This window comes from Bifidobacterium sp. ESL1130 (assembly GCF_058507935.1).
Genome location: NZ_CP196379.1, coordinates 576714 through 634384, shown reverse-complemented (window position 1 = coordinate 634384; position 57671 = coordinate 576714). Strand labels below are relative to the sequence as shown.

46 protein-coding genes (1 of these 46 only partly in view) are annotated in these 57671 nt (G+C 58.3%); 16 read left to right on the top strand and 30 right to left on the bottom strand.

Annotated features, from left to right (window positions below):
• Nucleotides 1–493 precede the first annotated feature (493 nt).
• Entirely contained in the window at nucleotides 494–862 is a 369-nt protein-coding gene (locus tag ACSYSO_RS02415) for a VOC family protein (protein ID WP_489798884.1), read from the bottom strand.
• A gap of 360 nt (nucleotides 863–1222) precedes the next feature.
• Between ACSYSO_RS02415 and ACSYSO_RS02410 the strand changes: the two genes are divergently transcribed.
• The 6 genes from ACSYSO_RS02410 to ACSYSO_RS02385 all read left to right on the top strand — a co-directional run bounded on the left by ACSYSO_RS02410 (nucleotide 1223) and on the right by ACSYSO_RS02385 (nucleotide 5663).
• Nucleotides 1223–1972: a thiamine diphosphokinase gene (locus tag ACSYSO_RS02410; protein ID WP_489798885.1), complete on the top strand. Its 750-nt coding sequence runs from the start codon at nucleotides 1223–1225 to the stop codon at nucleotides 1970–1972.
• A 75-nt stretch (nucleotides 1973–2047) separates the two neighbouring features.
• Nucleotides 2048–2605, top strand: coding sequence for an arsenate reductase family protein (locus ACSYSO_RS02405; RefSeq protein ID WP_489798887.1), 558 nt, complete (start codon nucleotides 2048–2050; stop codon nucleotides 2603–2605).
• Nucleotides 2606–2666: 61 nt separating this feature from the next.
• Entirely contained in the window at nucleotides 2667–3722 is a 1056-nt protein-coding gene (gene gap / locus ACSYSO_RS02400; protein ID WP_489798889.1) for a type I glyceraldehyde-3-phosphate dehydrogenase, read from the top strand.
• Between the two features lie 543 nt (nucleotides 3723–4265).
• Complete coding sequence (locus ACSYSO_RS02395) at nucleotides 4266–4556, top strand: hypothetical protein (protein WP_491701925.1); 291 nt, start codon at nucleotides 4266–4268, stop codon at nucleotides 4554–4556.
• Nucleotides 4484–5437, top strand: coding sequence for an aldose 1-epimerase family protein (locus ACSYSO_RS02390; RefSeq protein WP_491701924.1), 954 nt, complete (start codon nucleotides 4484–4486; stop codon nucleotides 5435–5437). The genes ACSYSO_RS02395 and ACSYSO_RS02390 overlap by 73 nt, the downstream gene beginning before the upstream one ends.
• A 151-nt stretch (nucleotides 5438–5588) precedes the next feature.
• On the top strand, nucleotides 5589–5663 hold the full coding sequence (locus ACSYSO_RS02385; protein WP_003817083.1) for a 50S ribosomal protein bL37: 75 nt from the start codon (nucleotides 5589–5591) through the stop codon (nucleotides 5661–5663).
• A 94-nt stretch (nucleotides 5664–5757) separates the two neighbouring features.
• Here ACSYSO_RS02385 and ACSYSO_RS02380 read toward each other — a convergent pair whose 3' ends face one another.
• Both ACSYSO_RS02380 and ACSYSO_RS02375 read right to left on the bottom strand, forming a co-directional pair.
• The gene (locus ACSYSO_RS02380) at nucleotides 5758–6069 is read right to left on the bottom strand and encodes a hypothetical protein (RefSeq protein ID WP_489798895.1); all 312 of its coding nucleotides are present in this window, start codon (nucleotides 6067–6069) and stop codon (nucleotides 5758–5760) included.
• Between the two features lie 86 nt (nucleotides 6070–6155).
• Nucleotides 6156–6794 (bottom strand): sigma-70 family RNA polymerase sigma factor, encoded by a 639-nt coding sequence (locus ACSYSO_RS02375; protein WP_489798975.1) that lies wholly within the window; start codon nucleotides 6792–6794, stop codon nucleotides 6156–6158.
• Nucleotides 6795–7012: 218 nt separating this feature from the next.
• Here ACSYSO_RS02375 and ACSYSO_RS02370 point away from each other — a divergent pair, with 218 nt between their 5' ends.
• The 4 genes from ACSYSO_RS02370 (at nucleotide 7013) to ACSYSO_RS02355 (ending at nucleotide 11672) form a co-directional block, all read left to right on the top strand.
• The gene (locus ACSYSO_RS02370) at nucleotides 7013–7753 is read left to right on the top strand and encodes an exonuclease domain-containing protein (RefSeq protein WP_489760432.1); all 741 of its coding nucleotides are present in this window, start codon (nucleotides 7013–7015) and stop codon (nucleotides 7751–7753) included.
• Nucleotides 7754–7908: 155 nt separating this feature from the next.
• Nucleotides 7909–9567, top strand: coding sequence for a UDP-N-acetylmuramoyl-L-alanyl-D-glutamate--2,6-diaminopimelate ligase (locus ACSYSO_RS02365; RefSeq protein ID WP_489760431.1), 1659 nt, complete (start codon nucleotides 7909–7911; stop codon nucleotides 9565–9567).
• 126 nt (nucleotides 9568–9693) lie between these two features.
• Nucleotides 9694–10938, top strand: coding sequence for a carboxylate--amine ligase (locus tag ACSYSO_RS02360; RefSeq protein WP_489760430.1), 1245 nt, complete (start codon nucleotides 9694–9696; stop codon nucleotides 10936–10938).
• A complete protein-coding gene (locus ACSYSO_RS02355; RefSeq protein ID WP_489760429.1) occupies nucleotides 10935–11672 on the top strand; it encodes an aspartate/glutamate racemase family protein in 738 nt (245 codons plus the stop codon). Before ACSYSO_RS02360 ends, ACSYSO_RS02355 begins: the two co-directional genes overlap by 4 nt.
• Before the next feature lie 18 nt (nucleotides 11673–11690).
• Here the strand turns inward: ACSYSO_RS02355 and ACSYSO_RS02350 are convergent, their stop codons facing one another.
• Both ACSYSO_RS02350 and ACSYSO_RS02345 read right to left on the bottom strand, forming a co-directional pair.
• The gene (locus ACSYSO_RS02350; protein ID WP_489760428.1) at nucleotides 11691–15434 is read right to left on the bottom strand and encodes an AAA family ATPase; all 3744 of its coding nucleotides are present in this window, start codon (nucleotides 15432–15434) and stop codon (nucleotides 11691–11693) included.
• A 107-nt stretch (nucleotides 15435–15541) separates the two neighbouring features.
• Complete coding sequence (locus ACSYSO_RS02345; protein WP_489760427.1) at nucleotides 15542–17131, bottom strand: bifunctional folylpolyglutamate synthase/dihydrofolate synthase; 1590 nt, start codon at nucleotides 17129–17131, stop codon at nucleotides 15542–15544.
• Between the two features lie 231 nt (nucleotides 17132–17362).
• Between ACSYSO_RS02345 and ACSYSO_RS02340 the strand changes: the two genes are divergently transcribed.
• Entirely contained in the window at nucleotides 17363–18937 is a 1575-nt protein-coding gene (locus ACSYSO_RS02340; RefSeq protein ID WP_489760426.1) for an aminopeptidase P family protein, read from the top strand.
• A gap of 147 nt (nucleotides 18938–19084) precedes the next feature.
• On the opposite strand, the gene ACSYSO_RS02335 is transcribed toward ACSYSO_RS02340, so the two are convergent.
• The 18 genes from ACSYSO_RS02335 to ACSYSO_RS02250 all read right to left on the bottom strand — a co-directional run bounded on the left by ACSYSO_RS02335 (nucleotide 19085) and on the right by ACSYSO_RS02250 (nucleotide 40705).
• Nucleotides 19085–19636, bottom strand: coding sequence for a hypothetical protein (locus ACSYSO_RS02335; RefSeq protein WP_491701923.1), 552 nt, complete (start codon nucleotides 19634–19636; stop codon nucleotides 19085–19087).
• Nucleotides 19637–19709: 73 nt separating this feature from the next.
• Complete coding sequence (locus ACSYSO_RS02330) at nucleotides 19710–20306, bottom strand: Panacea domain-containing protein (protein WP_489760424.1); 597 nt, start codon at nucleotides 20304–20306, stop codon at nucleotides 19710–19712.
• Between the two features lie 248 nt (nucleotides 20307–20554).
• A complete protein-coding gene (locus ACSYSO_RS02325; RefSeq protein ID WP_489760423.1) occupies nucleotides 20555–21919 on the bottom strand; it encodes a PFL family protein in 1365 nt (454 codons plus the stop codon).
• An 18-nt stretch (nucleotides 21920–21937) separates the two neighbouring features.
• Nucleotides 21938–22210, bottom strand: coding sequence for an ACT domain-containing protein (locus tag ACSYSO_RS02320; RefSeq protein ID WP_489760422.1), 273 nt, complete (start codon nucleotides 22208–22210; stop codon nucleotides 21938–21940).
• Between the two features lie 107 nt (nucleotides 22211–22317).
• Nucleotides 22318–23568: a galactokinase gene (gene galK / locus ACSYSO_RS02315; RefSeq protein WP_489760421.1), complete on the bottom strand. Its 1251-nt coding sequence runs from the start codon at nucleotides 23566–23568 to the stop codon at nucleotides 22318–22320.
• A gap of 103 nt (nucleotides 23569–23671) precedes the next feature.
• Nucleotides 23672–24982 (bottom strand): galactose-1-phosphate uridylyltransferase, encoded by a 1311-nt coding sequence (galT, locus tag ACSYSO_RS02310; protein WP_489760420.1) that lies wholly within the window; start codon nucleotides 24980–24982, stop codon nucleotides 23672–23674.
• Between the two features lie 260 nt (nucleotides 24983–25242).
• The gene (locus tag ACSYSO_RS02305; RefSeq protein ID WP_489760419.1) at nucleotides 25243–26031 is read right to left on the bottom strand and encodes a DeoR/GlpR family DNA-binding transcription regulator; all 789 of its coding nucleotides are present in this window, start codon (nucleotides 26029–26031) and stop codon (nucleotides 25243–25245) included.
• Between the two features lie 148 nt (nucleotides 26032–26179).
• The gene (locus ACSYSO_RS02300) at nucleotides 26180–28498 is read right to left on the bottom strand and encodes a transglycosylase domain-containing protein (RefSeq protein WP_489760418.1); all 2319 of its coding nucleotides are present in this window, start codon (nucleotides 28496–28498) and stop codon (nucleotides 26180–26182) included.
• A 505-nt stretch (nucleotides 28499–29003) separates the two neighbouring features.
• Entirely contained in the window at nucleotides 29004–29723 is a 720-nt protein-coding gene (locus tag ACSYSO_RS02295; RefSeq protein WP_489760417.1) for a Crp/Fnr family transcriptional regulator, read from the bottom strand.
• 90 nt (nucleotides 29724–29813) lie between these two features.
• A complete protein-coding gene (locus tag ACSYSO_RS02290; RefSeq protein WP_489760416.1) occupies nucleotides 29814–31055 on the bottom strand; it encodes a lipoate--protein ligase family protein in 1242 nt (413 codons plus the stop codon).
• On the bottom strand, nucleotides 31033–31836 hold the full coding sequence (locus ACSYSO_RS02285) for a TM2 domain-containing protein (RefSeq protein ID WP_489760415.1): 804 nt from the start codon (nucleotides 31834–31836) through the stop codon (nucleotides 31033–31035). Before ACSYSO_RS02285 ends, ACSYSO_RS02290 begins: the two co-directional genes overlap by 23 nt.
• A gap of 43 nt (nucleotides 31837–31879) precedes the next feature.
• Complete coding sequence (locus ACSYSO_RS02280; protein WP_489760414.1) at nucleotides 31880–32914, bottom strand: 3-isopropylmalate dehydrogenase; 1035 nt, start codon at nucleotides 32912–32914, stop codon at nucleotides 31880–31882.
• 162 nt (nucleotides 32915–33076) lie between these two features.
• Entirely contained in the window at nucleotides 33077–35509 is a 2433-nt protein-coding gene (locus ACSYSO_RS02275) for a S9 family peptidase (protein WP_489760413.1), read from the bottom strand.
• 9 nt (nucleotides 35510–35518) lie between these two features.
• Nucleotides 35519–36676, bottom strand: a complete 1158-nt coding sequence (locus ACSYSO_RS02270) for an App1 family protein phosphatidate phosphatase (protein ID WP_489760434.1) — start codon at nucleotides 36674–36676, stop codon at nucleotides 35519–35521.
• A gap of 88 nt (nucleotides 36677–36764) precedes the next feature.
• Complete coding sequence (gene gcvH / locus ACSYSO_RS02265) at nucleotides 36765–37226, bottom strand: glycine cleavage system protein GcvH (protein ID WP_489760412.1); 462 nt, start codon at nucleotides 37224–37226, stop codon at nucleotides 36765–36767.
• 163 nt (nucleotides 37227–37389) lie between these two features.
• Nucleotides 37390–38934, bottom strand: a complete 1545-nt coding sequence (locus ACSYSO_RS02260) for a L,D-transpeptidase (RefSeq protein WP_489760411.1) — start codon at nucleotides 38932–38934, stop codon at nucleotides 37390–37392.
• Between the two features lie 132 nt (nucleotides 38935–39066).
• Nucleotides 39067–39915, bottom strand: coding sequence for an alpha/beta fold hydrolase (locus ACSYSO_RS02255; RefSeq protein WP_489760433.1), 849 nt, complete (start codon nucleotides 39913–39915; stop codon nucleotides 39067–39069).
• A gap of 172 nt (nucleotides 39916–40087) precedes the next feature.
• The gene (locus tag ACSYSO_RS02250) at nucleotides 40088–40705 is read right to left on the bottom strand and encodes a DUF4916 domain-containing protein (RefSeq protein WP_489760410.1); all 618 of its coding nucleotides are present in this window, start codon (nucleotides 40703–40705) and stop codon (nucleotides 40088–40090) included.
• 224 nt (nucleotides 40706–40929) lie between these two features.
• Here ACSYSO_RS02250 and trxA point away from each other — a divergent pair, with 224 nt between their 5' ends.
• The 5 genes from trxA to ACSYSO_RS02225 all read left to right on the top strand — a co-directional run bounded on the left by trxA (nucleotide 40930) and on the right by ACSYSO_RS02225 (nucleotide 47827).
• Complete coding sequence (trxA, locus tag ACSYSO_RS02245) at nucleotides 40930–41283, top strand: thioredoxin (RefSeq protein WP_489760409.1); 354 nt, start codon at nucleotides 40930–40932, stop codon at nucleotides 41281–41283.
• Nucleotides 41284–41406: 123 nt separating this feature from the next.
• Complete coding sequence (locus ACSYSO_RS02240; protein ID WP_489760408.1) at nucleotides 41407–42396, top strand: resuscitation-promoting factor; 990 nt, start codon at nucleotides 41407–41409, stop codon at nucleotides 42394–42396.
• A gap of 395 nt (nucleotides 42397–42791) precedes the next feature.
• A complete protein-coding gene (locus tag ACSYSO_RS02235) occupies nucleotides 42792–44468 on the top strand; it encodes an MDR family MFS transporter (protein ID WP_489760407.1) in 1677 nt (558 codons plus the stop codon).
• Nucleotides 44469–44942: 474 nt separating this feature from the next.
• Nucleotides 44943–45173 (top strand): hypothetical protein, encoded by a 231-nt coding sequence (locus tag ACSYSO_RS02230; RefSeq protein ID WP_489760406.1) that lies wholly within the window; start codon nucleotides 44943–44945, stop codon nucleotides 45171–45173.
• A gap of 257 nt (nucleotides 45174–45430) precedes the next feature.
• Complete coding sequence (locus ACSYSO_RS02225; protein ID WP_491701922.1) at nucleotides 45431–47827, top strand: mucin-binding protein; 2397 nt, start codon at nucleotides 45431–45433, stop codon at nucleotides 47825–47827.
• 374 nt (nucleotides 47828–48201) lie between these two features.
• On the opposite strand, the gene ACSYSO_RS02220 is transcribed toward ACSYSO_RS02225, so the two are convergent.
• The 7 genes from ACSYSO_RS02220 to pgi all read right to left on the bottom strand — a co-directional run.
• Nucleotides 48202–49002, bottom strand: coding sequence for an HNH endonuclease family protein (locus ACSYSO_RS02220; protein ID WP_491702045.1), 801 nt, complete (start codon nucleotides 49000–49002; stop codon nucleotides 48202–48204).
• A gap of 111 nt (nucleotides 49003–49113) precedes the next feature.
• Entirely contained in the window at nucleotides 49114–51789 is a 2676-nt protein-coding gene (locus tag ACSYSO_RS02215) for an ATP-binding cassette domain-containing protein (RefSeq protein WP_491701921.1), read from the bottom strand.
• 151 nt (nucleotides 51790–51940) lie between these two features.
• On the bottom strand, nucleotides 51941–53020 hold the full coding sequence (locus tag ACSYSO_RS02210; RefSeq protein WP_491702044.1) for a LacI family DNA-binding transcriptional regulator: 1080 nt from the start codon (nucleotides 53018–53020) through the stop codon (nucleotides 51941–51943).
• Nucleotides 53021–53118: 98 nt separating this feature from the next.
• Entirely contained in the window at nucleotides 53119–53832 is a 714-nt protein-coding gene (rnhB, locus tag ACSYSO_RS02205; RefSeq protein WP_491701920.1) for a ribonuclease HII, read from the bottom strand.
• Entirely contained in the window at nucleotides 53829–54710 is an 882-nt protein-coding gene (lepB, locus tag ACSYSO_RS02200) for a signal peptidase I (protein WP_491702043.1), read from the bottom strand. The genes rnhB and lepB overlap by 4 nt, the downstream gene beginning before the upstream one ends.
• Nucleotides 54711–56719: 2009 nt before the next feature.
• Nucleotides 56720–57091, bottom strand: a complete 372-nt coding sequence (gene rplS, locus ACSYSO_RS02195) for a 50S ribosomal protein L19 (RefSeq protein ID WP_489798987.1) — start codon at nucleotides 57089–57091, stop codon at nucleotides 56720–56722.
• Nucleotides 57092–57407: 316 nt separating this feature from the next.
• Nucleotides 57408–57671 carry the 3' end of a glucose-6-phosphate isomerase gene (pgi, locus tag ACSYSO_RS02190; protein WP_489798989.1) on the bottom strand. 1431 nt of this gene lie beyond the right edge of the window, so 264 of the gene's 1695 nt are visible here — the last part of the coding sequence; its start codon lies off the right edge, out of view; its stop codon occupies nucleotides 57408–57410.

Sequence of the window (57671 nt, the reverse complement as noted above, 5' to 3'; positions counted from 1 at the left end):
TCCAGTTGCACCGACGCACACCGCACCACAAAACCGACGCTGAACATGAATAAGTGACCGTTCGGTGGCGCAACCACACAACCACGCAACACAACCGACACCAAATTCCTACAAGCGACCGTCCAGTTGCACAACCACCAAGTCACGCACCGAAACCGACGCTGAATACGAATAAGCGACGGTTCAGCTGCGCAACCACACAACCGCGCAACACAACCGTCGCTGAGTATAAGTAAGCGACCGTTTAGCTGCGCTTAGCGTATGACGCGCTACAAAACCGTCGCTCACATGGATATGCCGCCACAACTGGCCCCTCAGTTACGACCGCTGACCTCAGTTACGACCAGCGACCCTAATTACGACTCGCGTCCTCAGTTACAGCTGTTGTCCTCGATTACGAGTTACGACCGGTGACCCCAATTACGACTGGTACCCTCAGTTACGACCCGCGACCTCAATCACAAGTTATGACTGGCGCCCTGAATCGTCGAGATTACTTGTCGAAGACTGCTTCGATGTTGTTGCCATCGGGATCAAGCACGAACGCGGCGTAATAGTTGGGACCGTAATCGGGGCGCGGACCAGGCTCACCGTTGCTGGTGCCACCAGCGGCGAGCGCTGCATCATAGAAGGTCTGCACCTGCTCCTCATTTTCAGCAACGAAAGCGAAGTGGCCGGGAGCTGGAACGACACCTTGCTTGGGCGCTGCGATCCACACGCCGTCGTGGTCACGCATGTCAGCAAACATGGAAGTTCCAGGGAATTCAACTGCTTTGACATAGCCGAGCGGCACCAAAGCAGCCTCGTAGAAGGCGGCTAGCGCATCGTGATTATTGGTGGCGATGGTAAGGTGATTAATCATGTTCTCTCCTTGGAAGGTAGGCGGCCGCAGCCGTATGTACCGGACATATTAATGTGTGCCCTACACCACAAATCTCGTTCAGTTTGATAGTCATTTTGATAGTCAGTTTGATAGAAAGACGGCAATCCTACAGCTCGATGGGAAAGACCACACCGCAGCAGGAACGCTCACCCGAAGTATCAGGAACGCTCATCCGAAATAGCAGTTGACCTGCAACCACGCCGTCGTCATCTACACCGCACAGGAACGCTCACACGTCAGAACAAACAAAACCCGACAGACAGCAAAACACCCACTCCATTAAGATACGCATAAGATATGTCTGACAAGTCCAGACAACGCACGCGCTACAGTAGGGGCATGAACAGCACGTATGATTGCGTCGTTTTTGCGGCGGGTGAATATTACGGCAACGAACCGGGCACTGCCGAATTGCCCGACGAATGGCTGGTCGTGGCGGCGGACGGCGGTGCCGCCCATGCCCGAGAGCTGGGCGTACGACCGGACATATTCATTGGCGACTGCGACTCGTACCCAGGAGGCGCAAGCTCAATAGATGCCGACACGATCATCACTCTGCCTCCCGAGCATGACGACCCGGACATGCTCTCTGCACTCAAAGCAGGTTGGAGCCGCGGGGCTCGGCGCTTCCACATATACGGCGGTCTTGGCGGACGTACTGACCACGCCATTGCGAACATGCAACTGCTTGCCCTGCTGGCACAGTGCGGCGGTATCGGGTTCCTGCACGGTCGGGACGACGTGACCTGCGCCCTGAGCGACGGCACGCTCAGCTTCCCCGCCACATCCCATAGCCAGACCGGTATGGTGTCCGTGTTTCCGCACGGCGGCACCGCACGCGAAGTATGCGAAACCGGCCTCAAATATGAGCTGAGGAACGCCTCTTTGGACAGTGCCGCAGTGCAAGGAGTAAGCAACGAATTCGTCGCAGGACGCGCAGCCGACATCACCGTCGGCCATGGCACACTTCTGGTCGTCTTCCCGGCGGGCGCTCCCCTGCCTGGCGTTGCCACCGAACGTGAAATGCCTGAATCCTTGGGGCCGCTCGACACCACGGTCACATCCGCCTTGGCACCCTCGCCACGCTGACCTTCTGCACAATCGATCGCACGCAGCAGCGACACGACATTGTTTCGCAATCCCGATCCAGAAAGGACATCATCAATGACATCCGCACACACCGATTCGCGCGACATCACACAGCGCGATGCTGCACCACAACACAGCGCAGCACCTCACCGCAACGCAGCACAGCAACCCACCGACACAACGCCTCACACCGCGCAACCAGAGCAACCAACACAACCAACGCAGACAGCTCAGACAGCCGAACAACCGGCCGGCAGCGAGGCGCTGTTCCTGTGTTACCAGCGTTGCACCACCTGCGCCAAGGCCCGACGCTGGCTCAATGAGCACGACGTGGCGTTTCGTGAGCGTGACATCAAGAGCGACCACCCCAGCTACGAGGAACTGAAGGAATGGCACCGGCTCAGCGGTTTGCCGATCCGCCGGTTCTTCAACACATCCGGGCAACTGTACCGCGCGATGAACCTCAAAGACAAACTCCCCGAGATGAGCGACGACGAAGCCTTGCATCTGCTGGCAAGCGACGGCATGCTGGTCAAGCGGCCGATAATAGTGAGCGCTCACAATATCTTGGTCGGTTTTACGCCGAATGACTGGGCCGAGGCCCCGCTCGGTACAGCAGCCAAGCTAAACTAGGATACGTTGGCAAAGAACGGTCGGGACACGTTCGCCCCGGCCATACCCAAGGGAGAATTACATGACTGTAAAGATTGGTATCAACGGTTTCGGCCGTATCGGTCGTCTTGCTTTCCGTCGCATCTTCGAGCTGCAGGCTCGCGGTGGCGAAGCCGGTGACATCGAGGTCGCGGCAATCAACGATCTGACCACCCCGTCCATGCTGGCCTACCTGCTCAAGTACGACAGCACGCAGGGCACCTTCCGTCACGACGACGGCACCCCGGTCGAGGTCACCTCCACCGACGACGCCATCGTGGTGGACGGCAAGGAATACAAGGTCTACGCCGAGAAGGATGCCCGCAACATTCCGTGGGTAAAGAACGATGGCGTGGAGTTCGTACTCGAGTGCACCGGCTTCTACACCTCCGCCGAGAAGAGCCAGGCTCACTTGGATGCAGGCGCCAAGAAGGTTCTCATCTCCGCTCCCGCCAAGGATGCCGAGACTCCCACCATCGTATACGGTGTGAACCACGAGACCCTCAAGGCCAGCGACAACATCGTCTCCGCCGGCTCCTGCACGACCAACTCCTTGGCTGCCATGGTGCAGCTGCTGGACAACGAGTTCGGCCTCAAGGTGGGCTACATGACCACCATCCACGCCTACACCGGCACCCAGATGCTGCTTGACGGCCCCCGCTACCCCAAGGGCCGCAACAACCGCGCCGCCGCCATCAACACCATCGAGCACTCCACCGGCGCCGCCAAGGCCATCGGCAAGGTCGTGCCCTCCGTCGAAGGCAAGCTGCAGGGCCATGCACAGCGCGTGGGCGTTCCTGACGGCTCCCTGACCGAGCTGACCTCTGTGCTCAACAAGGAAGTCACCGCCGACGAGATCAACGCCGCGTTCAAGAAGGCCTTCTCGGACACCGAGTACTACGGCTACAACGAAGACGGCATCGTCTCCTCCGACATCATCGGCGACACCCACGGCGGCGTCTTCGACCCCACCCAGACCGATGTGAACACCGTTGACGGCACCACCCTGGTGCGCACCGTCGCCTTCTACGACAACGAGAACGGCTTCACCTGCAACATGATCCGCACGCTGCTCTACTTCGCAGAGCTCTCCAAGTAAGACTCGCCTAGCAGGCACAGACGGCGCATGTCAGCAGATGACATAGCTCGGATAGGCTCCTTCGGTTTCCCGGAGGAGCCTTCTTCTAAGTCAGAACTCAAGACAATCCAACATTCATGTGAATATAGCATCTACTTCCACAGCGTCAACTACGATTTTAACGGTCAAGCTGCGGACTACATCGCTCATGCCGCGTTCGTTGACTTGGAATCCAACAAACATGACGCATTCAGGTTACTAAAACAGACAACACCTCGATAACTCATGTCGCCATTGCATAAGACGAAATGACCACCCGGCCTATCGGGTCTACATACAGAACCGAAGAACTCCCGGAGTTCTTGTCAGCCGAGTGGAACCTTTACTGCAATGCTACCAGTGAAACACCAATAACGCAACAGATACCTCACAGAAGAGAGCCATCCGCTGTGTTCGACAGGTCTTAACGACCAAGGACAGCTCGGCGACGGCACCATCACCAACCGAAGTGCCTTCTGCCGCCGATATGAGCCATGTCCCTGCAGACGTACGTTTACCCACATCGTGGCAGGTTATCATTCCAACATGGCCATCGGCTCCGACGGAAACCTCTACGCTTGGGGTGACAATCAATTCATGCAGCTGGGAGATGGCAGCACCGCCAACCCCGATGCCACACAGTCGCTCACCTACACTCGCTCCTATGATCAAGATGACAGCGATTCCGCACCTCCTCAAACCGGAGTAGAGTGGGAGGCACTGCCACTTTTGAGGAGGAAACCATGGCATTTGCACCAATCCCGCCCCGCTCGGGCCAACAGTTCACCATCACTTACGGCGACTACACGGCAGTAGTCACCGAGCTCGGCGCCACGCTGCGCAAACTCACCTACCAGGGCAAAGACGTCATCGTGCCGTGGGATGCCGACAAACCGGTGCCCTGCACCAACGGCGAGCTGCTCGTCCCCTTCCCCAACCGCATCGAGAACGGCTCCTACACCTTTGAAGGCAACGACTACCAGCTGCCCATCGACGAAGTGGAACGCGGCAACGCCATCCACGGTTACGGGTACCGCTCCTTCTGGAAGCTCGAAGCCTTGGAGGACGCCAGAGTCACGCTCTCATGGCGAGTTCCCGGCATCAAGGGATATCCCTTCGACCTTCGCGTGCTCATCACCTATACCTTGAGCGAGCAAGGGCTCGGCATCGAAGTGACCGCAGAGAACCACGACCATGTCGCAGCCCCGTGGGCGTTGGCCCTCCACCCGTGGATCGCCAACGGGTTCAACGGGTACGGCGACGAAATCGACGCTCAAAACGCTCAATGCCAGGTCACCATTCCCGGGGCGACGCACGTTACAGTGAATGACAACCTCATCCCCACCGGCACCGAGCCAGTGGACGGCACGAAGTACGACCTGCGCCAGCCCACAGCACTCACCGAACAGCCATTCGACGATGCATGGACCGACTTGGAGCGTGACGCTGACGGCCTGACTTGCGCCGAGTTCTCGCGCCCTGACGGCATGCATGTGCGATTGGGGGGCGATAAGAGTATCACCTCGTTCCAGATGTGCACCGGCACCGGGTTCGCAGCCCACAAGCACCCATCCGGCGTGGCCATTGAACCGCAGACCGCGTATGCCAATGCGTTCAATACCGGTAACGACCTCATCACCATTGCGCCGGGTGAATCCAGCACGACCACTCTGTTCATCAATGCACGCTTTGAATAGCGCATGCTTTGAGTAGAGCACGCTCTGAGTAGGGGGCTGCGACACTTCCAATATTCTCGTTGCATATTTTCGGGCGAAATAGCGCCGAAAGTCGCGCGAGTGTGCGAGAATAAGCCAAGTTGAATACTTTTCCGATGTAAAGGAGTCCATCATGGGTATGCGCGGACGTAAGCGTAAGGATCGCCGCAAGAAGGCAGCCAATCACGGCAAAAGGCCAAATGCCTGAGTAGCAGACCTATTGAGAATGCCCCTGTAGCACACGCTTGCAGGGGCATTCTCATATGCGCTGACACCTCATATGCACTGACACCTTGAGGGCATCACTCGACGCTATCGCGTGCCTCGCTCTCCAAACAGCACCGGTCAAGCGTCGATTCAATACGAGAAATCAGTTGTTCCGGAGCGGCTACAGGACGCAACATATGCCTGAGTCTGCTAATGAGCATCTGTTCGGCCGCATCGCAACACGAGGCCGGGTCAAAACATTCATCGGGCGATTGCGAACCGCAGGCATGGACCTGCGAGGAGTCTTCGTGCGCCTCGTACGCGCTGGTCACACTCATGCTCACCGAGCCTGACTCAACATCCACTTCACCTCGGGCACTCACAGTTCGCCGCACCACACCGCTCATGTTCGTCCTCTCGAGACTGCTTCACTGCATTCGTCTTTCAACGCGCACCATTACCGTCTTATTCTAAACGTTCAATCCCCTGCACGCTAGTGATTCGCCGGAAGTGAATCAGCAGCAGGACGATCAGCATACCCATGGTCCACCGCGTAGTCGGTCAATTCCTTCTTGAGCTGCGTGCGAGCGCGGTTGAGACGGCTCATCACCGTACCAATCTTCACACCTTGCTCCTCGGCTACCTGCTTATAGGATTTTCCGTCAATCGCCGTGTCGATGAACACTTGCCGCCGTTCAGGGCTCAGGTTGTTGAGCGCCGCCATAATCTCCTGTGGCGCGAACGCGTCAAGATATTCTTGCTCAGCGGATTTCAAACCGTCGGAAGCATGCTCCGAAGAGGCGTAGATGTCCCAGTCATCGTACTCACCAGTGGCATCGTTGGCCCTTGCCGGCCGCCTCTTGGCCTTGGCATACTGGTTGAAATACGCATTGCGCTCGATAGTGGTCATCCAAGCTTCAAAATTGGTGCCTTCATGGAAGCTGTCGAAGGCCTTGAAACCACGCTCATATGCGTCCTGTACCAAGTCCTGTGCATCCTCGGGATTATTGGTGAGCTTCATGGCGTAACGGTAGAGCCTGTCTACAGCGGGAAGCGCAAGACTCTCAAACCGACGTCGTTTCTCCGCCAAAGTTTCGCTCGCAGAAGAGGCCTGCACTGCGGGATTCTCCATGCTCACAGGCATGACTGACCGCCCGGCGGCAGAAGCACCTGCACGCTGCATCACGGTCGTTGTCATTGTCTGTTCCATGCCTCTATTGTAAATGGCAAGCCGTGCCATACCGACACTCATTGCGCGATTTGCACCATTCGTGGTGTTTACTGCATCACCTCGTCCACAAATCGTGCATGCAAACTTGGCGTATCGCGCCTTTTGAGCATAATAGAAGTATGCATGCTTCACCAGACACACTCATCACAGCAATCAACAACTCGCCCGAACAAGACATCGCAACCACGCTCGGCAATTCATATCTTCTAGGATTCGATACGGAAACCACCGGCACTTCCAGCCGTGACGCCATCGTCTCTGCGGCACTGGTGCTGCGCAACCCCGAGACCGGGTTCGAGGGTGATGTCACGGCGCAATGGCTCGTGAACCCACACCGTCATATCGAAGCAGGAGCCAGCAAAGTCAACGGGTTCACCGACGAGTTCGTGCAGGCCAACGGCGAAGAACCACAGGTCGCCATAGCTCAGATAGCCCAAGTCATTGCTGCAGCTCAAACCAAGCGCATACCGTTGCTGGCGTACAATGCCCCGTTCGACGTACGCATGATCGCCGGCGATCTGAAGCGCTGGAAACTGGATCCGCTGCCAGAAGAGCTGCTGGTGGTCGATCCGCTGGTCATCGACCGTGAGGTTTCCCACCGTTCCGGCAAGCGCACCCTGAGCGCCACTACTGAATATTACGGTGTGGAACCGCACGGTGACTTCCATGACGCCATCGCGGACACCATCGCCGCCGTCGATTTGATTGCTCCCATGGCTCGCTTGTTCCCGCAAATCAACACGCTGAAGTTGGAGGATCTGATGGATTGGCAGCGCCAAGCGCATGGCACATGGCGCGAATCGTTCAACAAGTGGCTGGAGAGCCGGGGTCGCAGACCCGTCAACGACACGTGGCTGTGACTTGGGACCGGCGACCGCTTGCGAGCCGACTCTTCCCGGCATCGTAGCAAGCTGAATCGGCAGCACCATCGCCTAGGCCATGCGGTACCCTTTCCTTGAGATTTCTCATCGTTTCGCCCTGCACATTCAGGCGAATTCCCACAGAAAGGGCGGGTATGGCATTCACGTTGGCCGATGCGGCACGATTGCTGCGCGAGCATCACATGCTGCGCGAGATGGTTCAGGGTGACACGTGGTCGCTTAACCCCGCTGATTTCGACAAGCAGACCGGTACCGGCGGCGCTGTCTCCACCCTCCCCATACAGGCGCTCACCTACGACACCCGCAGTATCACCACCGGTACCATGCTGTTCTGCAAAGGCCGTTTCCACCCCGAATACCTGAGTTCAGCTGACGGACAGGGGCTGCTGGCTTACGTCTCCGAAGCGGAATACAGCGCAGTCACCAATGCCGTGGGGCTCATCGTCGATGATGTGTATCAAGCCATGAGCTTGCTGGCGGACGAATTCTATGGGCATCCCCAGCGTGACCTGACCCTCATCGGCATCACAGGCACCAAAGGCAAGACCACCACTGCCTACTTCACGCAGGCCATCCTCAACACAGCAAGCGAGGGCCGGGCCGCGCTCTTCTCTTCGGTGGCCAACTGCTTGGACGGCACCACCTACGCCGAATCGTCCCTGACCACCCCCGAATCGTTGGACGCACTGCGCATGATGCGGCATGCCGTTGATAACGGCATGCGCTACCTGGTCATGGAGGTCTCCTCGCAGGCGTACAAAGTGGGACGGGTATACGGGTTCACCTTCGACGTAGGTGCGTTCCTGAACCTCTCTCCCGACCATATCAGCCCTATCGAGCACCCCACGTTCGAGGATTATTTCCATTGCAAACGCCAACTTGTGGCCAATAGTCGCACACTGGTGTTGGGCGCCGACTGCACGCACGCCGATCTTATCGAACAGGATGCCGCGGCAGCGCATGTTCCCGTGCGGCACTTCCGTGTGCTCAATGATGAGCCTACCGAGGACGAGGCAAGGCAATTCTTGAGCCACGATGCCGATACGCTTGCCTGGCCCGACCTTGGCGGCACCGGTTACCGAATCGTGAGCGGCAGCGAGGCGAACATTCCTCTCGAGGGGCGTGGCGGCACTGAATCGGAAACCTCACACAACACCCTGTTCCATTTGAGTATGGACGGTGACTTCAACTATGCCAACGCTGCCGCGGCATTGAGCATCGTCCGCAGCGCAGGAGTGGACGTGAACGCGCATGATGCCGCGCATGCTATCGAAACCGTACGCATCTCGGGGCGCATGGAAGAGTTCGAGGATTCAAGCACCAACACTGCGGCCATCGTCGATTTTGCGCACAATTTCGCCAGCGTGAACGCCGTCATCGACTTTGCCTTGCACCGTTATGCAGACCGATCTCCCCGTCTGACACTGGTCACGGGTTCGGCCGGAGGCAAGGCCATCGACCGGCGCCAAGGCATTGTGGAGGCTGCCCAAGGCCGGGTCGACGAAATCGTTCTGACGGCAGACGACCCGGACCGTGAAGACGCGGCGGATATCTGCGCCCAGATGCAGCGCCATCTCACCGACCCGTCCACCTCGTCGCGTGTCATACTCGAGCGGGGCGAGGCCGTGCAGCATGCCCTGCGTCAGGCGCAAACGCACGATGGTTTCGACGTGGTGCTCATCATCGGCAAGGGCGAGGAACAGTGGATTAAAATCGACGGCAAACACGTGCCATACGAAGGTGACACAGCCATCGTCAAGCGCATGTTCGCGCCGTCTGCCGTTGCGCGATGAGCGCCACACTGCAGACCGTTCTCAAGCGCAAATCCACGTCACAGCCCAACGCCGAACGCACATCACCCGGCATGGCAACCAACGTCAATCACACCAATGCAATCACACTGAGGTAGAGTTACAGATATGAAGCAATTTCAGCCAGTCCTGCTCGGCAGCGACATCAACGCCTATGGCATGGCCCGCGCATTTCATGAGCAATACGGCATCGTTTCCACCGCGTTCGCACATTTTCAACTCGCCCCCACACGATTCAGCCGCATTGTCGACATGCACATCGTCGAGGATTTCGGGCACGACGATACCTTCCGCTCCACGCTGCTCGAATACGGCAAGCGCATGCGTGAGCAACGTCCGGATACCACACTGCTGCTCATCCCCTGCGGTGACCTGTACGCCAACCTGCTGAGCCGGCACTCGGCCGATCTGGGCGAATATTTCGTCTTCAACACGCTCGACCCTGCGCTCAACCGTCAGCTCAGCTACAAGAACACGTTCTACGAGACATGCGAGCGCTACGGCCTGCCTCACCCAAAGACCAAAGTGCTCACCGCCAAGGATGTGGAGCAAGGTGAGCATAACAACCTGCCGTTCAGCTTCCCGGTAGCCATGAAGCCGGCGGATTCCGCTGCATGGCTCGACGTTGATTTCCCGGGCCGCAAGAAGGCGTTCATCATCGAGACCGCCGACGAGCTCGATACGTTGATTCGCCGCGCTTACGCAGCCGGTTACCGCGCCGAGATGATCGTGCAGGACTTCATTCCCGGCGACGACAGCCACATGCGTGTGCTCAACGCTTACGTGGATCAACATCACCGAGTGCGCATGATGTTCCTGGGCCACCCGCTGCTCGAAGACCCTACCCCTGAGGCGGTCGGCAACTATGCGGCCATCATCCCGGACTACAACGAGCGGATCTGCATGCAGATCAAAGCGTTCTTGGAAGATATTCAGTACGAGGGCGTTGCGAACTTCGACATGAAATACGATGAGCGCGACGGGCAGTACAAACTGTTCGAAATCAACTTGCGGCAGGGGCGTTCCAGCTTCTTTGTGACGCTCAACGGCTACAATCTCGCCAAGTATTTCGTCGACGACCTTGTGGAAGACACTCCCTTCGACGGGCAGACGACCATTGGCCGCGGGTCCAAGCTGTGGATGGAAATACCGCGTTCGGTTTTCACCGACTACGTGGCGGAAGGCAACGAGAAAACGCTGGCCGAATCCATGATCGCCAAGGGCGACTGGGGCACGACGCTCGAATACAGCAACGACCGCAATCTCAGACGCTCCATGCTGATCAGGCACGCCTATTCCATCTATAAGAAACGGTATGCCGAATTCTTCAAGCAGAAGGCCGATCTGAAATGAGGCGGCCGTTCTTCGCTGTGATCGGAGGCATGGGCACGCTCGCCACCCAGTCCTACATCGGTTTGGTCAACCAGCTCACCGGCGCCCGCACCGACCAGGAATTCCTGGACTATGTGGTGTTCAACGACGCCTCGGTGCCTGACCGTACCGATTTCATGCTGGGAGCAAGCCAGGACGATCCCTTCCCGGTCATCGCCGACGACATCGAGAAAGCCACTGCGCTCGGAGCATCGTTCATCACCATTCCCTGCAATACGGCGCATGCCATGTTCGACAGGTTCCAGGCGCTCACTGATGTGCCGATTCTCAACATGCTCGATGGGGCCGTGCGGCATATGAGTGAGCATTACCCTGTCTCATCCCATCCAAGGGTCGGGTTCATGGGCACTGAAGGGTCGCGCGCTTCGGGCGTGTACCAAGCGGCGGTGCAGGCGGCAGGATATACGTTTGTAGCGCCTGATGCCACATTGCAGGCCAAAGTTGACGATCTGATCTACCGGGATGTGAAAAGCGGCGGACCGTTGAGTCAAGAACGCTACCAAGACGTATTGCACGAGCTACTCGACACGAGCGAACATGCTCAATACCGGTGCGATTCGGTAATCTTGGGCTGTACCGAGCTGTCGGTGCTGGACGAGGCATTCCCCTCCCCCAGTGTGCCCATCATTGACGCACAGCACATTCTGGCGGAAGATACCGTGACCCGGGCTCTGGCGTTGCGCCGGCAATCCTGACGACTTCACCTTTGCCTGTCACCGCTCAGCATCCGCTTGACGGTCGAGCTTCTGGCTGATGACCGCACTCACCCCATCGGCACGCATGGTGATGCCGTAGAGCGCGTCGGCGATACTCATGGTGCGCTGCTGATGGGTGATGATGATGAGCTGGGCATGTTCGCGCAGATCGTTCAGCGCATTGAGCAGGCGAGTCAGATTGAGATCGTCGAGCGCCGCTTCCACCTCGTCCATCACATAGAACGGGCTGGGACGTGCCGTAAAAATGGCAAACAGCAGCGCCAGGGCGGTCAGCGATCGTTCACCGCCCGAAAGCAGGCTCAGCTGCTTGACGCGTTTGCCTGCCGGACTGGCCTCTACAATCACACCAGTGGTGAGCATATCGTCCGGGTCTTCCAAACGCAGTCGTCCCGTACCTCCGGGGAACAGGGTGGCGAACACCTTCTCGAACGCTGTGGCCGTGTCGTCAAAAGCTTGCCGGAACACTTCCACCATGGTGGCATCCAAGTCCTTGATGAGCTGCAACAGATCGTCCCGGCTTTTGGCCACATCGTTACGCTGCTCGTTCAGGTACTGGTTGCGTGCTTCCAGCGCCTCGAATTCCTCGGTGGCCAGCGGATTGACCTTACCGAGCGCTTTCAGGTCGCGCTGTGCCTTGAGCACGCGCTTCTCCTGCTCCTGTCTTACGTACGGCACACTCTGGTACGGCACAACAGCATCGCTTTCACCGTCCGTGCCGCGCTGCTTCTCTAACTCCGTCTCCATCATCTCCGATGTTGGGGGCAGAGCCTCTGCCCCCGCAACCGGCACCGGTCTGCCGTTTTCGTCAAGAACCGGTACCGGTAGGTTCGGCCCGTACTCGCGCACCAACTCTTCCAGACCCAGCCCCAGCTCGTCGGAGCTTTGCTGTTCCAACTGACCGTATCTCGCCGCCAGACGCTCACGTTCCACATCCAGATCATGCTCTTGGCGCTGAAGCTGCGCCACAGCAGGTTCGGCTTGGCTGCGCTGTTCACGCAATGCTTTCAGCTCGTTGTCGGTGCCACTGGCTTGCCGTTGCAGATACACGCGATACTGCCCCACGGCTTCCAATCGTTCACGTACCAGACGTGCCACCGCTTGAGCGTCGCCGGCTATGGCTGTGGCATGGCTTGCCTCACGTTGACGTTGCTCGTTGATCCGCTGCATGCGTTCACGCCGCTGTGCCGCATCGCTGGCTTGAGTGTGCAGCAATCCTGCCTGCCGTTGCAAGGATTCGGCCTTGCGATTGGCGTCGTTCCAAGCGATTTTTGCACTGGTCTCGACTTCACGAGACTTGTCCAGCTCGCGTTCAAGCAGCCCGGTGCGGTTTTCCACATCGTTGAAATCGGTGCCGTCCGCAGCACTCTCATCCACCCGTTCCAGCGCGGTTTTGGTGTCGTCCAGTTTTAACTGGTGCTCTTCTAGATCGTCATGCAACCTGTTTTCACGCTCGTCGAGCGCACGTATTTGGCCATCCAGCCGCTGCAATCCCGCATGTGCCTCATGCAGGGATTGCTCAGCCTGCTTGGCTCTGGATCTGGCTTCGGCACGGGCGGTAGCTTGTTTATCGACTTCTCGCCCCGCTTCATCGCGATCGCGCTGGGCCCGCTCCACCTGCTGTTGCACCTCGGCGGCCTGCTCAGCCACCTGTGCCGCCTCAGCCAAAGCTTTGCCCCGTTTGGCCGCCAAGGACAGGTCGCTCTGCCGCAGAGCGGAACCTCCGACCGCTCCCACCGGGTTCACGATCTCGCCGTCGCGAGTCACCGCTTGCCTGCAGCCACGCTTCACCGCAGCAAACCCGTCATCCAACGTTTCTACGGCAGCGATGCCCTCCAGCAACAGACGCACCGATTCCACCACATAAGCCGCTTGACTGGGGTTGTGTGCCTCTGCGTTCGCGCTAACCAGACTCGCCATAGAATCCGCCCTTGGCTCATGGACAGTATTACTCGTCATGGCGCCGGCACCAGTCTCGCCGCCGGTGTCACCGGATGCATCACCGCTGCCAGCAGCATTCCCCTCACCGGACCGACCATCACCAGTCAGCGGGTACAATGCCACCGCGCGTCCCAAATGCTCGTTTTTGGCGCGCAGCAAGGCCGCACCCGCCCCCTGCTCGTCCGGCACCACCAGCGCGTTGGCGAATTGCCCCAAGGCCTGAGCCACCGCTTCTTCCCAACCATCGCTCACATGGATGAACTCGGTCAACGAACCCAGCACGGTCACATCGTCATCAGCTTTGAGTTCCTCTGCCGCATTACGACTCTCTAACGTATCGTCCAGCGCCTCGGCCTTGGCTTTGAGCGCAACGACGTTTGAGTCAAGGTCACGCTTGTGCCGGCTCAACTCCTCGAAGCGTTCGGTACGTTCACGCAATGCGTCTCGTGCCTGATCGAGCTGATCGGCATCATGCTCATCATCGGCAGGCCTGTCTTGTTCCAGCCCAGCGATGCGCGCACGCATGTCGTCCCGCTGCTGGCGCAGCCCTTCACGCTGCAAGTCAACATCGGCGAGACGTGTCTGCGCCAACTGCGTAGCAGCTTCCTCCTGTGCCAGCAGAGAACGCAGGCCGGACTTCTGGCTTTCTCGCTGCTGCGAGACACGGCGCAGCTCATTGAGCGTCTGGCGTGCGGCAGCCAAGCGCTTCTCAGTTCCGGCACGTTGTTCTGTGGCTTGATCGAATGCCAATCTTGCATCGTCAGCGGTCTGAGCCGCTTGCCTGGTTTGTTCGTCCAGTTCGCAGGCCCGGGCTTCCAGCACGTCGGGGTCTTCCCCGAACCCTGTAGACACTTGCTCACGTGCGTGGCGAGCGCGTTCTGCGGCAAGGGCGGAAAGGGCTTCGAACCGTTCCTCCAACTGGGAATAGTCATGCCATATCTCATTGGCCTGTGCGATGGCGGGGCTGGAACGCGAACTCAGTGCTTCCGCCTGTTCGATACGCTCCTTGATCGTCGCCAAGCTGCGCTGAGCCTCTTCCAGCTCCCCGCGCACCATGCCCATGCGATTACGCGCCTGTTCTCGCTGTTCCACCACCTCTTGCGCATCGTCGGCAAGCAATCGTGCCTGGGCGTCCCTGAGCGTGACCTGTATGCCGTCGGCACGCCGGGAAATCTTGGCTTGCCTTCCGAGCGGACCGAGCTGTCGGTGAATTTCCTGCAGCAAGTCGTCGGTACGAGCCACGTTGTCTTCAGCGTGCTTGAGTTTGCGCAGGGCACGCTCCTTGCGCTTGCGGTGTTTGAGGATGCCTGCCGCTTCTTCGATGAACGCACGATGACCGGCAGGATCCGCTTTCAGAATCGCATCGAGCCTCCCCTGCCCGACAATGACGTGCATCTGCTGTCCCAGACCGGTATCCGAGAGCAACTCCTGGATGTCAAGCAGCCGGCACGATGAACCATTGATGGCATACTCGCAGGCTCCCCCGCGGAAGATGGTGCGCGATATGGTCACTTCGGTGTAGTCGATGTCGAGCGAACGGTCGGTATTGTCGATGGTCAGGCTCACTTGGGCGCGGCCCAACGGAGGGCGGTCGGACGTACCGGCGAAAATCACGTCTTCCATGGCGGTGCCGCGCAGATTTTTGGCACCCTGTTCGCCCATCACCCAAGTGAGCGCATCGACAATGTTGGATTTACCCGAGCCATTGGGCCCCACCACTGCGGTAATGCCCGGCTCGAAGCGCAGTGTGGTAGCCGACGCGAACGACTTGAATCCGCGAAGCGTCAGCTCTTTCAAATACATGGCTTACCGTGGCACCCGTCTCATTCTGCGTTCCTAATGTAACGTAGCTTACTCTTATGGCACCACCGTCGCCAGCACGCGCTCCTGTCAGTCACACACCAGCGCAATCAGCTCTCATCGGAAAAATCACCGAAGGTGGAGCCGAAAATCTGAGAAACGATGTCCCCATTATCGTCGTTCGCATCATCCTCAGATGCAGCCGCTGCCTCGCCATAATCTCCGCCGAAGTCTTCGGTACCGTCGAAACCATCCTCGCGAGCCACGTCTGCCGGTTCAGCGTCGAGCACACGCTCGCCCTTGGACTTGGCCAGATTGGCGTCATGCCGCTCCTTGAGAAGTGTGCGAGCGTCTCCCGCAAGCACAAAGCTTCCGCAGATCAGCACGCCATGGCCGTACCCCACGCCCATTTCATCTTCGCTGTCCACCATGTCGACCGCGGTTTGGATGGCATCGGGCAGGTCGTCGACACGGGTCACGCGATCACGGCCGAAAACACGCACCGCCACTTCCTCAAGGTCTTCAGGCGTCATGGCACGCTCGCGCCAGGAATTGCCGGTAACGATGATATGGCTCAGAATCGGCTCCAGCGTGCCCAGATACTCCTCCACCTGCTTGTCCTTCATCATGGAGACGACACCGACAAGCTGCTCGAAATCATAGTTTTCCTCGAGCGCCTGACGCAGCGATTCCGCAGCGTTCAGGTTGTGCCCGCCGTCAATGATGATGGTTGGCGACGTGCGCACCTGCTCAATGCGACCGGGAATCTTCACCCCGCCCAACGCTTCGGCCACGACCTCCTGGCTCAATGCCCCGGCCACCGGTATCACCACTTCGGCAGCTGCGAGCGCCGCGAGCGCGTTATGCGCCTGATGTTCGCCGAACTTCGCTACCGGAATATCCTCATACACCCCACCAGGCGTGCGCAGCGTGACCAGTTGCCCGCCTACGGCCGGCGCACGGGAGACGACCTCCATCTCCTCGCCGTCGCGCACCATGGTGGAATGGGCGGCCACCGCCGCATCTTCGAGAATGGGCATGACCGCTTCTTCGTGCGGCTGAGCACCGATGACAACGGTTGATTCCGGCTTGATGATCCCTGCCTTCTCGCGGGCTATCTGTTCAACGGTGTCGCCCAGCCACTGCGTATGGTCCAGGTCCACCGGCCCAATGACCGCCGCATCTGCGGTCAGCGCGTTGGTGGCATCGTACAGGCCGCCCATACCCACTTCAAAGACCGCCACATCGACTGGCGCATCAGCGAACTTCCATACGGCCATGGCGGTGAGCACGGCGAAGAAACTCATAGCCGGGGCGCCGTTGTTTTCCATCTGCCGGTCCACCAACGCCACAAAATCCTTGATTTGCAGCCACGCGTCAACAAAATCCTCGTCGCTCAGCTCGTGCCCGTCCACGCTGATGCGGTCGTTGATGCGTTCCAGGTGCGGAGAGGTGTACAAGCCGGTACGCATGCCGTAGGCCCGGCAGATGGACTCGGCCATACGCGCGGTTGACCCTTTGCCGTTGGTTCCGGTGACGTGGATGATGCGCATCGATTCCTCGGGATGTCCCAGCAGATCGAGCATCATGTTCATGCATTTGAGGTCGTGCACTTTGTCCAGGTGCGAGGTGGGACGGTCCATGACCTCACGTTCGACCTTGCGGATGGATGTGCTGGTGTTGGGATGTTCGAATGACATGGAACCTCTGCTCTCTCGCCCTAACCTCGTGCAAGCGGCGCATGCCGTGAAACAGGCCGCGAATACCGCCTCTCATTCTAAGATGTGGCTTGCCCATATCCCGCCTCTTGTTTCTTGCACGGTGAACGGTCAGCCAAGCACCACCTTGCAAGACGGTTCAAGGCAAAGCCTAGGATGGGAGCGTACATACGCTCGACTCCATACGTTGAGATTTGACTTTGAGGAGAGGCCATGAGCACTGTCATCACCGACAACGACAAGACATACGAGGCTAGGGAGGCTGCGGCGGCACCGCACAACCAAGCGTTGAGCGACCGGGTCAACAACCGTTCCCTGCGCCCGAACTCCGACACGTTCCGAGAGTTCATGAAAACCGGCTGGGACAATCAGGAGCCCGCCATCGAGGCCTTGGAATCCAGCGCCTTTACCCCCGCGAGGCTCGAAGCGCTGAGCAAACATTTCCCCGGCGACCGTCTCGTTATTCCCGCCGGCACGCCCAAGGTGCGCAGCAACGACGACGACTATGCGTTCCGTCCCGACACGTCGTTCTCCTATTACACCGGACTTGGCCAGGACTACGAGGCCGGCGCCGTGCTCGTGCTGGAACCGAACAGCTCGGCGAGCGGCGAGTCCGGGCACACGCCGGAACTGTTCGTTGCCCCCCGCGCAGACAACAGCACCGAAGCCTACTACAAGGATGCGCACTACGGCGAGTACTGGGTGGGCCCTCGCGCCGGCCTTGTCGAACTCAACGCCATGACCGGCATCGAAACGCATGACATTGCCGACCTGCACGACGTGCTGAGCCAAGGTGTCTCACAGCAAGAAGGCAAGGCCACCAGGCTGCGCGTTATTCGCGAAGCCGACCCCGCCATCACCGCGCAGGTGGATGCCATTCGTACCAGTGCAGGGTTGGACATGCAAGAAGGCGAGCGTCTCGACGATGCCTTCCACGAGTTCGCCGCCGAAGCACGTATGATCAAGGATTCATATGAGATCGGCGAGATGCGCAAGGCCGTTGATGCCACCAAGGAAGGCTTCGACCGCATACTCACCCGCCTGCCGCAGGCCATGGGCAAGCCGCGCTCTGAACGCATGCTGGAAGGTGAGTTCACTGCCGTGGCACGCGAGCGGGGCAATACGGTGGGATACGACACCATCGTGGCTTCCGGAGCGCACGCACCGGTGCTGCACTGGATGCGCAACACCGGAACCGTGAGCAAAGGCGAGCTGCTGCTCATCGACGCCGGTGTGGAAGTGGACAGCCTGTACACCGCCGACATCACCCGCACCTTCCCTGTGGGAGGCAAGTTCACCGACTTGCAGAAGAAGCTCTACCAGGCTGTGCTTGATTCGCAGCAGGCAGGCTTTGAGGCCGCACAGCCGGGAGCCACCTATTCTGACATCCACCACGCCTGCATGCGCGTCATCGCCGAACGCCTGCACGAGTGGGGCATCCTCAAGGCCGACGTGGAGGAGTCCCTCTCCCCCGAAGGCCAGCAGCACCGCCGGTGGATCGCCTGCGGCGTGGCACACCACTTGGGGTTGGATGTGCACGACTGCGCACAAGCACGCTACGAGTCCTACCAGGGGGCAGCCATCGAACCCGGTATGATCTTCACCATCGAGCCGGGCCTGTACTTTGCGCAAAACGATCTGATGCTGCCCGAGGAGCTGCGCGGCATCGGCATCCGCATCGAAGACGACGTGCTCATGACCGAGCACGGCCCCGAATGGATCTCCGCCGGCATCCCCAAGCAGATCGACGAGGTCGAAGCCTGGATGGCCGAACGCGCCCAAGCGTGACATCGTAACGTCGTCATGTTCTATGGTTGTGCCGCCAAGCAACACCACTTGGCGGCACAACAGCGCATACGCCAAAACGCCTGACAACCGCTCACTTCCCCGTTGCGCCAAACAGAACTTATCCGCCCGTTCCTTGCACGTATATAATTACCGCACAGGAATCATCTTGCGCATGGCGTCTCGTATTTCCCGACCCTGCACCTGCTCACACCACTGTTGCGGCGTCACAACCGTTACCCACACGGCATCGACCGTATGGCACACCATGGCTTTATCGTAAGTCACACATACGCGAGCACATTGGCCGGACTCGTACCTCGCCATGCGCGCACACTGCATCACTTCACCATCCTCATGGTCGAGTGGGGGTTCGCAATAGGTTTTCGAACGAGGTACGGCATGGTTGCCGCCGGTCTTCGCGCACACGATAACAATAAGATTCACTATGCTCTGCGCCTGCCCGGCATCCCAGCCGAGCCCACGCTCTTCCTCATTAGCGGCATCACGGTCTTGCATCGCCTTGAACAGCACCGTCTCCATGATATGCACGCCGCTCCATACCTCCACACTGCCGACACCCTCATACGGGGTCAGCAGTGTGGCAAACAATGCGAATACGTCACGCTGCCGCTTATCCGAACGCCGCACCGCAATGAAAAAATCCTCCACATCAAATCCGGCACCCAATTGCTCCGCCACCGTAAGCCACACATTAACGTCTGGAGTAACAACATATGTCTTTGGAAATTCCAGCTGCCTCACGCAGAATTCCCTACTGCTTGTTCAGATACGTTTGTGCAAAACGTTCCGCTTGCGCAATACTGTCCCCAAATTTACCTATCATATCTGCAGGCAAACGGTAGGTTCCCGAAGTCTCATCGTGCCGTCCACTGTTTTGCTCAACATAATTCTCAATACGCTGCTGATACTGTGGCCAGGCATCTGAGAACTCCTGCCATGGTATAACGCTGAAATTATTATTTTCATCGCGATATTGTTTCCATGGTCCTACTTCGTGCGTCAATTGCACTAACTGTCCTGATGTCAACGGCGCACAAAGGCTCCATACACGCGCGATTGCATCAAGCTGAGCATCTGGCAGCTGGCGTACTTGAGTTTTCGGTTCCGATATTGAGTCTCTACTCCCCCCATACAGGTTGAGCACCGGCTTTGTGACCGGTCCATATTGAAACGCATAAACCGGCTCTTGATACATTTGGGCACCATGCGTGAACCCATACATGCTTTGCGTCAGCGTGACCATCTTTTGCAGCGGCAGCACGGAAATATCATGCTCGGCATTGTTCGCCATGCTGATAAGCCATGCAGCAACGTCCACGCTACCTGTCTCAGACTCAACATGCTTCATCTTGACTCATTTCGCTCATCACAACATATCAATCATTACCCAACGCACAACCGCACAACCACTGCCACATCACGGTCATGAAATTCAGCTTACCATATGTCTGGCTTTACCTTCACCATCCTGCGCACAACCACGACAGTAAGGACCAGACACATAGCATCCATCCTTATACAGCCACATACAACTGGCTGACATCCGAAATATTCCCGGATATATCCCAGCTGACGAACGCTATGCGCTCACAGCAATCAGTTTTTGAAACTGTGGATGGGGGCGGGGATGCGGCCGGTGCGGGAGACGAACGCCTCACACGAGGTCTGGTTGACCGGCATAATGGGCGCATAGCCCATCAACCCGCCAAAGTTGGCCATTTCTCCTACGCCCTTGCCATACACCGGAATGATGCGCACAGCAGTGGTCTTCTGATTGACCATGCCGATGGCCGCCTCATCGGCGATGATGCCGGAAATGGTGGAAGCCTGCGTATCTCCGGGGATGGCAATCATGTCAAGCCCGACCGAGCAGACGCACGTCATGGCTTCCAGCTTCTCGATGGTCAGGCAACCCGAGCTTGCCGCCGCAATCATGTTACGATCCTCGGAAACGGGGATAAACGCACCGGAAAGCCCACCGACGTACGAGGAGGCCATGATGCCGCCCTTCTTCACCTGGTCATTGAGCAACGCGAGCGCCGCCGTCGTTCCAGGCGCTCCGGCTTGGGCAAGCCCCATCTTTTCCAGCACTTCTCCCACCGAATCCCCCACTGCCGGTGTGGGCGCCAGGGACAGGTCGATGATGCCGAACGGCACACCCAGACGTCGCGAAGCCTCTTGCGCCACCAGCTGGCCGGCGCGCGTAATCTTGAACGCCGTGCGTTTTATGGTCTCGCACAAGGTTTCAAAGTCCTTGCCTTGCGCACTGTCGAGTGCGCGGGAAACCACACCCGGGCCGGAAACACCGACGTTGATGACGACATCCCCCTCACTGACCCCGTGGAATCCTCCGGCCATGAACGGGTTGTCGTCCGGGGCGTTGCAGAAGGCCACGAACTTGACGCAACCGTAGCTGTCGTTGTCGCGCGTGCGGTAGGCGGTGTCTTTGACCACCTGACCGAGCATGGCCACCGCATCCATGTCGATGCCGGTTTTGGTGGAGCCGACGTTCACTGACGAGCAGACAATGTCGGTTTCGCTCAGTGCCTGCGGCAACGATTCGATGAGCAGACGGTCAGCTTGAGTCATCGACTTGTTCACCAAGGCGGTATAGCCACCGATGAGATCCACGCCTACGGTCTTGGCGGCACGATCCAGCGCATGGGCCAACTGCACAAAATCTTCCGGAGTATGGCAGCAACTGGAACCTACCAGGGATATGGGGGTGACGGTGATGCGTTTGTTGACAATGGGAATACCGTAGTCGCGACTGATGGACTCTCCGGTTTCCACCAAGTCCCGAGCACGCTCGGTGATCTTGAGATATATGTTATCCGCCGTCTCCTCCACGCTCGAGCTGGCACAATCCAGCAGGGAAATGCCCATGGTGATGGTGCGAACGTCGAGCTTTTCCTGCTCGATCATCTGGTTGGTCTCATCGACCTCAGCTATATTAATCATGACGCGATCCCCTTAAGCTCACACGCGATGCATGGATGTGAAAATCTCTTCACGCTGGCAATGAATGCTCACGCCGATCTGCACGCCCAGCTCTTCAAGGCCGGTCACCAGATCGCTGAACTTCTCGCTGGAACCTGAGGTGTCGGCAATCATCATCATGGAGAAAAACCCGTCGGTGATGGTCTGTGAGATGTCAAGCACGTTGACGTGCGCCTGCGCCAGATACGTGCATACGCGCGCGATAATGCCCACGGTATCTTTGCCCACGACGGTGATGATGGCTTTATTCATATCTGCTCCTTGCAGCGGGCGACCCGGCGGCTCGCGGAAATCTTCCTCAAGTATACGAGAAGGCGCGGGAATATACTCCCGCGCCTCCAACCTGTGAACACGACTGACTAGTCGATTCTCTGTGCCGAATCACAAGCCACAGCGGCGAGAGCACGGGGCTCATGGAAGTCAAGCCGCTCAAACTCGTCGGCGATGCTTTGCGCCACCTCACGGCTGCGCCCCTTGTCCACCAAAGCGATGATGGAACCACCGAACCCGCCTCCGGTCATACGTGCGCCGTACGCGCCGTGGGCACGCGCCACACTGACCGCAGTGTCAAGCTCAGGAACCGTGACCTCATAGTCCGCGGCCAGAGAATCGTGCGACGCGTTGAACAGCGCACCGGCGGTCTGGATGTCACCTTTGCCGAACGCGTCGATGAACTGCCCTACGCGCCCAATCTCGGTGATAACGTGGCGCACACGTTTTTTCATGGTCTCATCCTCAAGCCGGGCAAGTACTTGAGCCAACGCCGCCTCACTGTCTTCGGCAGCAGCAACCTCGTCGGCCACTTGGCGAAGGTTCTTCACACCGAGCAGTTCGGCGGCACGCTCGCAGGTACTACGCCGATTGGCGTACTGCCCATCGTTGAGCTGATGCGGCGCTTGGGTGTCTACCACCAACAGCTCCAATCCCAAAGCGTCAAGGTCGAACTTCTCTTGGGAGACGCTGTCCAATGCGCTGAGCTCCGGTCGGCAATCCAGACGCAGCGCATGCCCCGGCGTGCAGCGCATGGATGCGTTCTGATCAAGCCCGCCGGTGGAGGCTCCTGCCATGTCGTTCTCAGCCTTCATGGCCGCTTCGATAAGAGTGACACGGCCTTCGTCGCTACCGCCCAGCCCCAGCGCAAACACATCGTCGAGCGCAAGCGCCACCGAGCAGGTCATTGCCGCCGACGAGCTCAAGCCGGAACCGACCGGCACACAGGAGACGACAGCCGCGTCAAAACCACGCACACGGTCATATCCAGCTTGACGCAGCGCCCAAGCCACGCCGAGCGGGTAGGCCGCCCAACCAGTGACGTCACCGGCATTCAGCCCGGTCAGATCACGGGTGACCACGTCGTCGGGGGCGATGCCGGAGACGATGCGGGCAGTGGTGTCGTCACGTGGACTCAGCGCGATGAAGGTACGGTGCGGCAGGGCGATGGGCAGGCACAGGCCGGCGTTGTAGTCGGTATGTTCGCCAATCAGGTTCACACGCCCCGGGGCAGCCCATACTCCTTCGGGGGTGCCGTCGAACGTGGTGGAGAACAGCGCGCGTGCTTGGGCGGCGCCGTCGCTGTTGCCAATAGCATCGATGAATTGAATAGCGGTCATTGCTATATCTTCTTTCTGTTTCATTGGTTGGTTGAGATGGAAAGCATAATCGTTGCCAAATCGCACTTTGGCAGACGTGGCCGGCCATAGTGCAGGTTGACGCTCATCGACCGTCGTCTTGGATGTCGACTGGGCCGAGTTCGCGGAATCTGCCGGCGATGAGTTCGGGAGTCGTGTCCGAAACCCATGCCGCCATACCCGACTCGGAACCTGCCAAGTACTTGATTTTGTTGGCAGCTCTGCGGAAGGAGAAGAATTGGAGGTTGAGCCGGTAATGACTGCGACGCGGATCCTTCACCGGCGCCTGATGCCAAGCGGCAATGTAGGGCAAGTCCATGCCTTTGCCGTCGCCGGTATCAAAGAATGCGTTGCCGCGCTTGAGCAGCGTGGAGTACATCTGTGCCAAGTCCCAGCGCTCCTGGTCGTTCAGCTCGTCCAAGGTCAGCACGTCACGCACTGGGGCCACATGCACCTCTAGAGGCCAACGGCCGGCGGCCGGAACGTAGGCCACCCAGCTGGAGTTGCGCATCACGATCCGCTCCTGCGCTTCGATTTCGGCGTTCATGATGTCGCGCAGCAGGTTAGAGCCATGCTGGTTGAAGTATTGTTCGGTGTGGCGCAGCTCGGTCTCCATTTTCGGCGGCATGTAGGGATAGCAGTACACTTGGCCGTGCGGGTGAGCGAGCGAGACACCGATCTCTTTGCCATGGTTCTCAAAGGGGAATATCTGCTCTATACCTTCCATATGGCTGATTTCCGCAGTACGGAAGGCCCATGCTTCCACCACGGTACGCAGCCGCGAAATCGGCAGGTCAGCAGGCAGACCGTTCTCGTCAGGATCGAAGCAGATCACCTCGCAACGGCCTGCAGCAGGCTTGGTCTGCCACAACTCATTGCCGTTCACAAAACTCGCGGTACGGCTCTCTCCAGGCACTTGCACCATGGAGGGGAACCTGTTTTCAAATACCACTACGTCGTAGTCGCTGTCGGGCACCTCCCCGTCTTGGTAGGGGTCGCCTGGTTTGCGGGCGGCAAGCGGATTGCCTTTCGGTGCGGCTTGTGCCGGACGTGCGTTTTCGGAAGCGCCATCAGCACCGTCCGCCCCCGCCCCTTCACCAACGGTAATCGGACGGTTCATACGGGCGGTGGCCATGGGTATCCAGTCGCCGGTCAGGGGGTCTCGCCTCATCTGCGGGGCAGCATAGGGCACAAGTTCGCCGTCAGGCCCCAGCTGCGGTGCAAACCGGTCGGCCAACGGGCGCGGATCATGCAGCTCTCGGGTCTTGGCACCGCTGACGTACTCGGGGTTATCATCTATGTAGAAGAAGTCTCGACCGTCGGCAAGCGTGGTGCCGGTGATGCGAATATGCTCTGTTGCATAGTCTCCTGGACGGTAATGTGCAAATGTAGTCATGATGTGCCAGTCCCCTTGTACTGCGAGTTTCTTGTGTTAGTGTCTTCGGTATTCCTGCGCCGCCTGTACAAGCAGCACATTGATGAATGGACGGATGGAAGTATGAGCGGCGATGCTGGGAGTCGGTGAAATGTTCGATTGTGTGATGTTTTGGCCGGTTCGGTTCAGATTTTCGCCTCGATGTGCAGGTTTCGCGTCAACCTCTATGCGTATCAGGCAAACGGTTTCCCGCATCCGAACCGAACGAGCGAACGCGATCCCTATCCCGCTTGATGCGTGAGCACCAGCTCGCCTCGCACCAAATCACGTGTTTGCGCCGCCGAATCGGCGTCGAGTCCGTCGTCGGTGATGAGCGTGTCCACTTGGTCGAACCGCGCAAAAAGCGACAGTGATGTGCAACTCCACTTGGTGTGATCGGTAAGAATGATGGTCTTGTCGGCAATGTCCATCATGGCCATATCGGTAGCCGCCTCCAATGAGTTGGGCATAAGGAAGCCACGCGGGATCGAAACCGAGTGAGTCCCCAGGAACACGGTGTTGACTCGCAAGGATTGAATCACCTTGTCTGCGATGGGACCCACCAGCGAGTTTGAACGTGTGGTCACACCGCCGGTCACGATGACTTCCACATCCTTCGACTCGAGCGCCTGCACCAGTTCAGCCACGGGGATGGAATTGGTGAGCACGGTGATGCCGCTCGCCTGCTGGGATTCCAGCAGATGCTGAGCGAAAACGTAGGCCGTGGTGCCGCCCGCGATGGCGATAACATCCCCCGGAGAAACATACTTTACCGCCTCTTTGGCGATGGCGTCTTTCAGACCGATGTCCATCTGCGATTTGACCGAGAACAGCGGCTCACTGAGCAGAGCGCTGGTGGTTACCGCCCCACCGTGCACACGCTTGAGCAAGCCTTTGTCTGCCAGTTCCGCGATGTCTCGGCGAACCGTCATGGCAGAGACACCAAGCTCTTTGGAAAGCGCGGTGATGCGTACGGCGCCGCGGGTGCGCAGTCGGCTGAGAATCACATGTTGTCGCTGTGAGGATATCATTCGAACATTATCGCACAAATAGATGCAAAAACGCAACTTGACTGAGCGTTTTCTATCTCTTCATACGTAATATCACATACAACAAAGCCCGCCTGGCAGCGTACGGCAACTCGCCAAACGCTTGCCAGACGGGCAAACACACCTTATCTTATTGCTGCGGTTGTTGCGGTTGCGCCTGCGGTGCCGGAGCCGTATCCCCTTGGTTTGCAGGCGGCGCCTGATCCGTCTGCGGCGATTGGGTATTGCGTTGCAACGCACCACGATTTTGCATGGACTCCTGCTGCGTACGCCCTGTTTGGGGAATGCCCGACTGCGATCCCCCAGCCGTCTGACCACCGGTATATTGCGGATCGGGCGTGCCGTAATCATTGTCAATCGGAATATTGGCCTGGGCCAAGTAGTTGTTCATGAACTCTTTCCAAGCCGGCGTGGCAATGAGCATACCGAACCATGTGCCGTAATGCTTGCCGTTGATGGTCTTGTTCGTGAACGTCTCCTGCTTTTCGGCATTGCCCACGGCCACGAACGACGCCACCTGCGGCACAAACCCTCCGGTAAGCATGTACGTATTCTCATTCGTTCCGGTTTTGGCGAACGTTTTGCGCCCACCGTCCAGCTGCGTGGTCGAAGCCTCGCCGCCCGGTTGCACCACGCCTTGGTTCAGCGCATAGGCGGTGGTCTGCGCCACTCCTTCCGGAATGGCTTGGTGGCAGTTGGCGCTCGGCACCTTAATGCTCTTGTTCTCCTTGTTCACCACTTTCTTCATGGCGATCGGTGTGCACTCCACACCTTTTGCCGCAATGGTGGCATACACATTGGCCATGGTCAGCGGGGACGCCTGCACGGAACCGATGGTCATAGGAGCGTTCAGGGAATTTGCGGAATACACATCCTCATGCCCCAACGGCGAATTGTGGTACCCCATCACTTTGGCAGTGTCTGCCACCGAGCACAAACCTATCTGTGCGGTCATTGCGGCCTGAGTGGTGTTGTGGGAGCGCACCAAGCCTTGCAGAGGGGTCTCTGGGTTAACCGTGCCGCCCTCGGAGTTATGCACCGACCAAGGCACCCTGCCGGTATAACGGTCACAATCAAACGAATTCTTGGCATAGAACGTTGAGGTCTTCAACGGCTCGTTGATCGACTTGCCATTGAGCATCCACGCCGCCAAGTTGATGGGCTTCCACGTGGAACCGATTTGCCAACCGAGGCCTCCGCCGTCTTTCTGATCGACCGCATAGTTGACTGCTGTACGCGTCGGATCGGTCTTGGCGGCATCCGTAGCGTCGTACGTACGATTCGAGCCGAAACCAAGCACCTCTCCGGTACCGGGTTTGATGGCAGCTATGGAAACCTCAAAACCGCTGGGATCATTGGGCGGTATGGTATCGCGAGCCGCTTGCATGGCCGAAGAATTGGCGTGCACGTCCATGGTGGTGTAAATGTCGAGACCACCCTCGTTCAGCAGTTTTTTACGGTCCAGCTCGGTTTTGCCGAACTCTTCGGAGTTGAGAATCTGCTTGGTAACGTAGTCGCAGAAGAACGCGGCATCGCCGGCCGCCTGGCATCCCACCATCAGCGAGCTATCCTGCAGATTGAGCATGTCCTTGAGCGGCACCTTGACCGCATCGTCATGTTGTTGCTGCGTGATGTAGTTTTCCCTGAGCATCAGATCAAGCACGATGTCGCGCTGTTTTTGCGATTCCTCCAGGTTTTCGGGCACACTGGGATCGTACTTTGCCGGATTCTTGGTGATGGCCGCGATAGTGGCCGCCTGCCCGATATTCAAGTCAGCGGCCGATACGTTAAAGTACCGTTTGGCCGCAGCCTCCACACCATAGAGGTTATTGCTGCCGAACTGGGCGATATTGAGATAGCCTTGCAAAATCTCGGCTTTGGAATACTGCTTCTCCAATTGCATGGCAATGAGCATCTCGCGTATCTTACGTGCGATGGTGTCCTCGCTGGCATGGTATTCGGCGATAGGGTCGCCGTCCTCATGAGCCTTGGTCATGAGCATGTTCTTGACATACTGCTGCGTGAGCGACGATCCGCCCTGCGTGTCACCCTTCTTGATGAACGTTTGCACGAAAGCACGCATGACGCCTTGCACATCCACGCCGGAATGCTTGAAGAACCGCCTGTCCTCGCGGGCCACCGCGGCCTGCTGCATGGGCTTGGAGATCTTGCGCAACGGCACCACGGTGCGGTTTTGCGCATAGAACGATGCGATCACCGTCTGCCCGTCCGAAGCGTACATCCGGGAGCGCTGCGGCAAACTCGCCACATCAAAATCAATGCCTTCAACCTTGAGCGAAGGCGACATGGCACGAGCCATATTATTGACCCCGAACACCGCCGGCGCAAAGAAGACACCTCCGACCACGCCTCCGCCAATGCATAGCATGACATAAGCTAGCAGCAAGGCGAACACACGGCGCACGGTCAAATTATTCTTCTTAGGCATGTGCCCATTCTAAGGTATCGTCTCTACTGAGCGCCGACCCGCAGCGCGTTACCTTCCAGCACTTCACAAAGCTTAGAAAACACTGAAAACACGCCAAAAATAAGCTCACAGATAAGTACTTTATCAGCCCTGATTTCGGGTGCGATAGCGGTACGAACGTAATGCAATCGTGGCGCAATCGCGATGCAATCCTAACGGCAGGCGCATGCATTGCCCCGACATCGCGGAAGAATCCACCCACAAACAAACGAAACGTACCCATATGCCGCCAGCCATACCAAGAATTCGTACAACACGGTCAATGCGGTACCACTCATCGGTCGAAATTCACCCGCGCACTGCGACATCTTCGATACGACATATAAAACCCCACAGCCGCTATTGAAAAGCGACTGCGGGGATTCAAATTGAGTACGAACGACAGCTTAGCAACCAACTGAGGGAACGGCAGCTCAGCAACTCAACGAAGCAGGCAACACGAACGACAACTCAGTGGTTCAACAACTTAGCGACGCGAACGGCGAATCAGCATACCCGGCTGGTAGATGATGATGGAACGTCCCTCGCGAGTAATCCAACCGCGATCGGAGAAGTCCATAAGAGCCTTGTTCACCGTCTCGCGAGACGAGCCAACCAACTGCGCCAGCTCCTCCTGCGTCAGGTCGTGAGGAACCTTGACTCCGGCCTCGACCGGCTCACCGAAACGGGTGGCCAGGTCCAGAAGAGTCTTGGCCAAGCGGGCCGGCACATCCATGAACACCAAGTCGGAGATACGCTCGTTGTTGGCACGCATGCGTTTGGCCATCACCTGCAGCATGTTGACAGCCACAAACGGGTACTTATGCAGCCAGTTGAACAGGGTCTCGCGTTCCAGCCAGCCCACCTGTGTGCCGTTTGACATGGCCACAGCCGAAGCAGTGCGCGGCCCTCCGTCGGGATCGAACACGGGAATCTCACCCAAAATCTCACCGCGGGAATGAATGCTCAGCAACTGCACACGCCGGTCGGTGCCGGCACGGGTGAGCTTGACCCTGCCCTTCTGCAGCAGGTACATACGCACGTCGGTGGCACCCTCACGGAAGATGTACTCCCCCTTTTGGAATTCCGCATAGTTCATGTACGGCAGGAGTTCCTCAGCCTCTTCCGGCGGAACATGCTTAAACAGAGCCGTTTGCAACAGCTCGCTTCCACCTTCAGCGATTCCACTCGGCTTGACCGCAACCACTACACACCTCCAAAAATAATCACACTAATCTCAAGTACGTATTGCTGTTTGCAACTTCTGTATCTTAAATCAGCCTTGATTTCTAGGACATTATATCGCGCTACCAGCATAAGAAACAAGCTGAGCGCGTATTTCATCACGACTGAGAGCGGTTTGCGAACGCAATGGATCCACTCTGCTGTGCGCTGACCTCACTGCTTTGTCACTCATTTTTTCCGCGGAAACATTGAGCAAAGCACCCATCAGCTCGGTATCGGCACCCCACGAAAGCATGGTGTGATGAAGCACGGCTCCAGGTTGTTCACCATGCGGAGCAAATCGGCGTTGCGCAGCGCCGCCGACCTTGCCGCGCGGCGAGACAATGTCGTTCATGCCCCCGAAGCCTACGCTCAATCCCAAACTGCGCAAAGCATCGAGAGCCCACTGGTCGCACAGTCGGTAAGAATGCGCCACGTCAAGACCGGACACGAAGGAAAGCGGGGCATAGAGCGAGTAGACGATAATATCGGGCGGATTGGCCACCATCACCCCTCCTCCGGTGGAGCGGCGCACCACTTGGAAACCGGCTTGCTCAGCCTCACGCTCATGTACCTCGTCGGCCACGGACTGATATCGCCCTACAATCACGGCAGGGCTGGACAGCTGCCAGAATCGCACAGTGGCAGACATCTGCCCTGCTGCCACCCGTTGCGCCAGTTCCACATCGAGGTCCACCTGCTCCTGTGGCCCGCGTGGTTTGTCAAGCAATATGCGGGGCGCCAACGCATGCCATCGATCGCGATATTGTGTTGCATCCCCATCTCCGGCTGAGGACGCAGCAGCAGAGGCACCGGCAGTTGCCGACACATCAGCCACGGCAGCATCATGAAGAGAACGTGCATCTCCTTGCACATCGGAACGTACATGCACAGGCATATCGGTATCGGCAGCTCCAGGCGCGCTATTCATATGCCCAACACCGCTGCCACCGGCATCACCCGCATCACCGCCGCTATCGCGAGCCTTATCCACTGCTCGCCGGAACGCCGTACGCACCGCTTGTGCGTCGGTGCCAATCAGCCGTGCTTGCGGATGGGCGGCAATCACATCGTCCAGGTTCCTGCCCTGCACCAGAGCTTCTGCCATGTCATGCAAGAGTTCCTGTGCAGCGCTGTCTCCCCCGTCAATGAAAAAGTCGCCGTCCAGCGAGACCCCACGCACGTTGCTTTCAGCGTCCATATCAACGGTGACCGCCACCAGTTTACCGCCTACGGTCTTGTATTCTCCGCGATACGCCACGGCACCGTCTGCGCTGGGATCCAATACGCCGCTAATCGTTGAGCTCCAATGCATATGCGTCTCTATGCCAAGGTGAGCCGTACTGCGAGCTGAGAATCAGCACACCTTCCACCAGACCCCAAATAAACGAGACCACCGGACCGATGAACAGCACCATCCAACCCAACAGGGTGAGCAGCAGTTGCGCCAACGCACGCTCGTTGTGCCCCAAATAGAAGTTGTGCGCACCAAATATGCCAAGGAAAATACCCAGCAGCCCAGCTACAATTTTGCTTTTAGGACGGCGAACATATTGCGGAGCCATATAAGGGGCTGAAGGCCCATATGGCTGACCTCCGTACGGCTGACCAGCATAAGGTTGACCGCACCCCGGCTGACCGGCATACTGCTGATCTGCATACTGCTGTCCAGCAAAGGGCTGGCTGTACCCGGGATTTGCACTGAAGCCGGGTTGCCCTGCACCGGCATACGGCTGACCAGCGAAGGACTGACCACCATTCGGCTGGGCGGCATACTGCTGATCTGCAAAAGGCTGCCCGCCAGCGTAATACTGGCCTCCGTACGGTTGGCCACCATAAGGCGTACCGTCATACGCCTGTTGATTCTGGTACGGCTGGCCGGCAAAAGATTGATTTGCATCAGCCTGTCCCGCATACGGCTGCGACTGTGCAGTTCCGGTCTGCCATCCTTCATTGCCATTCTGGCCGTCGCCAAAGGCTGAGGCAGCGCCGCCATTGGTGCCGCCTCCCTGCCCTTGCCGCGAGGAATCCGACGAGTCTTGCTGACTGTGCCTCTGCTCCTCTTGGCCGACCTGCGATTCATCTGGTGTAGTCATAATGTAAGACTGTAGTACAGTTCAGCCCTGAAACGCAATGTGGCTATAGTCGCGCCATGATGTCGCGCCCCACCTCTTGCGTACTGCGGCTTGCACCAGCGTGTTGTTCGATATCGGCCTCAACGGCCTGCTCGATACGACCTGCCGGCTCGTCCAATCCCAACTGGCGCAGCAGCATTGCCGTGGAGAGCACTGCCGCTGTGGGATTGGCGATGCCTTTGCCGGCAATATCGGGAGCAGAACCGTGAATGGGCTCGAACATGGAGGGGAATTCACCACTGGCATTGATACAGCCGGAGGCGGAATAACCAACGCCACCCACCACAGCTCCAGCCTCATCGGTGAGAATGTCACCGAAGAGGTTGTCGGTAAGAATCACGTCGAAGCGCGAAGGGTCACTCACCAAGAAGATGGTGGCCGCATCCACATGCTGGTAGTCGTGCGTGACTTCGGGGTATTCCTTGCTGACCTTGTCCACGATGCGCTGCCACATGTCCCCGGCGTTGACGAGCACATTCTTCTTGTGCACGAGCGTGACGTGACGGCGGCGCTTCATGGCCAGCTCAAAAGCGTATCTCACTACGCGTTCCACACCATATGCCGTGTTGATCGACACCTCCGTGGCAACCTCCTGTGCAGTGTCGCGCCGCACGGCACCACCCGCACCGCAGTACAGCCCTTCCGTCCCCTCGCGAACCACCACAAAGTCAATCTTGCCGGGATGTGCCAGAGGAGAAACGACCCCAGGGTAGAGTTTGGTGGGACGAAGGTTGACGTACTGGTCGAGAGCGAAACGCATCTTGAGCAGCAGACCTCGCTCCAGCACGCCGGCCTTGACGCGCGGGTCGCCGATGGCGCCCAGCAGAATGGCATCAGCTTGCTTGAGCCGTTCCAAATCCTCATCGGGAAGAATGGCGCCGTCACGCAAGTAGCGGTCAGCGCCCAAGTCGAATTGATCGTAATGGAAGTCGGCCGCGCCATCCACGGCCCGTTCCATGACCTGTTGGGCCACCGGTGTGATCTCCTTGCCGATGCCGTCGCCAGGAATTACTGCAATGTTATACGTCGCTTTGCTCATGGCACGAGACTACCCAGGCCCAGCTCCGCGTCTCACCGTCAAGTCCGCATGGTGGACATCACCGTGAGACAGGGAAGCGCAAATCCAATGCCATCCTCGCGACTCAGGCTTTATTACAGTGTTCCGGACACGTGCCAGTTGACTTGCTCGTTAACTCGCAAGCTATTGGTCAATACCCATCACGTCGAGGCACCACGCGTTCTCTTCGCTCACCTCACGCCACTGCTCGTAGCGGCCGGAGACTCCGCCATGCCCTGCTTCCACCTGCACTTTGATGAGTGCATCCACACCTTGGGATTGCAGGCGTGCCACCCATTTGAGCGGCTCGACATACAACACGCGCGTGTCGTTGATCGAAGTAGTGGCGAAAATCTTGGGGAAGACCGGAGCATGCGAACCGGTCGGAGAGTCCTGCGAAACGCTACGCAACTCACCTGCACCATCAGCGCCCGCACCCGACCCGTCAGCGCTATCGTCCCCATCAACGCCCCACGGCCCGAACGGCGCATTCTCATACGGGGAATACGAACGCATATAGTCATACACGTCGCGATCATGCAGCGGGTCTCCCCATTCGTCCCATTCGGTAACGGTAAGTGGCAACGAGGGGTCAAGAATCGAGGTGAGCGCGTCCACAAAGGGCACATCCGCTTCCACTCCCGCATAGCATTCCGGAGCCATGTTGGCGATGGCACCCATCAGCAGGCCTCCGGCCGATCCTCCGTTGGCCACCGTGCGCGCAGGGTCGGCAAGCCCTTGGCTTTGCAATGCGCGCGTAGCATCCACAAAATCCTCGAACGTATGCTTCTTGTTCAGTCGCCGCCCCTGCTCGTACCACGCACGACCCATTTCCCCACCACCACGGGTGTGCACCACGGCATAGAGCACACCGCGATCGAGCATGCTTAACCGCCCTACGGCAAACCCGGGATCCGAATTGAGCTCGTAGGCACCGTACCCGGTGATGAACATCGGCGCCGCAGTCGGGTCGCCGCCAGCAAAGCAGTCCGGTCGCCATACCAGAGACACCGGCACCTGTTCGCCGTCGCGAGCCTTGACCCACAGACGGCGCTCACGGTAACGGCTCGCGTCAAAATCGCCAAGCACCTGCGCCTGCTTGAGCAGCACATCCCGGCCAGATGCAACATCGATCTCATGCAACTCCCCAGGAGTGGTGTAGCTAGCAAAGGAGTAGCGAAGACGTGGTGCATTGTAGGAGGGGTTACCACCGGCACCTATGGCATACAGGCGCTGCTCATCGCGGTCGCTCCCGCACAGCAGCTCACGGAACCGCCATGGCCGGCCGGCAGCAAAGTCCTCTGCAGCCTGGTCTTTGGTCATCACCGCCACATGCGGCAGCCCATCGGCCTGGTACGCCAGCATCACGAAATGTCGGTGCATGGCGATGCCTTCGATTCCCAGACCTCGAGCGCCTTGCAACGTCTCCGGATTGGCGGGGTTGCAGTACGGCTCCCCTGCTCGCTTGGCGCTTGCCCCGGCTTCCAGGTCGTCTCCGCGCTCACAGCCGTAGGGCGAACCTTGGGCTATCACTGTTCCCTCGCCGAGAGTGAAGGGAGGCTGGTGGCGGCGCATATCCACCACATCGACTTCGAAGTTCGGGTTGTGTGCGTTGTGGTACACCAAGGCCAGCGGTATATCGGTCCCGCCGTCGCCGGCACCTTCGAACTGAGCAAAACTTACATCGTACTCCACACCTTCCTGGCGCGCGATGAACACGTTGAATTCACCTTCCGGCTCGTTCACAGGCAGGAGCAGCACCTCGCTGGTGGTCTTCGAACTGGTGGAGATGATGACGTTGTTCTCGTCGAAGCTCAAGCCGACGCCCACCCAGAACCGTTCGTCGGTTTCTCGGAACACTTCCACGTCATTCTCCACGTTGTCCCCTACCCGGTGGCGAGCAACGGCGTAGGGCCTCCAGGCTTCGTCAAGCACCATGGAGAACACCCATGCACCGTCCGGAGTCAGGCAGGCTCCGCCCACTCCTTCCAGCACTTCGGGCAGATCCCGGCCGGTGGCGAGATCTCGTATGCGATAGTCATAGCGTTCATTGCCGGTCGTGTCGACGCCGTAGAGCATCCATCGTCCGTCCCGGCTCAGGTCGAGCCCACCGAGTCGGTAGAAATCGTGGCCAGCCGCTTCCGCGTTGGTGTCGAACACGACTTCTTCGCCGTCCATCGCCCCTGGTTCATCGTGCGGATCGACCTTCGGCGGATCCCAATCGTCGGGTCCCGAAATGGGGATGCGGCATTGCACGCCGTATTGCAGACCTTGCCGCGTGCGGGAGAAATACCAGTAGTCATCGATGCGTGTGGGCACCGACATGTCGGTCTCTTGCACTCTCGATTTCAGCTCGTCGAACAGAGTGTGCTTAAGCGTTGCCAAACCGGCTGTGCGTTCTTGGTAGTATTCGTTCTGCGCGGCGATATAGTGCCTCACGTCAACGCTGTCTTTGTCCCGCATCCACTCGTATGGGTCGTTGAACGTCTGACCATGTACCTCCCGCAGGCGCTCTATCCGCTTGGCTTGGGGAGGAGCAAGGCTGGGTGTCGTTGAACTGTTCTCGCACTCTGTCATGCTGCCCGATTATAGCGCGACTTGGCGCAAATACGGGAGCATGGTTTTCATGAGGTTCGCACCGGTTGCGCCGGTGAACACCGGCACATCAGTCACCGGCATTGGTTCGGTGGGAGCAAGCCCCGCCACCCCACCGAGCGGCGAGGCTTCCTTGGGAGTCAACTGGCGTATGGCAACGGCCAGTATGCGCCCCGGATATCGTTTGGCCACGGTGGCGTATGTGGAAGGGTCACGCTGCCCGTCATCTCCCACCAGGATGAACTTCATGTCAGGGAAATCGGCCATAAGCTGATCGAAGAATTCGAGTTTGTGCTCCACTCCGGAAGGCACGAAGGTCTTGGGGCGAGGGTCGAGGTCGCGCAGCAGAAGCGGGCCGGCCGGAAAACCGTGGTCGGTGATGAAATGACGGATGGAACCTTCCACATTCCATGGCGAAGTCGACAAATAGAAGAAGGGGGCGTCGGGAAAGATGTCGGCGATTTTGGCGAACAGCGCGCTCATACCGGGCACCGACACACGTTTGCGGGGATTGAGCAGCAACAAGTTATAGGCCGCTTTGAGGAGGCTGGGAGCCTGCGTGATCATAATGGTGTCGTCCACGTCAGAGATAACACCGACTTTGGTGCCCGGCGCGACGACGAACAAATCGGAAAGCGCGGCAGGGCGCTTATCAAGCGTGTACGAAACACGATGCACGCCAGGCTCCATGCCCAGCTCGGCCACCAAATCAAGGTAGCCGGAGGAGTCCGATACGGCAACATCCGGCCCTTGGCGGCGAGAAGGCTCCACTGGGTCGTAGATTTCGGGGACACCTACCTGCACGGTGGTGACGGGCATGTCATCGATGGCTATATTGACGCGTACTTCGGGAGCCGGCACTGCCAGCATGCCGCGTATGCCGCGCATCATGGCTCCTGCCACGCCGTTTCTTGGTGCCATGACGGTACGGCATATCAGCCGTGCATAGTAGCTGGTGCCATACCCCACATAGGGTTCAACACGCGGATACCAGCCGAGTGAGCGCGTCAGACGCCCCGAAAACCTCACCCACCAGTTGAAGATGCCGGTTATGGCCTTTCGCTCCAACTGCACCGAGACAGGAACCAAGCGACCGTTGACAGTACGCGGCACCGAATCGAAACTCGTGGAGGTACGATGCACGCGGATGGTGCGGCGCCGTCCTCTGTGTTCCTGACGTGTGGGGTTCGTATCGTTCGTGTTGCGCTCGCTCACATGCCCTCCTGCCGAGCCTGACTTAGCCCAGTTTATTGATCAGGCGGGCGTACTGGTCTCCGTCCAGCAGCTCGGGTTGGTCGTCGTCTGGCTCAAGCTTCACTATCCAGCCTTCACCATAGGGGTCGTGGTTCACCAGTTCAGGATCGTCCGCCACTGCTGCGTTGACATAGCGTACCGTGCCCGCCATCGGGGCGATCATCGGCTGTACCGCCTTGGCGCTCTCCATCTCGACCAATTCATCACCGGCCTCGACACGGTCTCCCACTTGCGGCAAGTCGAGGAACACGAGATCGCCCATCTGCTCGGCACCGTATTCGGTAATGCCCAAAGCGAACAGGCCGTCAAGATCTTCCACCCACACGTGGTCGTCCGAATATCCCAGCTGATCGGGGATGTCAATGCTGGTAGCCGCAGCCTGCACACCGTCCGCGGTCTCTTCGCCCTTGCTTTCGCTGTTCTCGTTCATGTTCTCCTGTGCCATGCCTGTCCTCCACATATCGGCTTGTTTCACGGGTGCCTTCAGTCTAACCGAAGGTCAGGTACACGAGCGCTCCCCAGGTCCGACGCGAGTACCTCAGCCCGATGCCCACTGCCAGAGTTCGTTCGAGCCTTATGCATCTGCAACAGCCGCGACCGTCTCGTTGTCAGCGCACCGCACCGGCCGGCTGATCACCCACCACCTGCACGAACGTGCCCTTCGGGCAATTGTCGTAAATCCACTTGGCATCGGCCTCATTCATGTTGACGCATCCGTGGGAGCCATAGCCCGCAGGGTTGCCGGAGTCAATGCCCACATGATTCCAATCGGCGGTATGGAACCCTTGCCCGCCGTTGAAATAACTCACCCATTTCACGCCCGGCGAGAAGTAGTCACGCCCCCTCATGTCCTGCACCTTGTAGGTCAGATAGATGAAATAGTCGCCATTCGTGGTTTCCTTGTCGCCGTTCTTGCCGGTGCACACGGGGAAGGAACGCACCGTGTCTGAACCGTGATACACGTTGACCATCTGCGCAGCACGATCCACCACGATGCGGTAGTGCGTCTTGCGCTGCTGCACGTCGAACTTGGTGACGTCGGCGGGAACCGTCACGTTCATGGGCTGTGCGTTGGTCAATGCGGAAACCATCTGCTTCGACACGGAGTCGACGTCCTTGATCGTCACCCCGTCCACGCCTTGCGTGGTAGTGCCCAGCATCGTGTTCGTGTCGTCTTCCACCACGTCCACCTGGCTCACCATGCTCCGATTGAGACGCTTGGGCAGCGTGGTGTTCATATAGTCGCCGATGGCGGCCTTGTCGTAGGTCAGGTTGATGACGTTCTTGTCAAAATCGGCTTCCGGTTTGATCCATGCGGCCACCTGAGGTCCGGGAATCTTGAACGCGGTGCCGTTGCCGTTGTCGACCACGAACTGGTTGCCCAGCCTGACATTGGCCTGCGTGGCCGCCTGTGTGGCCGCCTCCACTGAAATGGGCATATTGTCGGTGTGATAGGAAACGCGCGCCTCGCTGTGACTGCCCAGGTCGCTCAACACGTTCTGCACGGAGCGTTCTACCGGTTTGGTGTCCACCGAACGCCCGGCGTTACCCTCATGAACGAGGAACATGCCTTTGCTACCGTCAAAGCTGATGGATGAGGGGTGCGCCTGCTCGGAGTCAGGCACGAATGCGCCGTTCACATAGCTGCTGAGCGTGTATGTATCCACGTTGACTTTCGGCTCCACCTTGCACTTGGACAGCGGATTGAGCCGCACAAATATGTTGCCGGTTTTGGCATCGAGCGCCCTGCGTGAGGTCTGCTTGACATCGACACTCACACCCAAGTCCTTGAGCGAGGCCTTGATACTGGTTGAGCCGTCGGAAACCTTGACATAAGAACTAGCAACCTGGTGTTTGACGGTGTCTTCCACCTGGTCACCGCTCTGCCCGGCCAGTGATGTGGAGCCAATGCTCACCCCTGGCGCCGTCTTGCCGCTATAGTGCGCGCGCATCGCAAAAAACGACACCACCAACGCTGCCATTACCAGGACGCCCAGCACCACAGCGACAAGACGCCACTTCACACCCGAGCGGTGCCCCTGATCGGATGGTTTCTCCCCAAGCGCCGCAATATCGGCATCGCTCAGCTGCTGCACCGGCTCAAACTCACCATAACCGTCGTCAGCGTAGCCCACGTCACGTCCCTTCGTCATACCGTCACCGCTGCATGCTGTATGGCCGCAACCGCTCCACCACTATCGTCCAATATCAACGTACCGTTTCAGTATAAAGGCATCGTCCATACAACAAAGTTCGATAGTATGCTCAGCGCCAAGACAGCACGGTCAGCTCGCCTGCTGTACGCGTTTCATCACCTCAATCAAAGCGCGTGCCACGATATCGGGATGTTCGACGGCGCTGAAATGCCCGCAATCTTCGATTTGCGTGAACACAGCGCCATCCTGCCCCATACGTTCAGCGAGCGGCTTCATGGCACTGGGTGGGCTGGACGGGTCATTCTGCCCGCTTACCACAGCCGAGGGGGCGGTGACAGAGGGAGGTACATCGTTCAAATCGGGACGGCCGGCCGCCATGCGCTGCCGCCATGCCACGCCTGCGGGAGATTGGCGGTCAATCCAACCAGACATCTGCTCCTGGAACCGCTCGCCGCGCTTCACACTCGAATCACCCTCCTGCGGGCGTGCAAAATGCATCACCGGTTCCACGCTGTGACTGTTCAGCGCTGCGGATGCCACGCCGAGCCGCTTCGTTCCTCCGTCCGCGTCGGCACTTGCCGTCGTGTCGCACAGCACCAGACCGGCTACCGCTTCGGGGTGTCTGCGCTGCACGTCCAACGCCACATAACCTCCCATGGAAAGCCCCACCCACACCGCTTGGCGATACCCGGCTTTGCGCAATAGCCCCACGTAGGCATCGCTCATCGCGTCCAACGCCTCGGGGTATGCTCCCGACGTTTCTACGCGGCCTGTCTGGGCGGAAGAAGGAACAGGACTTGCCCCGGCTCCCGGCATGTCAGGCGCCCAGAGCGGGAAAGAGGCAACCCCGCACTCGTCAGCCAAGTCAATGATGTTCGCAGCACACTCATCCCACATGTGGTGGTCCACCGGGAAGGCATGGATCAGCACCATCGGTACGCCGCCACCACCTCGGTAGATGGTGTTGTGCAAGGTCATTTCAGCAGGTCTTCCCAAGATTTCATCCCCACCATCAACCTCTGTGATTACGTCGGCACCGGCACGGCTGCGTCCTGCGTTGCGCATATTCATTTGCATCCCTCCATCATCCTGTTATATCTCTGTATATCACTTACACGTCTTACACGAAGCCCACGCTAAGCCAATGCGGTCAGAGCACACCCGCCCAACTCAACGCCTGCCGCAGTATCGCACCGTGACCGGCCGCCATCTGGTCGATCAACGTCTTCACCTGCCCCTCGGCCACGCTGCACCATTGCACATCAAGCCCCTCATTGCGCGGCTTGCAGTCGCCTGAGATACACACCATGTAGCACAGCGCTATGGCATGCTGACGCGGATCGTAATATTCGGAGATTCCCGGGGTCGGGAAGAACTCGGCCACATTGAAGGGCTGCAAGGTTGCCGGCAGCAGCGGCAATGCCAAATTGCCCAGGTCTTTGGCCACATTGCGAGCAATGGCTTCACGAATGGTCTCGTGGAACAGCACGCGGCCGGTGATGAGGGTACGTTCCACAGAACCGGTGTCCTGCACGCGCACCAAAGTACCCACTTCAGTTACTCTGCCCAACGCATCCTGACGCACTGGCACCACTTCGACGTAGGCCACCGGCATCTGCCGGCGCACCTGATCGATGCAATCTGCAGAAAGCCACCCGGGAGGATTGCCTGAACCGCTGATAAAGTCCTCAGGCGTAATGCCCTCGAACTCACCGCGGTTTTCGCCCTCGAACGCGCCGTCAGGGACTTCATCATGTAATACTGGCATATTCCCATTATTCACCCAAGTTCGGGTAAGGGCAAGCCGCCACCACGCAACAAAGCAGAATGGGAGCAAGACAGAATGAAGCAAACCGTGCTGTTCCTCTTGCAGCTTAGGCATATGGTGGTCGCACGAGCAAATCTGCGGTACTGTGGAGGGGAATTCATGGGTTTCGAAACGGCGACGAATGCCGCACTTCACGAAACACATATCGGCGAAAGGATACAGACATGGCTACACAGAACCTGAACGCGGCAAACTTCGAGCAAACACTGAACGACAACGAGATTGTGCTCGTGGACTTCTGGGCCACGTGGTGCGGCCCGTGCAAAGCGTTCGGACCCATCTATGATCAAGCCAGCGAAGAGAACAGCGACATCGTGTTCGGCAAAGTCGACATCGACCAAAATCAAGACCTTGCGCAGGCTGCCGAAATTCAAGCCGTTCCCACGTTGCTCATCGCCAAGAAGGGCCAGGTCATCTTCAAACAAGCAGGTGCCCTACGTGCCTCCGACCTCGACGATCTCATCGCTCAGGCGCGTGCTCTCGACCTGAACGCCGATGCGCCGACAACTGAAAAATAGCGGGTTTTCTTCCTCTTTTCCATGCACGCAGCTAGCATGAACTGTTGAGTTGCTGCTGGCAACGGTGTCATAAGTGCGGCGCTGAGGCCGGCAAGATACGAAAACGATGTTTCGAGGAGAACGATGGCAAACCACCGCAAGGAAGTTAAGACTCTGAGTTCGCTGAGTAAACGGCAGTGGATCAAGATGGGCAGCATCGTGATGGCAATCGTCGTCGCGCTGAGCGCAGGCATCATATGCATGCATGTACACAACACCAAGAAGGCGGCACAAGAGGCCAAAGTGGCCGAGGCAACCGCTTTCTCGGCCACCGGCCCGGAGGCACGAGGTGTGGCCGACCGTGGCTCCGCCAAAGGATCCACATACGTCACCGTCACCATCAACGGTAAATCCCGCGCGGTGATCGGCACGCATTTCACCACCATCAAGTCGGTGCTGGAGCAAGGCAACATCACACTTGAGCCGGGCGATGCCGTACACCCCTCCTTGGATTCCAAAGTCAAGGAGTCCACAACCATCACGGTAGAGCGTACCGGCGCAGACTTGCAGACCGCGGACTCCCCCATCCCCTTCAACACCGTGCGCAAGGAGACCAAGGACCTGCCCAAGGGCCAGGAGAAGGTAGAGAGCGAAGGCCAGGACGGCGTGATGGAGACCACCAGCCTGATCACACGTGCCGGCGACCAGATCACCTCCAGCAACATCTTCACTTCCGCCGTCAAAACCGCCCCGGTCGATCGAGTCATTTTGGTGGGCACGGGAGCGACCGCCACCATCTCCGCGGCAGACAAGAACATCGGCACCACCACGCCTGTCGGCGAAATGCAGCAGTGGACGCACGACTATCTGCTCTCCAACGGCCACAGCGAAGCCGACTTCACCGCTACCGTCTACATCATCTCCCACGAGTCCGGCTGGAGGGTCAACGCACAGAACCCTTCGGGCGCCTATGGTCTGCCGCAGTCCCTGCCCGGCAGCAAGATGGCAAGCATGGGCGCTGACTGGGCCACGAACTACCAGACCCAGCTCAAGTGGTTCTTCAACTATTGCAACGGCAGGTACGGCAGCATTCAGGGTGCATACCAATACTGGCTGTCACACCACAACTATTAGAGCGTGAATGTAGTTCCTAGCGTACTCCAGTCACGGCAGACAACGGCGGAATCCATATCGGGTCCGCCGTTTCTCATATGCGCATGCGTTCGTCATGCAGTTCTTACGCAACGTTGCGATGCTGCACGAAAGTTCCTCATACCCATAACACGATGGTGCTGACACCTTTCAACGGCATGTGACTACACCACCACAAGTCCACACAAAAATTGAGTTAGCCTGCCGCGACATGCGCCTGCTCGCGAAATCAACCGTGTATAATGGCATCTGTTTTCGATATGACGAAACAGCCCATGCGTGGCAAACCAAGCCAGCGCTCGCCTGATTGCCGCCATGCGTTTGCATATATGTACCGGCCCGTAGTTTGTGATAATAGAAAGAAGTGATGAGTCACCGTGCGTGAACAGCATCCACAAGTCGCGAAACGCAATATCTCCACCCCTCTTGGCAGCGGGGAGACCTATGCGAATGGGCATCTCACCCATGCCGCATTCGTTTCCATTGCCATTCTTACCTTCATCACCTTTATCGGCAACTTCACCCAGCTGCAGCTCAGCGCCGCACTGCCCACCATCGTTTCGGAGTTTCATATCAGCGTGACCACCGGCCAGTGGCTCACCTCCATCATCCAGCTGGTACAGGGTGTGATGGTGCCACTCACCGCGTTCCTCACACGCCGTTTCTCCACCCGCCAAATCGTCATCACTTCCATGACCGTCTTCACGCTCGGCTCGGTGCTGGCTTGGGTGGCACCTGTCTTCCCGCTCGTGCTGCTCGGCCGTACGCTCGAAGCCATCGGCTCGGGTGTGATGTGGCCGGTGCTGCAAATCACCGTCTTCTCCATCTACCCGCTGTCCAAGCGCGGCGTGGCTATGGGCACCGTGGGCATGGCCATGAGCGTGGCTCCGGCCATCGGACCTACGTTCGGCGGCTGGCAGACCGATTCCACCGGTTGGCGCTCCATCTTCCTCACCCTTACCATTGTGGGTGCCATAGCTCTGGTGCTTGCCATTTTCGGACTGCGCAACTTCTCACAATCCGACAAGCTTGCCAAGGCCGACTTCTTCTCCGTCATACTTTCCATCATCGGGTTCGGCGGTCTGCTCTACGGCTTCACCAACATCGAGACCTATCCCTTCTCCAACCCGCAGGTGTGGGCCGTCATGCTGGTGGGACTGGTCGGCATCGTCTGGTTCGTCACGCGCCAGATCAAGGGCGCTCGCCGCTTCCGCGAGGAGGTGAGCAGGTTCAACCGTGCCAACAACATCGACACCGAGAACCGCGACGACGCTCTCAAGAAAGTCAAGAACCCTGATACTGCCGAGGCGCTGCGCAAGATTCAGCCGCCGCTGCTTGACCTGAACCCGTTACGCAACCGTAACTTCCGCATCGGCACCATCACCGCCGCCATGAGCTTCTTTGCGTTCAGCTCCATCACCGTCATCATCCCGCTGTACATTCAGGATGACCGCGGCTACTCAGCCACCATCTCCGGCCTAGTGATGCTGCCCGGAGCGCTCGGCCAGTGCATCGCCCAGTTCGCCGGCGGCCGCCTGCTCGACAAATTCGGCGCACGCCCGGTGGCACTGTATGGCTCACTTACACTGTTCATTGGCACGTTGATGATGAGCTTCATCGGGTCGGACACGATAATCTGGTGGGTTTCCATCTGCCAGTTCATCCGTCAAATCGGCATGGGCTTGGTGCTCATGCCTGTCACCACGTGGTCGCTCAACTGTCTTGAGCCACGTGACGTTTCGGCCGGCTCGGCAGTGACGAATACCGCCCGGCAGATTTCCGGCGCCATCGGATCGCCCGTGCTGGTGATTCTTATGGAGCAGTTCACCGCCATGCATCAGCGTTCCTTGGGTACCAGCCACGCAGCCGCCATCGCATCAAGCATTTTCGGTGTTCGTATGTCGCTGTATGTCAGCTCCGCCATCGCCTTCGGCATGGTGATGATCGTGTTCTTCGGCGTGACAGGCAAGGGCGCCGGCTCGGCGCGCGATATGACCCAGCGGGCGCTGCACAGCGTGCACCACCACATCGGAGACATCGTGCACACGTCATGAGGTTCACATGTGCGCGACATGTGCATAGTCAGGGGCGTTGCGGTACCGATGTGGTGTTGCAGCGCCCTTGTTTTATGCGAGATGGATTGTACTGTGCCTATTGCTCCGCCAGCCTTCCCACGTACGCACCTCAAACCGTCGCCTATCCTCTCTCAGCAGAGGCTTGCCGTGATCTTCTGCAGTTGTGGAAACCTTGATATACACATATGTTGATATGTGTCCAACTCAGTGGATAGGCGGAAAAACAGTTATCCACCAATATTGTTAATAGACAGCGTCTTTGCTCTATGCAATGTATATGCATCATTTGTCAATATTCATTAGTACCATAGGTCACAGCATGATTGCGCATATGTGTTTTGCGAGTCCTGCAACACAATAGAAGACTTTCGCGCGGCATCAACCGAGAACACCGGTGCCCAGGACGAAACACAGACAATACACGGCACAGACAGGGATTAAGAGGACGCACACATGAGCACACTTCCCACCACCACGAGTAGCACTCGCCGAACCAGTGCGGCACCGAAGTCCGCACGCACGCGCCTCGTTGCCGGCATCGCCGCCGTGGCCACCCTACTTACCGCCTTCGCCGCAGGATCGGCAGCATATGCCGGCAATACCTCCAGCGAAGCTCAAGCGTCAGCCGCGCAGACCCAAAACGGCAATGACATTACCCCCCCCCCAGCAAACTTGGCACGTTAGGAACTGAACCAGCTTCCTCCATTCAAACCAAAGACGGCACCACCGTCAACGCCATCAGCTCAGACATCACCCTCCTCAAAGGTGAGACCACTACCGTCCAACCCGCCAGTCAAACACTTGCTGCACAGGAGCATCAACGTCTCGGCGCAAAGGGTTCGTTCAGTGTCAATGCCAGCTCCCTTGCAGTTGGCAACTCGATTATCATTGCCTCCATCGTCCACACCACCACCGCCCCATCCGGAGCAAAAGCAAGCCTCTTGCCCGACGGCGGTTCCGCCACCATCAAAGACACCGCCGGAGACGAAGTCGGCACCGTCCAATACGACAAGTCACTGAATGCGCTCACCTTGCAGGTAACGCAAACCAGCAGCAACATCGGCACGGAAACATTCTCGTTCACCGCCACGTGGCTTATGGTCATCAACTGGGCAACCGAAGCCGCGGCATTGCGCGCCCTTCCATTCGACAACACCCTGTCCGTGCGCAGCTATGTCAACGGCGCAGCAAACGGAACTGTGCGCACCTACGGATTCCACATCAACGCACTGCCCAATCTCATAGATGCCACCCAGCTGCCCAACGACAACGTCCTCTACAACACCGGATCACAAACGTTCAACATTCCCGACATCAGATACCACGAGCACATCCAATCCGACAGCCAACTGACGTACATGAACAACACCGGAGGCCAACTCGGCAGCCTGCCGGAGAACGACGTCAAGCAGAACTTCCAAGTCAGCGCCGACAACCAATCCATAACCCCCTGGCTTTATAAATATAACCTCGGAACCTACTATGTGTCCGCACGCAACAACAAGATCCAAGGCAGCCTCGGCTCGGCCGTCACGACCTTCGACGAGCCAGCCACCACCAACAGAAACGTGGGCTGGACGAACGCAGGCGACAACATCAGCCAAGTCGCGTTGAGGCAGCAGGCCAATGCCACCGGCAAGACTGTGGCCATGTATTCCCGTCAATCCGACGGCAGCTACCGGTGCGCCATCACCGTCAAGTTCGCCGACACCGTGCTCACCAACGCGGAAATCGAAAACAACGTGCGCAAATCTAAGGATTCTGCAGCCCCTAACAGCAATGTTGACGCCGACGTGCAAGCCACCATCAACTATTACAACGGCATCCTGCACCGCGGCGCGACCTCCATCGAACTGATACCGTTCTTCAGTCTCTCCGACCAGTACGTCAAATCTACACTTACCTACAAAGTGTTCAATGATGCCGGTACTCAGATCAATACATCCAACGGCACCCCCTCACTGGTCGCCACGACCCAGCCGGTGATTATCGCAGCAACAGGCCAGACGATGGTGAAGTCCCACCATCTTGGCCTCGACGGTACGCTCATGAGTCCCGTTGCCGCCACCGCGGGCGATCCGACCGGTAAGGCGAATAGCATCACTGGGGTCAAGGGCACCGCTTCCGCTCCTGCCACACCCACCAACGTGGCCGGTTACCGACCGTTAACCGTCGCTGATTTGAGCTCACTGACCGCGGCACAACGGCAAACCATCGCTTCGACTTTGGGCACCACAGACTCCAGCGTTGCAGGACTGACTGCCCTGGCGAACAAGAACAGCGGCAAAACCGTCTGGGCCACCAACAACCTGTCCGTCCCCTACCCCGGAGAAACCGGCAAGTCATATAACAGCGCCGGTGACATCGTGGCGGCGGGAACAGCCGGCTCCACCACGGGTTGGGGCACCACCGACGTCTACTACTTCTACACACTCGCCACCCAAACCATTAATGTGCATGTGGTGCAAGTACCCTGCTACACCAACACCGCCGACGCCACCAGCGGCAAAGACTGCGACACCACACCCGCCAACGGGACCAGCTGGCAGCCATCCGACGGAGTCGAGGACACCAGCCGCAGCGAAACCTTCACCGGACTCTCCGGCACCACCGCCACCAACACCCTCACCAAATACACCGTCACCCTTGGCGGCAAAGACCACCCGGCAGGCCTGAGCGCCGGATTGGTTCAGCTTGCCCCGGGCAGCGACAGCAAACGCACCATCAGTTTCCAGTTGAACACCACCTACGACATGGACAACAACCTTGACCAGGACGAGTACGTGTATGTGCAAGCCAACCCGGAAAAAGACATTACTAAAACCACCACACGCACCATCCACTACCAACTCGCCCACAACACGGTTGACACCCCACCAGCAGATGCGACCCAGACAGTGACCTGGACGCAACACCAAATCCACAACGTCGCCTACGACCAGATCGACGGCTCACCCAACTGGGACAAAAACGCATGGCGCACCGCCGACACCGGTAAAGGCCTGGTCAACATGAGCGAGGTCAACAGCCCCACCATCCCCGGCTATATCGCCAAAACACCGGTCGTCAGCAAAATCGTCGGCCTCGACAATATGGGAAACGGCACCGGCTACGACGCATCAGGCCGCTACGAAGTCGTGTACTTCGACCCCACCGACCCAGCCAACCGGAACACCTCCGACCGCACCCTGACCGTGAACGTGGTCTACAACAAGACCATCACCCGCATGCCCTTCACCGGCGGCACGGGGGTATTGCTCGGTAGCATCATCGCCTTGGCGCTGCTTGCCGTGGCGGCCATGCTGGTCCACTTGCGTAACAAGCGAGCCAACCAGTAATGCAATAGGCGCTGGTTGTTGGATCAGCAAATAATCCAACAACCAACACACCACCGGCATCCCAGCCAATAACCAGAAGGCCCACACCATGCAGATGTGGGCCTTCCCAATTTACTGACGCAACTCCCGCCGACAGGAAACACACACCCCTTCGTCAAATAAGAACCACACCACTTCATTCAGTAGGGACAAATCCGCCTACAACACTCTTTGCCCGAAAACAAAAACGTTGAAAATCCGACAAACTGCAATATCGAAAGAACGTCATACCCTGCTTTCCGTCCCTACTGAACGTATCAACACCACCATGAGCTCGTTCCGTGAGCACTTTCCTACGCACTACACGACCACTACTCAAACAAGATCGTGGGACGTCAGCCCCTCCACTCCGGGATGGATTGACTGGGGCAATGCTTGAGGACCGCGCCCATCGCCTGACGCTCGGGGGTAGTCACAGTCAGGTCGTATGCAGATTTCACGCCAATCTGGCGAGCAACATAGCCACACTGATACGAATGCTGGGAAGGCAACCAGTAAGCTGCGGAGGCAGAGCCTTTCTGCTGATTGGCCGGACCATCAACAGCCAGCAGATTGTATGTGTCATTGCCAAACGCTTGCAGCCGGTCGGTGTCCCATTCGCGCGCACCAGACTGCCATGCATTCTCCAATGCCACCACATGGTCTATCTGCACAGCAGAACTCGTGGTCTTGCCTCGCACAAAGTCAATGCTCTTGCCGGTATACGGATCATTCAATCGCCCCGACCCCACCGCACAACCTCCCGCAATGCGATACCGCACATCTTCCAAGTCTCTTGAGAGCACATCGTCACGCACTGTACAGCCATTGCCGTCATCGTCGGTAGCATTGTAAGCGAACGCCTCACGCCGGTATCCGGCTGCATCCGGCATATCGTCCGTGCGCAGCCCGGCGAGAATTTCAGCGGCAGGGCCGACCGCAACATATTGCCCGGTCATCTGCGCAAAAGGTTTGCTTACGTGAGGCAGAGCCATGCCCATCAAGACACCGGTGAGTGCCGCCAAAGCCAAAAGCACCATGAGCCTGAACCGCAAAGAACCCGCATTCAGCCGCTTCCGCGAGAAATGAGAACCGTTCTGAGCACTCGCACCCGGCCAATGCCATGCATGGCGCGCCAACACACCATGCCATCCCATGAACCCCATGCGTCACCGTCCTTCGTACCATTCATCACCACTATACAGTGTTATGAATATATACTAGAACAATGACTTTGTCATTTTACGCACCGCTTCCTGAAGCGCGCCTTACTCCTCCTCAGGGCGCGCCGGTACAGAACGCAGATCAAACGCCGGCTTCAACGCCGCCATGGTGAGCACGACAACCAGCAAGCCGGACACCGCACCAGCACCATCAGCACGCAAGAACACAAGCGAGAGCAACGATTCCCCAAGTACTGAGATCATGGCAAGCACCGCGTTCATTCCTTCGAAGATGCCAACACGCCGACTCATCCGGCCGCGCTCCAGCCATAGCTTATGGCTTCGTTCAGCAAGAAGCTTCAGCCGAATCTCACCTTGCTGGAAACGCGTGATTTCATTCAATCCCTGCATATCATCCAGCACCGCCATGTCAAGATTCTTCACATGCCGTTTCAGCCTTGGCTTGATGCCACGCACGCTGGCGTCGTGCACCCGCGGGAACAGCACACCGGCGACAAGGTACAGCACCACCAACAGCACGGCGCACCACACATTTAGCAGTCCCATGACCGCCACCAGCACCACGGAAGACACCAATGCCACGGAACGGTTTACCCGCACTCCTGCCGGATGCACAAGTCTGCTGCTCCCCAGCCAGCGCATAGCCACACATATGAGAGCGCATACAGCCATCAGCGTCAAGGCCGTTCCAGCATCCACCTGCCACCACGGATGGCCTGATTGAGCGACAAGAGCCAGCACTCCACTCATCAACAGGAGTACCTCACTCAAGTGCCCCACAGTGCCTGCTAGGAACGCACCTACTGCCCGCATAAATCTATTAACGGCACCACGCTTGGGGGCAGCGGCGGAAACCGCAGCGTCAGTATCAGTGTCAGCACCAGCACCAGCACCAACACCAACATCAGCGGAACCGCCCCCCATCTCATCGACATCGATGCTTGCCGGCACCGACGTATGGCCAGACGCATCACCACTCTCATTCGCCTTGGCACCGGACTGCGCGGCCTGTGCCGAACCGTCACCTACGCCGCTGCTATTTTGCACAGCTTCGCTCTGATTCCTGAACATGGTAGCGTACAGACCTCTGGCCTCAATCAGTTCACCATGCGTACCAGTTTCAGCTACGGTTCCACCGTCGAACACCACAATCTGGTCGGCAGCCACCACATCAGACAACTTGCGCGTCACCATGATCACGGTCTTGGTGCGTGCCAGCTTGCGGATGGCAGCAAGCATCAGCTGCTCGCTTTCCAAATCCACATCGCGAGCAATGTCGTCGAACACATACACCTTGCTGTCGCGCAGCACAGCCCGCGCAAGAACGATACGTTGACGCTGCCCAGGAGTCAGGTTGCTCCCGCCGCATTCAATACGCATGTCCAAACCGTCTCGCTGGCGGTATATGAATCCATCGATGCGAGCGCGGCTCAACGCCAGCCACATGTCGTTTGCCCCGGCCTGCGCGTTGGCCATAAGCAGGTTGTCGCGCAGTGTACCTTCAAACAGGTGATCATCAGCCGAAACCACAGCGACCATGGATACGATGGAATCCACCGACGCATCGTTGACTTCGCACCGGCCAGGCCTGCCCAATACCGAATAATTCAGACGCACCGAACCGGTATATCCGGTATACGTGCCGGCCATAAGCAAGGCTGCGGTACTCTTGCCAGCCCCCTTGTCTCCTACCAATGCCGTCAATTGGCCCGACTTCGCCGCAAAGCTGACATCGTGCAGAGCCGCCACGTTCACATGTTCGTCCGCGCCGTCCTCATCTGCCTCGTCACCGACGCTCGCCTTCCTGCCGTTATGAGACGTCACCTTGTCATAGTCATAACCGACACCATCAAATACCACTTCAACATTGTCAGCACCGCCAGGCAAGGATTGCGCGCCTCGCTTGGGCGCCTGCACATCAAGCAATGCGAAGATACGGTCAGCGGCATTTTTGCCCTGTCGAGCAAGTGGCAGACACGAGGCCAGACCATGAATCGGCTGAATCAACATGCACGACAGCAGGGATGCAATCAGCGCGGCTGGCATGCTGATACGGCCTTGTGCATACTGCCAGAAAGCCATGGCAATACCACAGGCACCGCCACAATATGCCACCGCGTTCATCACTACAGGAGCCAAGGCATGCAACGGCATCAGCCATACCACCAACACCACGATCACAGCGCACACAAAACCAACCCACGCGCCAGGTGCGTTAAGCGACAGTTCCACGACAAACAAGGTGAGCGGAGCCACTACAGCGAAGCATAATTGCGGTACCAACGACTCAAAGACACGCTGCACGGCGTCGATTCCCGCTCCTGCACTGCGCACCACGTCCGCACCGTTGACCTGCTGACGGTAAGAAGGGCCAAGGTCAAGCATCTTGGCATACAGCTGTTCGCGCAACGTGAGCTTAATCTGTTCCGAGGCTTTGGTACCACAATATCTGGTAATGCGCACCGCACAGTATTTAATCAGCATCACCACGACGAACGCCAGGACGAAAGCCGAAATATCGTCAGGAAATGCGTTGAATGCGGCACCCGTTTCAGCTTCTCTTCCGCTGCTGTTCATAACGCCGAACGTCACCGCGGAAGCAGAAGAACGATCAATCTGAGAAACCAAGCTACCTAAAAAACCTACGACTGCGTACACAAACCCTATGTCCGCCAACAGCGACACCCACTGCGACGCCACCTTCATCGCAGCCGCAAGGCCGGTTCGTCTCGAGACGGACCATAACCGCTTGTCAATCATTTCCCAGCCTTTCACACAGGCACCAACTCGCATGCCGTCCCCATCATCTTAGCCATGACACCACACGGAATGTGGCATACAACACCCCGGAGCATCACGCCAACCCTTTCATGCCACTATGCACGAACGAACCAACAAATACGCCACCCGCTTAAGCTCGCGCAGCAGTACCCAAAGACCTGCGCTGCACCACATTCGCCGGTACCAAGCCGGCACCATGCGCATACGCCGAAAACGCTGTCTCACCACCGTCACCAAGCAAACGCAATGCTTCACGCATGGCAGCGGAACCCAGCTGTTCGAAGTCCGGCCTGACCGTGGTAAGCGGCGGCAGCATATCGTTCATGGCCAGCATGTCGTCAAACCCGACCACGCTCACATCTTGAGGAATACGCAGACCGTGTTCATGCAGCGCACGCGCCACACCCACCGCCTGGGCATCGTTGGCGGTCACCACAACCGTGGGTCGAGCCGCGCCTGAGGATCCGCTGGCATCAAGTTCGTGGTTCATTCTGAAATACGCTTCGGAGGAATCCCACGAATCGCACTGCACCACGGTGGAATCGATCGGCACGCTTGCGCTCGCCTTACGCCATGCCGCCAAACGTGTGACAGCATCTCGCCACTGCAACGGACCGGCAAAATACCAGGCGGAACGGTGTCCGAGCCTGTTGAGCAGCACCGCCACATCACGCACTGCACCCCATTGATCCACGCCCACAATGGCAGTGCGGCGACGCTCTTCGCTGCGCATGGTGCGGCCAGCCTGCGCCATGCTCAACCCGCCGTGGGTAGCCGTGACCAGCACACGAGGCTTGCTCAATCTCATCTTGCACGCCGCGGAAAACATTGCATCGGTGGGAGCTATCACAATGTAAGCATCTACGTTCTGCTCTTCCAAGGCAAAACACCGGTTTTCGAACTCACGTTGTGTGCATAGTGCATCACGCATCATGGCGATGGTGACGAACAGTCCATTGTTCATGGCCAGCGCATCAATGGCAGCGATCACGGATGCGTCCCCAGGTCGGTTCAGCCCTCCCGCCACCACTGCAACAGTGTGCGAGCGGCTTGATGCCAGCGTGCGTGCGGAATTGCTTGGCCGGTATCCCAACATTTCAATGGCCTGCTGCACTTTGCGGCGCGTTGCCTCGCTGACGTGCGGGGCATGATTGATGACACGAGAGACCGTCTGATGGCTCACGCCCGCCAATTGAGCCACATCAAAAATAGAAGGGCGCTTGTTTATCGAGGGACGCTTGTCTGATGTGCTCGCACGCTCAGATACGTTGCCGCTCGAACCACGAACAACACCATTGCCGCTGCCGCTCATACCAAGTGCCAGCTCACCCTATGCAAGTCGCTGGGTCCCAGCCGCGCTATGGCTTCGCGATGCGCTTTCGAACCATACCCCTTGTTGCTTTCCCAACCATATGGCTCATACGCTCTGCTGCTCGCGGCCAGCCGCTCCATGAGATGGTCGCGAGTCACCTTCGCCACCACCGATGCGGCGGAAACCAGTGCACAGCTCTGATCAGCCTTGATTTGGGTTCGTACAGCGGCCGCCACCGGCACAACCGGTGCCATGAGTGTCCCCGCTGCGGCGGAAATATAATCGTTCGGGCCGTCGAGAATCGCGCCGATGCGAATGTTCCCGGCAGGCTCAGCATGGGTCGGCGCAACGCCGAGCTGCTGCTCGACATCACACAATGCACGCAACGCCGCCACCCCGAGTGCCGTCGAGATGCCCCAATCGTCGATCTCAGCGTTGCTGGCCTGCCCTACCGCACTGGCAGCGCACCATGAACGCAACGGTTCCACCATACGCTCACGGCGGAGCGGTGTCAACAGCTTGGAGTCAGCCAAACCTTCAGGAACATCCGCGTGCATCACGTCCGAAGCCCACATGGCCGCAGCTCCGACCATGACCGGGCCGGCAAGCGCCCCACGCCCGACCTCGTCGAACCCTACAATACAGTCGAAACCACTACCGGCCAGCTCACGTTCCAGTTCCAGGGTAGGCGCGACGTGCGTGGCATTCATCGGCCCGTTCTCGAATCGGCATCAGGCACGCTCTTGAACACCTCATGATGCGACGAGAGAGACCCGATGCGATTAAGCGGCCAGATGGTAAACAGCCCTACGCCCTTGATATTGCGTATGGGCACCAAACCATTGTTGCCATCATTGGTATGATACCTAGAATCGGCGGAGTTCGAGCGATTGTCTCCCAGCACGAATATATTGCCGGCTTTCACCTTGACTTCGAAGGGAAAATCGCTGGGAGACACGCCTGTTTTCAGGTAGACGCTCTCGTCGATAGCCTTGCCATTGATGGTGATCGGCGACCCTTTGCCCTTGCACGCCACGGTGTCTCCCGGCAGGCCGATCAAGCGTTTGACGAGTGTGTCGGTACCGGAGGCGCGTTCTGCGCTCAGCCAGTTCGCGGGGTCTTTGAAGACCACCACATCTCCTCGCTTGGGCTTGACAAGTTTGGGAGCCAATTTGTTGGTGATGAGATGGTCTCCGATTTCGATGGTATCCATCATGGAACCGGACGGCACACGGTAGACACCGACCAGGAAGATGCGGACGCACAGCACCAGCACCACCGGCAACGCGATAAAGATCATGAAGTCTTTGATAGTAAACCTGTCTTTGTCAGCGGTTTTCGTTGAGACATCGCCAGACTCTTTGACGATTTCTGCCTCTGGGCGACTGCTCTTCGCCAACGATGCCCCTTCACCAGCAGCGACAGTCGTGTTGATGGCCCTAGTGGGCACTTCACCTTGAGAAGAACCTGACGGGGGTACAGAGCCAGCTGCACCCACAGCATTGCGAACCTCAGCGGCAGCCGATGACGGTGCACTACTGGAGGCTGCTGCAGCGCTTTCACCATGTTGCGGATCTGCCGACGGTATGCTAGAAGGCGCCTGCTGTCGTGCCGCTGCGCTGCCGTTGACAGCGGAAGTGGCGGAGGGCTTGCCGGCATCTTGACTATCGCCCGGCTGCGGGTTGGGTGATGCCGCGTATGCATCATGCACACCGAGCAGGCGCCCGACCGAATTGCGCGTGTGTGGCGCTGCTTCCGGCACAGGGTCAAGCACCGGTGCGGCATCACTCACCGTAGCAGCATCGCTCTGACCGTAATCGTGAGACTGTGGCACGGCACCATAGCCGCTCGGCTCTTCATATGTCGCCGCATATGGTTCATCACGATAGCGGCTCTGTGCGCCGTATTGGCCTGTACCATATTGGTCCACACCGTACTGATCGGCACCGTGTGGTGCTTCGTACGTGGAAGAAGCGCTTGAGGCATAGGATTCGGGATGGTAATGATACGATGACGCGTAGTCGGGCGAGTAGTTATCTGACGCCGAGTAGTCCCTCACCCTCTCGTCAGCATGCGTATCATAGCTGCTTTCTGGGGTGCGGTATCGCCCGAAATCCTCATACCCTCTGGAAACCGGCAAGGCACCGGTGTAGGAAACGCCAGTCGAAGGAGATTCGCTCAGGTACGGTCCGCTGGACGAGGGTGCTGCTCCAGCGGAATACGGCGACTCCATGCGGTCTGCCTCACCCGAACCATATGCCGAGCCATACCGGTAGGCGTTGCGGGAATCATATGAGCTCTCGTCATCATACCTGCCAGCGGACGTATACTGCGTCACGTCGTTCCGGTAACGATCACTAGGTGCATAGTCCGCTCTCTCATCGCGGTGCGATGGAGCAGCATGAAAGTCTGCATGAGCATCTGACGGCATATGGTAGTCAGCCGCATAATAGTCGGAAAGGCCATGCCCCGTCACTGAATCAGAAGCAGCCTCTGCGGGTTCATGGCGGGCGTACGAATAATCCGCAGGTTCGCGTGACGGTGACTCATCGTGCACGCCGTACCGTGGCTCATAGGCTCCACTGCGCGGCTCATCATCCCAACGAGACGTGCGATACGTGGAATCGCCGTAATGTGGGGTGCCATACCCAGAAGGCTCAACGTGCGGGGCATCGTACCTTGAGCCATACGAAAGAGAATCGTCATATGAAGGCTGGGCGTGATACCCATCATGCCGCCATGCGGCCAGATCAACATCAGCCTGCGCAGAATCGCGGTAACGACCTGCGCCATACTCGTCATCACGATACCCGGTCTCACGGTAGCGTTCCTGAGAACGGTACTCATCGGCCGCACCGTAGCTGTATGGAGCAGAATGTCCCTCACTGGGAAGCGGTGCATGCAAATCCGACGCCTGCAGATCAGGGACTTCCCTGCTCGGCGCCGGCCGGCGCTCACTCCAAGCAGAGGAGCCTGAATCATACGCAGATGGTGCTTCTGCACGCCACGAACCTTCATACCGCCGCGTCTCATCTTCACGCCACGAATCGCGCAGAGGCACATCGGCCGGAGCAGAGTACCTTGAAGTCTGAGCTGAGGCCGGCCGATAATCAGCACCGCCATACTGGCGATATGAAGGTGCATACTCACTTTGCTGCCGCTCAAGACGAACCCGATCTATGTCAGGCACGGCATCCCATCCGCCACGATTATCGGTTCCGTCTACTCGTCGGTACGAGCGCAGGGCATCATCGCTCTCATTGCTTCTCAACAACTTCTGCGCCCCTTCCTCTATAAGCTAACAGTGCGCGCCTCACCTGAACATTGCGGTCTTTTGCACGCACACTGACTCATCATACTCCATGTCATGCATAAACAGTGCTTATTCATGCACGGTATGCACAAATCTGAACACAACCCCCTCTTCCGCTGCGCCCAGTGCTGCCAGATATCATACATGGCAGGTGCATATTCCTTACAGAATAACACAGAAGCCGGGTGCTTCCCACCGACACAGTCGAACAAGGGAAACAACCCGGCTCCACAACGCGCGAGCAACGACCAATGAGCTCGACCGTACACTCACACGCTGGTGCCTCACGCCTTCTTAGCGGTGTGATCCTGGCGCTCGACGATTCGAGCAGCCTTGCCGCGCAGGTTGCGCAGGTAGTACAGCTTGGCGCGACGCACGCGACCACGGCGAGTTACCTTGATGGAATCAATCACCGGGGAGTGCAGGGGGAAGCGACGTTCCACACCGGTTCCGAAGCTGACCTTACGCACCACGAAGGTCTCGCGCACGCCGGCGCCCTGACGGGCGATGACCACGCCGGTGAACGCCTGGATACGGGAGTTGTTGCCCTCCTGAATCTTGACGTTGACCTCGACAGTGTCTCCCGGGCGGAAGTCCGGGATGTCCTCGCTGGCCTTCATGTGCTTGGCATCGAATGCCTCAATAGCGTTAACCATTGTTTTCACCTGTCGCTGCCGCATGTCAGCGCACAAATACGGGGCACGACAATCGTCGGAAAACGACGCCGGCCGCACCCAAACTCGTTTCAGCCAGAACCCTGACCGAAAGCCCACCGATTCGCTGCGCCTGAAGCAATGCCATAGGCCAGCTGAACTGAAAGAAACCGAACCCATGCAGCAGTCCAATTCCCGGCTTAAACCGAGTCACATTATACTTACCCAAGGCGACACACCCAGCCGAAATAAAAATCGGCGCGAGCCGAACCCTTTGACAGAGTCCGACTCACGCCGATTGCGTGTTACTTAGCTGCGCTTACTTGCGGTGTGCACGGTAGTAGCGGATAAGCGACTGGGTGGAGGCGTCCTGCGCCGCCAAAGCGTCGTCATCCTGAGAGATGGCCGGAGTGATCTCTCGCGCCAGCTGCTTGCCGAGTTCCACGCCCCACTGATCGAAGGAGTCAATACCCCAGATGGTGCCCTCAGTGAAGGTGATGTGCTCGTAAAGCGCGATCAGCTCGCCAAGCGACTTGGGGGTGAGGGCGTCGCCGAAGATGGACGTGGTGGGTCGGTTGCCGGT

Coding starts and splice junctions, on each gene's coding strand:
- ACSYSO_RS02255 (WP_489760433.1), bottom strand. CDS start 39,915: ATGACCTTGCACAACACCATCTACCGAGGTGGTGGCGGCGTACCGATG.
- ACSYSO_RS02275 (WP_489760413.1), bottom strand. CDS start 35,509: ATGACAGAGTGCGAGAACAGTTCAACGACACCCAGCCTTGCTCCTCCC.
- ACSYSO_RS02360 (WP_489760430.1), top strand. CDS start 9,694: ATGAAGCAATTTCAGCCAGTCCTGCTCGGCAGCGACATCAACGCCTAT.
- galT (WP_489760420.1), bottom strand. CDS start 24,982: ATGACTACATTTGCACATTACCGTCCAGGAGACTATGCAACAGAGCAT.
- trxA (WP_489760409.1), top strand. CDS start 40,930: ATGGCTACACAGAACCTGAACGCGGCAAACTTCGAGCAAACACTGAAC.
- gcvH (WP_489760412.1), bottom strand. CDS start 37,226: ATGGCACAGGAGAACATGAACGAGAACAGCGAAAGCAAGGGCGAAGAG.
- ACSYSO_RS02215 (WP_491701921.1), bottom strand. CDS start 51,789: ATGATTGACAAGCGGTTATGGTCCGTCTCGAGACGAACCGGCCTTGCG.
- ACSYSO_RS02325 (WP_489760423.1), bottom strand. CDS start 21,919: ATGATTAATATAGCTGAGGTCGATGAGACCAACCAGATGATCGAGCAG.
- ACSYSO_RS02350 (WP_489760428.1), bottom strand. CDS start 15,434: ATGTATTTGAAAGAGCTGACGCTTCGCGGATTCAAGTCGTTCGCGTCG.
- ACSYSO_RS02320 (WP_489760422.1), bottom strand. CDS start 22,210: ATGAATAAAGCCATCATCACCGTCGTGGGCAAAGATACCGTGGGCATT.
- ACSYSO_RS02300 (WP_489760418.1), bottom strand. CDS start 28,498: ATGCCTAAGAAGAATAATTTGACCGTGCGCCGTGTGTTCGCCTTGCTG.
- ACSYSO_RS02290 (WP_489760416.1), bottom strand. CDS start 31,055: ATGCATTGGAGCTCAACGATTAGCGGCGTATTGGATCCCAGCGCAGAC.
- ACSYSO_RS02230 (WP_489760406.1), top strand. CDS start 44,943: ATGAGCACACTTCCCACCACCACGAGTAGCACTCGCCGAACCAGTGCG.
- rplS (WP_489798987.1), bottom strand. CDS start 57,091: ATGGTTAACGCTATTGAGGCATTCGATGCCAAGCACATGAAGGCCAGC.
- ACSYSO_RS02380 (WP_489798895.1), bottom strand. CDS start 6,069: ATGAGCGGTGTGGTGCGGCGAACTGTGAGTGCCCGAGGTGAAGTGGAT.
- ACSYSO_RS02365 (WP_489760431.1), top strand. CDS start 7,909: ATGGCATTCACGTTGGCCGATGCGGCACGATTGCTGCGCGAGCATCAC.
- ACSYSO_RS02280 (WP_489760414.1), bottom strand. CDS start 32,914: ATGAGCAAAGCGACGTATAACATTGCAGTAATTCCTGGCGACGGCATC.
- ACSYSO_RS02415 (WP_489798884.1), bottom strand. CDS start 862: ATGATTAATCACCTTACCATCGCCACCAATAATCACGATGCGCTAGCC.
- ACSYSO_RS02330 (WP_489760424.1), bottom strand. CDS start 20,306: ATGAAGCATGTTGAGTCTGAGACAGGTAGCGTGGACGTTGCTGCATGG.
- ACSYSO_RS02250 (WP_489760410.1), bottom strand. CDS start 40,705: ATGCCAGTATTACATGATGAAGTCCCTGACGGCGCGTTCGAGGGCGAA.
- ACSYSO_RS02305 (WP_489760419.1), bottom strand. CDS start 26,031: ATGATATCCTCACAGCGACAACATGTGATTCTCAGCCGACTGCGCACC.
- ACSYSO_RS02285 (WP_489760415.1), bottom strand. CDS start 31,836: ATGACTACACCAGATGAATCGCAGGTCGGCCAAGAGGAGCAGAGGCAC.
- ACSYSO_RS02355 (WP_489760429.1), top strand. CDS start 10,935: ATGAGGCGGCCGTTCTTCGCTGTGATCGGAGGCATGGGCACGCTCGCC.
- ACSYSO_RS02375 (WP_489798975.1), bottom strand. CDS start 6,794: ATGGAGAATCCCGCAGTGCAGGCCTCTTCTGCGAGCGAAACTTTGGCG.
- galK (WP_489760421.1), bottom strand. CDS start 23,568: ATGACCGCTATTCAATTCATCGATGCTATTGGCAACAGCGACGGCGCC.
- ACSYSO_RS02405 (WP_489798887.1), top strand. CDS start 2,048: ATGACATCCGCACACACCGATTCGCGCGACATCACACAGCGCGATGCT.
- ACSYSO_RS02345 (WP_489760427.1), bottom strand. CDS start 17,131: ATGTCATTCGAACATCCCAACACCAGCACATCCATCCGCAAGGTCGAA.
- ACSYSO_RS02390 (WP_491701924.1), top strand. CDS start 4,484: ATGGCATTTGCACCAATCCCGCCCCGCTCGGGCCAACAGTTCACCATC.
- ACSYSO_RS02220 (WP_491702045.1), bottom strand. CDS start 49,002: ATGGGATGGCATGGTGTGTTGGCGCGCCATGCATGGCATTGGCCGGGT.
- ACSYSO_RS02340 (WP_489760426.1), top strand. CDS start 17,363: ATGAGCACTGTCATCACCGACAACGACAAGACATACGAGGCTAGGGAG.
- ACSYSO_RS02410 (WP_489798885.1), top strand. CDS start 1,223: ATGAACAGCACGTATGATTGCGTCGTTTTTGCGGCGGGTGAATATTAC.
- gap (WP_489798889.1), top strand. CDS start 2,667: ATGACTGTAAAGATTGGTATCAACGGTTTCGGCCGTATCGGTCGTCTT.
- ACSYSO_RS02260 (WP_489760411.1), bottom strand. CDS start 38,934: ATGACGAAGGGACGTGACGTGGGCTACGCTGACGACGGTTATGGTGAG.
- ACSYSO_RS02370 (WP_489760432.1), top strand. CDS start 7,013: ATGCATGCTTCACCAGACACACTCATCACAGCAATCAACAACTCGCCC.
- ACSYSO_RS02240 (WP_489760408.1), top strand. CDS start 41,407: ATGGCAAACCACCGCAAGGAAGTTAAGACTCTGAGTTCGCTGAGTAAA.
- rnhB (WP_491701920.1), bottom strand. CDS start 53,832: ATGAATGCCACGCACGTCGCGCCTACCCTGGAACTGGAACGTGAGCTG.